This window comes from Paenibacillus sp. FSL R7-269, from assembly GCF_000517865.1.
Classification (GTDB): Bacteria; Bacillota; Bacilli; order Paenibacillales; family Paenibacillaceae; genus Paenibacillus_AQ.
This window is the reverse complement of the sequence record NZ_ASPS01000060.1, coordinates 1-57,671: the sequence shown is the minus strand read 5'-3', so window position 1 is coordinate 57,671 and position 57,671 is coordinate 1. Positions and strand designations below refer to the sequence as shown.

The window sequence follows — 57,671 nt, the reverse complement described above, 5'->3', positions numbered from 1 at the left end:
TTGAAGGTCCGGACAAGATAGATACCGAGAGTAAAATCCATGAGCTGGAGCTGAAGACGCAGGAGCGGATTGTACAGCGGATGGAAGCGGCAGTGAAGAACATAACTGAGCGGTATAATGCTGATGTTTTTGGGTTCGGCCAGTTGATATACCGCAAGAGTCCAAAAATATGGTCCAGCGTGAAAGAAAATGATGAATATCTCAAAAGCCTGCCTGTGCATTACAAAGCCGCTGTAACCATTAACCGGATCGGAACGATCGATAATTCTTTCATCGATGAAATCAAGGAGTGATCCTGCATGCTGATGTTACTGGTATTCCTCATCCTGGCTGTGGGCTGTATGGTGATTGATCTCCCTAACCTGAAGGGCAGGCAGAAGCGGCGGGACCGCTGGGTGTACTTCGCCCTCTGGATTGGCGGACTCGCTGCTGCGGGCTGCACTATTCTGAAAATTAAGGTGCCAAGCCCGCTGCTGATGATTATGGTGATCTACAAGCCATTCAATGATCTCGTAGCCTCATGGTTCTGAGTAACGCAGCAGGTCTTCTAATAGAAGGCCTGCTTTTTGGCATGTTTGGGTAATTATCGTAAATGTCGAATTGAGATTGACGAATTGAGTTTATAGTCGTATGATGTGTTATAAAGTTCCTGAGTATTAATTAGTAACTATATAATAAAATGATAACAACGGGAGGAATGAAAGTGGAATCATCTACATTTGTACTTTTTGGCGCAACCGGGGACTTGGCGAAGCGGAAAATCTTCCCCGCTCTATACAACCTGTTTACTGATGGCAAGCTTTCCGGTCCTCTCTCAGTCATAGGGCTGGGCAGACGGGAACTCACTAATGAGACGTTCCAGCGTCAGGTGCTGGATTCGCTGCGCACCTTTTCGCGCCGTCCGGTAGAGGATACAGCGGTGCTGCAGAATTTCCTGCAGGCTTTTGAATATAGTGTGCTGGATGTCGGACGTCCTGAGGATTATGTGAAGCTGCTTGGCCATGTACAGCGCCGGGAGGAAGAGCTGGGGCTTCCGCAGAACCGGATGTTCTATCTGTCGGTCGGTCCTGAATTCTTCGGGGAGATTGCCGGTAATATCAATGCCAGCGGGCTAGGGGATACCAAGGGCTGGAAACGTCTGATTATCGAGAAGCCTTTCGGTCGGGATTTGCAGTCGGCACGGGTGCTGAATGAGAGCTTGAGCGCAGCTTTTGCAGAGGAGGAAATCTTCCGTATTGACCACTTCCTGGGCAAGCCGATGGTGCAGAATCTGGAGGTGCTGAAATACTCTAACCCTGTGCTGCGGGCCTTATGGCAGAACCGGTATATCGCGAATGTTCAGATTACCGCCAGTGAAACGGTGGGTGTGGAAGAGCGGGCGGGTTACTATGATAAGGCTGGCGCGCTGCGCGACATGTTCCAGAACCATATGCTCCAATTGCTCATGATGATGGCGATGCAGCTTCCGAAGGGCAGTACACCAGAGGACGTCCGCAGCAAAAAGCGGCATGTCATCCGTTCCGTCCGCCCTCTGCTCGCTGAAGAGGTAACACAGCATGTTGTGCGAGGCCAATACGCAGCAGGGGAGATGCGCGGACAGCAAGTGCCTGCGTATACCGCTGAACCGGGGATCGCAGCCGCTTCACAGAATGAGACGTATATTGCTGCACGCCTGTGGATTGAAGATCCGCTGTGGAACGATGTGCCGTTCTATATACGTACAGGTAAGCGTATGAAGGAGAAATCCACGCGGATTGTTATAGAATTCAAAGAGCCGTTTAATGATGTGCATAACAAGAACCGTAACAAGCTGCCGCTTGACCCTAATCTGCTGGTGATTGATATTGGTCCGAATGAGGGAATCTCCCTGACTCTGAATACCAAAAACCCGCTTCAGCACGGGGAGCTTGAGCCGGTTAGCATTAAGCATGAGCCGGGTAATCCCGATGTGCCGGAGGCCTATGAGAATCTGATCTATGATGCGATGCTCGGCGATGCCACATTCTTCGCTCATTGGGAGGAAGTAGAGTTGTCCTGGCAATGGGTTCAGCCTATAATCGAAGCAACAGCAGAAGGCAGCCTGCCGCTGCACCTGTATCCTGCCGGTTCTAACGGCCCGGCGGCGGCAGAACAGCTCCTTGGCGAGTTCCACTGGTGGCTGGATGAACCGGAGAATACAGAGCCTGCACGCGTTCACCGGACAGCAGGGATAGAACCGGAAGTCATCCGGCCTGGAGCCTAAGCGGCGGCGGTAACAGCAAGCGGACAGAGTTAGCTTATATGACTACAATTCGGAGGGATTCGTAATGAAAGTCGGTTTAATTGGACTAGGCAAAATGGGCTTCAATCTCGGCCAGAACCTGCTGGAGCATGCCCATGAAGTGGTAGCGTATGATGTGAATCCTGCTGCGGTGCAGGAATTGGCCGGACGCGGTGCGTCCGGGGCAGCAAGCCTGGAGGAGCTTACGGGACGGCTTGATTCCCCGCGCGTTCTCTGGATCATGGTTCCCCATACTTATGTAGATTCGGTTATTGCTGAACTGACGGCGCTATTATCCAAGGGAGATATCATCATTGAAGCCGGTAACTCACATTATAAAGAGTCGATCCGCCGTCATGAAGAGCTGGGTGCCCATGGAATTCACTTCCTGGATGCGGGAACCTCCGGCGGAATGGAAGGTGCGCGGAGTGGGGCCTGCTACATGGTTGGCGGCGATGAGGAAGCGTGGACGGTCGTTGAACCGCTGTTCCGTGACACTGCGGTAGAGAACGGATACCTGTACGCCGGCAAATCCGGGAGCGGACATTTCCTCAAGATGGTGCATAACGGCATTGAATACGGCATGATGGCTGCGATCGGTGAGGGCTTCGAGGTGCTGGAGAAAAGCGGATATGACTTCGACTTCGAGCAGGTGGCCCGCGTCTGGAACAACGGCTCGGTCGTCCGCTCCTGGCTGATGGAGCTGATCGAACGCGCCTTCTCCAAGGATGCCAAGCTGGAAGACATCAAAGGCGTCATGCATTCCTCCGGGGAGGGACGCTGGACGCTGGAGACAGCCTTCGACCTTCAAGCAGCGACGCCGGTCATTGCCATGGCTCTGCTCATGCGTTACCGGTCGCTGGAGACCGACACCTTCACCGGCAAAGTCGTCGCCGCCTTGCGTAATGAATTTGGCGGCCATGCGGTGGAGTCGAAGTAAGCAGAAGTAACTAGACTGAAGCGTTGATATCAGGGGGCTGTCCATAGCCATGCAATGGCTGTTTGGGCAGCCTCTTTGTTTTGGATTTGGCCGGAAGCCGGGCTGCACGTTGGCTGTACGGGAAGTGAAAGGGATACATCCCCTTGAATCGGCCGAATCCCCGCTAATCGGGCAAATGAGGAGCATTAGTGCACCTGAATCGGCCGAATCCCCGCCAATCGGGCAAATGAGGAGCACTAGTGCACCTGAATCTGCCGAAAACCCGCCAATCGGGCAAATGAGGAGCACTAGTGCACCTGAATCTGCCGAATCCCCGCCAACTAAGCAATCTGGCACCAGAGCAGTACTTTTCCAGCAATGTAGCCCATTGGAGAAGTACTGCTCTTTCTTGTGCCTGGCACAGAGAATCAGACAACCCGCAGACAGCATATAAGTACAGAAACATATATGATAACGGTTTTGCCGTCCTTTTCAGGCGGTACCGTTTCAGCGAGAAATGGAAGGACAATTTGTAGCTTGAAACATATATGTTCTGGCGTAATATATAATCCTTATATTTTGAAATAGACAGAAGGGGTGACCGGTGACGCACAATCAGGAATTCAGAGTCTATCTGATCACGAAGCGGGATATCCTGCGGTTTATTGTGGTCGAGGTGATTGTTGGCAGTATGACGTATTCGCTGGCCTGGAGCTTATTTCATAATACGATTCTGGCGGGAGCGGGCGGCTGGGCCTGTACGGAAGGGCTGAAGCGGCTGGTGAAGCTGGGCGGGTGATGGGTAATAACGGGGATTCCCCGGACCGTCTAACTGTTGTACTATATATAGAAACAGATATAGACATAAAGAGGCAGACAGAGGGAATGGTGATGCACAGATGATTAACCTACTGGAAGTACTACACAAAGAAATTATGCCCGCAGAAGGCTGCACCGAACCGATTGCAGTGGCTTATGCCGTCTCGTTGGCCGCTGAACTGGTGGAAGAGGAGATTACGGCGATTCAGCTGCTGCTCAGCGGCAATATCATCAAGAATGCGATGGGCGTAGGGATTCCTGGTACAGGCCAGACGGGCTTGCCGATAGCGGCGGCCTTGGGTGCGGTGGTGCGCCGCTCGGAGCGGAAGCTTGAGATTCTGTCCGGGCTGACCCCGGCGGAGCTGGCAAGTGCAGAGGGACTGCTGGAGCGTAAGCTGCTGGAGGTTGAGCTGAAGGATACGCCGGAGAAGCTATATATAGAAGCGAGAGTACACAGCAAGAACCATACCGCCACAGCAATCCTGGTAAAAGAGCACACGAATGTGCATTATCTTGCGAAGGATGGCCAGCGGCTTGAGCCGAAAATGGACAAGGCCGACTGCGGCGACCCGCATAGTCTGGACCCTGAGGTATACTCGGTCTCACTCGAAGATATCTATGCCTTCGTTCAGAATACACCATTCGAGGATCTTCGTTTCCTGCTTGAGGGAGCGGTTATGAATAAGGCGATCTCGGAGGAAGGGCTGCGCGGGGAATATGGCCTCCAGGTGGGCCGGAAAATGAGCCAGCAATCCGCCCTCAATCTGTTCGGCGCGGATGTGGCGAACCGGATTATCGCCGCAACGGCAGCGGCATCTGATGCACGGATGGACGGCAGTGCTATGCCGGTAATGACTACGGCGGGCAGCGGCAATCAGGGGATTGCCTGCACTATGCCGGTCATTGCCCTGGCCGAGCTCCTCGGCAAGGATGAGGAGACTCTGGCCAGAGCGATGGCGCTCAGCAATCTGATTACCATTCATGTGAAGCATTACATTGGCCGTCTGTCCCCGCTCTGCGGCTCAGGCATTGCCGGCGGAGTAGGGGCGGGCAGCGGTATTGTTTATCTGATGGGCGGAACGCTGGCGCAGATCAAACACTCCATCCAGAATACGATTGCCTCTACTTCAGGCATGATTTGCGATGGTGCGAAGCCAACCTGTGCACTCAAAATCTCCACGGCCACCAACGCAGCCATTCAGTCTGCCACCCTGGCTATGAACAATATCTCCGCGAGTCTGAATGACGGTGTCATCTTCGAGAAGGTGGAGGATACGATCAAGAATATGGAGACCCTGGTCCAGGAGGGGCTTGCCGCCACAGACCAGGCCATTCTGAATATTATGCTCTCCAAGGGAGCCGCTTCTTCATAAGGATCAGGACAAGCACTGGAATGTCTCAGCGTTTAGCGTTTGTAATCTGGTTGCGGTAAGGAAACAGGCTGTGGATTGGCTAGCACCCAATTCACGGCCAATTCGCATAATCTGGCCGGTTCATCGTTGCCGTTGCCTTGGCGCAGGTAACCGGCTAATTCCGCAGCTTCCTTCAGTTGCGCAGGGTCCAGAGGTATGCCTGAGGCGAAGTGCAGAAGTAGCGCACTGAGCATTTTACGGAAATCCGCACCCCAGTTGCCTCCGCCGTTATTCATGATTTCATAAGAGATCCGCCCAGTGATGCGAATGACCTCCCCTTGTACGGTAAGCGCGGGTCCTGAGCCGGGGATGAGCGCCTCCCATAGCTCTTGATGCTGATCCTGCCACCTTGTGCTCTTAACCTCGATCTTAGAAACACCGTCATGCATCACTCTCGCGGCTACAGGCTCCACACCGAACAGCTTGTAGAGCTTGTCCAGGGCCGTTACAGTTTCATCCAGGTAGTCTTTATTGAAATTAGCTTTGCTGAATTCAAATGCTTTGCCGATTGATTGTACCGACTCTTTCATCTCTGGAGTAAGAGTTGCCCCCGCCTCCAGCATCACCTGGGCGATCTCAGCCATGGCGGTGATATCAGCATTCCGGCAATTGATCAAGGCCTTCGCCAGCGGGGTATTCCCGCGCTTGCTCACAGCATGGATGTTGGCACCGTGAGCGATAAGATCACGGATCGCCCCAGTCCGGTAGTAGTTGGCAGCGGCGTGCAGCGGGGTCTCGTCCTGATAATCCAGAGCTTCCAGCTCAGCACCAAGCTCAAGGAACAGCGGGATATTACCCGACCAGTTTCCGGCCTGCGAATGCAGCGGAGTGCGCTGATATTTATCCCTGGCGTTGATGTCAGCACCCTGCTCCACCAGCCAGCGGACCAGCTCATCCGGAATTTGCCGGATGCTGAGCGCGGGTTCTTTGTAGGATCCCAAGGTTGCATTCCAGTCACATTTCTCAAAAACAGCCTTAAGTTGATCGATATCCCCTGATTTAACCAGCTCGCGGAAGTCCGCGGGTAAGGTTATTCTCTTTTTGCCCATTTGATTAACTCTCCTCTCTAAGATGAATCTCCTATGATAGATCTCTCATGAACTTAGTACAGCACTTCCACATTCTTCTCTGACAACAGCTTCAGCCACGCTTCTGAAGGCTTGCGGTCGGTAATCAGCACATCGATCCGGCTTAGCTCTGCGAGCCTGGCGAAGGCTGTCTGGTCGAACTTGGTATGGTCTGCGAGCAGCACAACCTTGTGTGCCTGGCGCAGCATATATTTCTTCAGCTCACATTCCGGTTCATTGGAGTCGGTGACCCCGCGGTCCATATCCAGAGCCTTGCAGCTGATTATGGCAGTGTCCACATTGTAGCGCTGGATGGTCTCATGGGCTACGGGGCCGACAAGCGACAGGGAACGGTGGCGGAGTGAGCCGCCTGTAGAAATAATGCTGTGGCTTGAGCTCGCGAACTCATGAAGAATGTTGATCGAATTGGTGATGATCGTCAGATTACTTTTATTACCCAGCAGCTTCAAGAATTCAAACGAGGTCGAGCTGGGGTCCACCATTAGCGTATCCCCGTCATTAATCAGATCCAGCGCCTGGATCGCTATTCTGCGTTTGATATCCGTATTGAGTGCTCCCCGGGTCAGAAAAGGCAGGTCCTCATTGGTATGCCTGTTCAGCATGGCTCCGCCGTAGGTCCGGCTTACAATGCCATCCTTCTCCAGCTTCTCCAGGTCTCTGCGGATCGTCTCCTCTGTCACCTCGAACATCCGGCTGAGATCGGACACCAGCACCCGTTTGTCCTGATGGACAAGGTCGATTATTTTTTTGCGTCTTTCGGCAGCGAGCATACGTATCACCTTTCCAGAGTTGATAGTCTTAATATAGACTGTAATTTCTGTGTTGTACAACATAATGAACCTTATTTGCTCTGAAACCCACAATAATAATCGTTTATTCTCCACAAAACAAACAATAAACAAATAAAAACAACTTAAATAGTGTTTAAAGTGTTGACAACACAGATTAACGGCGATACGATGAAAAGGTCAACAGGTTGAATGTATGCTTACAGTGTTCATTAACTATTTATGTGCCCGGGAGGCTGGTTAAGCAATGAGTACTCATGTCTATTATGTGCCGTCAATTAACATTATGGGAAAGGGCTGTCTGAAGGACATCGCCCCGTACATTCAAGAGCTGAATCTGCAGAAGGCGCTTGTGGTCACAGACAAATTCCTGATGAAGAGCGGAATCGCCGGAAGGCTGCTGGCTATGCTGGATGAAGCGGGAATTCAGTATGTGGTATATGATGAAGTGAAGCCGAATCCTACCTGCAAAAATGTTCATGACGGCGTGGAATTTCTGAAGCAGCACGAATGTGACTATCTGATCTCTATCGGCGGCGGCTCGCCGCAGGATACGGCCAAGGCCATCGGCATTGTTGCCACTAACGGCGGGCATATTGCAGATTATGAAGGCGTTCACAAATCAAAGAACAAATCTCTGCCGATTGTCGCGGTGAACACGACGGCCGGGACTTCAAGTGAAGTGACGATCAATTACGTGATTACGGATGAAGAGCGCAAGATCAAGATGGTCATGGTAGACAAGAACAGTATCGCCACCATCTCGGTGAATGATCCGGAGCTGATGGTTGATAAGCCCGCTGCACTTACGGCGGCTACGGGCATGGATGCCCTGACGCATGCAATTGAAGCGCTGGTCACTCCAGGCGCATATCCGGTAACCGATGCTACCGCTCTGGCTGCGGTGGAGCTGATCTTCGCCAATCTGGCGCGGACGGTGACGAATGGACACGATATTGAAGCGCGTGAGCAGATGGTCTATGCCATCTTCCTCGGCGGCCTCGCCTTCAATAACGCAGGCTTAGGCTACGTGCATGCCATGGCCCATCAGCTCGGCGGGGTCTATGATCTGCCGCACGGCGTGTGCAATGCGATGCTGCTGCCATACGTGGAAGAAGAGAATGCCAAGCATGTGCCGGAGAAATTCAGAGCGATCGCCAGAGCTGCCGGTATGCAGACCGAAGGGCGAAGCGACAAGGAATGTGCGGATTACGTCATCGAGTCGATCAAGGCCCTGTCTAAGGAGGTTGGCATTCCTGCCAAGCTGTCCGAGCTGGGTGTTGCTGAAGTAGATCTCGATCTGCTTGCTGAGAATGCAATGAAGGATGCCTGCGCACCTGGTAACCCTTTTATTCCTACCAAAGATGAAGTAATCGCGTTATTCCGCAAAATTCTGTAAATCACCTTTCATAGAATAGGAGATTCCCTATGACCTATCATATCGCCGTCGATATCGGCGCCTCCAGCGGACGGCTTGTACTTGGACAGCTCGTGGACGGGAGACTCCAGCTTGCGGAGCTTCACCGTTTCAGCAATGGCTTCACGGAGCAGGACGGCTCCTGCTTCTGGGATATGGATTATTTATTGGATGAAATTATTAAAGGTCTGCACCAGGCGAAGCTAAGAGGCATTCACGAATGCACCCTCGGCATTGACACCTGGGCGGTAGATTATGTGCTGCTGGATGCCGAAGGCAAGCGGATGAACGAGGTCTATGCCTACCGTGACCGCCGGACGGACGGGGTGATGGAGGAGGTTGCGAAGCTGCTCCCGCCGCATAAGGTCTACGCCAAGACCGGCATTCAGCAGCTTACCTTCAATACGCTGTATCAGCTATATGCACATGACCGGGAAGAGCTGAAGGCAGCGGATCAGATTCTGCTGGTGCCGGATTATCTCTACTACCGGCTCGGCGGATGGAAGATGAACGAGGTTACCAATGCATCCACGACACAGCTACTCAATCTTGCGACCCGTGATTTCGACCCTGAGCTGCTGGAATTCCTGGGTCTGCGGCGTGAACAGTTCGCTCCGCTGACTGAGCCGGGGGAAGAGCTTGGCTTCCTCTCAGCGGAGCTGGTGGAACGGTATGATCTGCCGGAATGCCGCCTGATCTGCGTGGCCACACATGACACAGCATCTGCGGTACTCGGTGTGCCTGCTCAGAAGGACCGTTCGTCAGCCTATCTTAGCAGCGGGACCTGGTCTCTGCTGGGAGTAGAGCTGGATCACCCGCTCAATGACAGCAGAGCGATGGCAGCCAATTATACCAACGAATGGGGCGCTTACGGGACTTACCGGTTCCTGAAGAATATTATGGGCCTCTGGCTAATCCAGGAAGTGCGCAGACTGGACGGCGAAAGGTTTAGCTTCGCGGAACTGGCAGAGCAGGCCGGGCAATGCGCAGGCTTCCGCAGCCTGATTCCCTGTAATCATCCGCGGTTCCTTAAGCCCGGCGATATGATTCAGGAGGTCCGCCAGGCCTGCTTGGAGAGCGGTCAGCCTGTGCCGCAGACTCCCGGTGAGCTGGCCCGCTGTATCTTCGACAGTCTGGCGCTATCCTACCGCAGCTATCTGGCTGAGCTGGAAGACCTCACCGGGGAGCGCACCTATGTGTTGCAGATTGTCGGCGGCGGCGCTAACAATAGACTGCTGTGCCAGCTGACGGCAGATGTGACCGGCAGAGAAGTACTGGCCGGACCGACCGAGTCCACAGCTTTGGGTAATCTGGCTGTGCAGATGATTGAGGCGGGCCGCATGGCAGACATCCATGACGCCCGTCAGATTATCGGCCAGTCCTTCTCGATTCAGTCTTATCTGCCGCAGCCGGTTCCTCAGCTGGCGGAGCTGCTGATCCGCTGGGAGCAGCTTCAACCGGGAGCGAATGTTCACAATACGTAATTAGGAGGCAACAGCATGGATCAGAGCATCATTAACAGCTACAACGAAGCCAAGAAATTATATGCAGCCCATGGGATTCATACGGATGAGGTACTGGAGAAGCTGGCGCAGATCAAAGTATCGCTGCACTGCTGGCAGGGCGACGATGTACGGGGCTTCCTGTTCAAAGATAAAGAGCTGAGCGGCGGCATTGCCGTGACTGGCAGCTACCCCGGCCGGGCCGGTACACCGGAGGAGCTGCGTCAGGATCTGGAGAAAGCCCTCTCGCTGATTCCCGGCAAGCATAAGGTCAATCTGCATGCGATCTATGCCGATACGAAGGAGCAGGTGGATCTGGATGAGCTGGCGCCGCGCCATTTCACGAACTGGGTGGAATGGGCCAAGGAGCAGGGATTAGGTCTTGATTTCAATCCGACCTGCTTTTCGCATCCCAAGGCGGCGGATGGCTTCACCCTCAGCCATGCGGACGAAGAGATCCGCAGCTTCTGGATTAAGCATTGCAAGGCTTCCCGCAGCATTGCCGAGCACTTCGGCCGCGAGCTGGGCCAGCCGTGTGTCACGAATTTCTGGGTGCCTGACGGCTACAAGGATACTCCGGTGGACCGGCTGGCACCGCGCATGCGTCTGAAGGAATCGCTGGATGAAATCTTCAGCGAGGAGATGGATCCGCAGTACACGATCGATGCCGTGGAGAGCAAGCTGTTCGGTATCGGCTCGGAGAGTTACGTGGTCGGATCGCATGAGTTCTACATGGGCTACGGCCTGACACGCGGCAAGGCCATCTGCCTGGATGCCGGACATTTCCATCCGACGGAAGTGATCTCGAACAAGCTCAGCTCCATCCTGATGTTCAGCGAGCAGCTGCTGCTGCATGTCAGCAGACCGGTCCGCTGGGACAGTGATCATGTAGTCACGATGGACGATGAGCTGCTGGAGATTGCCCGCGAGCTGGTTCGCGGGGATCTGCTGCCGCGCACGCATATCGGCCTCGACTTCTTTGACGGCAGTATCAATCATCTGGCGGCTTGGGTAATCGGCACGCGCAATACGATCAAGGCCCTGCTGCGCGCCATGCTGGAGCCGGTAGAGGAGCTTCGGGCCATTGAACGGGCTGGAGATTACACCTCGCGGCTGGCCTTGGTGGAAGAATTCAAGTCCTATCCGTTCGGTGCCGTCTGGGATTACTACTGCGCTTCGCAGGGAACCCCGGTCCGCGAGGGGTGGCTGGCTGAAGTGAAGAGCTATGAGCAGGAAGTATTGGCTCTAAGATAAGATCAAGCTGCTGAAAACACAAAATAACAAGTACCCGCACGCTGAAGGGGCATATAGAAGGAGAGAGCATATGAGTACATCCGTAATTGAATCCAAGGGGTATATATCCGGCGTCACTGCGCCTTTTATCGAGGAAATGTCCGAAATTACCCATCACATGTGGTCGCTGGGCTGGGATGAGCTGAACGGGGGCAATGTAAGTTACCTCCTGGATGAAGAAGAGGTAGCCAAATATATCAATATCCGCGAGCCGCTGCGTACGATCAGCCTTACCTTCCCTGTCGCGGAGCTGGCGGGCAAATACTTCATCGTTACCGGATCAGGCAAGTATTTCCGTAATGTGATCAAGGACCCGGAAGCCAACCTTGGTGTACTGCGTGTCAGCAGCAGCGGCGAGAGTGTGGAGGTATTGTGGGGACTGCGCAGCGGCGCTGTTCCGACCAGTGAGCTTGCTTCCCACTTCATGAGCCACATCGAGCGGCTGAAGGTAGATCCCGCGCACCGGATTGTGCTGCATACTCATGCAACGAACGTGATTGCCATGACGTTCACCCATGATTTGAATGAGCTGAAATTCACCAAGACTCTGTGGGAGATGTGCACGGAATGTCTGGTGGTCTTCCCGGATGGCGTCAGCGTCATTCCCTGGATGGTTCCGGGCAGTAGTGAGATCGGGCGGGCCACCGCGGATAAAATGAAGGATTACCGCGTGGTCATCTGGCCGCAGCATGGCATCTTCGTGACCGGCCAGACTATGGATGCGACGTTCGGATTAGTAGAGACCATTGAGAAGGCCGCCATCGTCTATAATCTGATCGGCGGACGAGAAATTAAGCAGAAGATTACCGATCAGCAGCTGGCTGATCTGGCTGCAGCCTTCCGGGTGACTCCGAAAGCCGGCGTGCTGGACTTATAAGACATTATCGGCCGCTCTTAGACTGGCAGTAATTTGCATTTGCCGCCGGAAACCGTCATACTATGCTTACTTAAAGTAATCATCGTATGAATTGGAGGCTAGTGGATTATGAATGTTGCTGCATTGTTTGAACCTTTTGAATATGGAGGCCTGTCCCTCCGCAACCGTGTGGTGATGGCACCGATGACCCGGGTGCATTCCCCTGGAGGCGTACCCGGTCCTGAGGTGGCAGCGTATTACCGCCGCCGCGCGGAAGGCGGGGTAGGCCTGATCATAACGGAAGGCACAGCCATTGATCATCCGGCGGCGGTCAGCCATCAGGATATCCCGAACTTCCATGGCGAAGCCTCCCTGGAGGGCTGGGCGCAGGTCGTGCGCGAGGTGCATGCCGCAGGGGGCAAGATCATGCCACAGCTCTGGCATGTCGGCATGGCCCGCAGCATCGGTGAAGGGCCTAACACTTCGGCGCTGCCGATTGGCCCATCCGGGCTGAGTCTGGCCGGAGAGCAGGTCACGGAGCCGATGACGAAGAGCGAGATTCAGGCCATCGTCAGTGCCTTTGCCAAGGCGGCGAAGGCTGCCAAGGCCATCGGCTTCGACGGAATTGAGCTGCACGGTGCCCACGGCTATCTGATCGACCAGTTCTTCTGGGAGAAGACCAACCGCCGGACCGATGAATACGGCGGCGATCTGGAAGCGCGCACCACCTTTGCGGTGGAAGTAGTCGATGCCTGCCGCCGCGCGGTAGGACCGGATTTCCCGATCATCCTACGTTTCTCGCAGTGGAAAGCCGGAGCCTATGACGCCAAGCTGGCTGAGACTCCTGAGGACCTGGCCCGCTTCCTGGCTCCGCTCAGCAATGCGGGCGTGGATATCTTCCACTGCTCGACCCGGCGGTTCTGGGAGCCGGAATTCGCAGGCTCGGAGCTTAACCTGGCAGGCTGGACGAAGAAGATCACGGGCAAGCCTGCCATTACAGTAGGTTCTGTGGGACTGGATAGTGCGTTCACCAGTGCGGTCACGGAGAAGAACCAGGACGACAATATCGACCGTCTGCTGGAACGCCTGGAACGGGCTGAATTCGATCTGGTAGCAGTTGGCCGGGCGCTGATCAGCGATCCTGCATGGCCTGCCAAGGTGCAGGCGGGCAAGCCGGACGAGATTATTCCGTTCACCTCCGAGGCGACCCAGACTTTGTACTAATAGATAGAGGTCAACACTACCACCCTGTGCACCCGGCATCAGTCTATTCGCTGATGTCTGTGGGCATGGGGTGTTCTTTTTTATCCGTGAAGCCTAATTCTTATCCGTTATCCCGGCCCCAAGCGGAATTTCTTCTCGCAAACAGCCTTCGCCTGATCACCTCTGGATTTGTGAGTTGCGACTACCTCTCCGTCATACAGAATGGTACAGCTGATCCAGCTGGCCGCCTCATCCTTGTCTGCCTGCACCTTAGTGGAGGTTAGCGGGATGAAGGTGTCCTTGGGGATGGTAAATTCCTCTCTGTAAGGAACTTCGATAGTATCCAGATAGACACTTTCCGGATGCTTCCGGGCATCAATGTCCACCTCCAGATTAACTGCCGAATCGCTGTCACTTTCAATTAGCACCTCTACCCGTATGGCATCGGCATCCGGTTCATTCTGTACTGGGGAGGACTCAGCGATCATTCCATCCTTGGATTCTTGTGTTATTCCGCAGGCCCATAATAGAAGCAGTACACTGGCCAGCAGGGCTGTCCTTCCTATTTTCCAGATCATCATCTCTATTTGTTTAGGTTTACTCATGTCTGTTCTCCTTTCCTGGTGTGCAGATAATAGCGGATCATCTCATCTACAAAAGACATGAATGCGCGATCCATGCCCATCACGATAGGCTCTGCCCCGTCAGCGGGTCTGATCTGCTCCCAATACTTATCCAGCAGCTTGGCATCACCCTCGAATAGCTCCAGTGCCTTGTCGTACAACCGGCCCGCCACATGTTGTGCTTCTGGAGTATAGGGTGATGAGGACTTTAACCGTACTGCCTGCTCCAAAATATCCAAAAGCTCCTCCATCTGCCGGTTGTTGCTGCCAAGCACAGGGAGATGCTGAAGAATCCCGGTTTCCTTAGCCGTAAAGGGTGAATCCTCCGTGAATTCGGCAGGTATGATTTCTCCGCTCAAAGGGCGGTTATTCATGGCACTAATGATGTGCGTCAGATCCTGCAAATTCTCCGTTCCCTTGAGCCGGATGGCATGAATGGTTGACCGGAGATAATACTGTTTGCGGCTTAACTCTTCCTTCTTCTGTTCTATCAGCTCTATCTGCTCGTGTAATGAAGCGATCCAATTATCATCTTCTTGCGCAGAATGCATATTCTCTAACAGCCCTTTAATCTGTTCTAAGGTATAGCCGACCGATTTCAATAAAAGAATTTTTTGAAGCCGGAGGATGGCTTTGGCATCATAATAGCGATATCCGTTCTCTGAAATAAGTGCGGGCTGTAACAGCGCAATTTGTTCATAGTGATACAGGGTTCTTTTGCTGATATTTGCGGTCTTCGCTAACTCCCCAATGCGGATCATAGTTACGTTCCCTCCTCAACAACACTATAAACGATAACGTATACGTTATAGTAAAGCTTTTAAATCCAACTTGACCCGGACATAGAATGGTATCTATTGGGATTCTTATGATATAATTTGACATTAGAAAAGCACGGAAAATATGGGGACATCAGCAGAGGATGTGACGTTAGCATGGCGAAGGGGAGCAAGGATTACGGGCAGTATTTCGATTTCACAGATGCCAAGATCATCAGCGAGACTGAAGGCAAGACCACTTACCGGATCAAAGGCAGAAACGTACAGATCAACAGCCAGCCCGATTACAAGGAGGGCAAGCGGCGGGGCAAGGAAGAGATCGAGGTGCACTATCATTTCGACATTCCACCGGAGATGGCAGATTTCGGTGCAGGCAAGAGCTATCATATTACCACCTACGGCTGCCAGATGAATGAACATGACACGGAGACGATGAAGGGAATGCTGGAGCAGCTCGGTTACCAGGCGGCGGAAGAACGCAGCGAAGCTGATATTATTTTACTTAATACATGTGCGATCCGCGAGAATGCGGAGGATAAGGTATTCGGAGAACTGGGCCATCTCAAAACACTGAAGCTCGAGAAGCCCGGCCTGCTCCTGGGGATCTGCGGCTGTATGTCCCAGGAGGAGGGCGTGGTCAACCGGATCATGAGCCGGTACGGCTTCGTGGATCTGATCTTTGGCACACATAATATCCACCGCCTGCCGGAGCTGATCAAGGAAGCGGTGTTCAGCCGTGAGCTGGTCATTGAGGTCTGGTCCAAGGAAGGCGACATCATTGAGAATCTGCCGAAGAAGCGGGAGGGTCTGCGTGCCTGGGTGAACATTATGTACGGCTGCGACAAATTCTGTACCTACTGCATTGTGCCGTTCACCCGGGGGAAGGAGCGGAGCAGACGTCCGGAGGATGTCATTGCCGAGGTGCGGGAGCTGGCCCGCCAAGGGTTCAAGGAAGTAACGCTGCTGGGGCAGAATGTGAATGCCTACGGCAAGGATTTTACCGACATTGATTATACCTTCGGCGACCTGATGGACGAGATGCGGGGAATCGATATTCCGCGTATCCGGTTCATGACCTCGCATCCGCGTGATTTTGACGACAAATTGATTCATGTACTGGGCAAAGGCGGCAATCTGGTGGAGCATATCCATCTGCCGGTGCAGTCGGGAAGCACAGCTGTGCTGAAGCGCATGAGCCGCAAATATACCCGTGAAGCCTATCTGGAGCTGGTCCGTAAAATTAAGGAAAACGTGCCGGATGCGGTGCTGACTACCGATATTATTGTCGGCTTCCCCGGTGAGACGGAGGAGCAGTTCGAGGAGACACTGTCCCTGGTGCGCGAAGTAGGGTATGATATGGCGTATACCTTCATTTATTCTCCGCGTGAAGGGACTCCGGCAGCCGGCATGGACGATAATGTTCCGTCAGAGGTCAAGAGCGCGCGTCTCCAGCGTCTGAATGATCTGATCAAGGAGCAGAGCCGGCTGGGGAATGAACGGATGCTGGGCCGGCGGGTGGAGGTATTGGTGGAAGGCGAGAGCAAGAATAATGCCCGGATGCTGGCCGGACGTACCCGTGACAGTAAGCTGGTGCATTTTGAAGGCCCGTCCTCCCTGATCGGCACGCTGGTGCAGGTGAGCATTACCGGCGCGAAGACTTGGTACATCCAGGGGGACTATCTGGCGGAAGCCGCAGCGGTCCTCTAATTATAGAGAAATGGGGCGAGAAGAATGAGCCAGGAAGAAGCACGACTGAATGAATATGGCATGCAGACCCACAATACCCGTGATTTAATTGTCCGGGAGGATATTATGGGCAAGGCGAAGGACTTGGCTGCACTCATCTCCACCAGTGAGGAGGTCCGTCATTTCCAGCAGGCTGAGCAGAAGATTCTGAATCACGAGCGTGTGCAGGGACTCATTGCTACGATTAAGAAGAAGCAGAAGGAGATCGTGGCGTTCGAGAGCTTCAAGAACCAGGCCATGGTCGAGAAGATTGAACGTGAGATCGAAGAACTGCAGGATGAAATCGACAGTATCCCGGTTGTGAACGAGTTCCAGCAGAGCCAGAGCGATATCAATTATCTGCTGCAGATGGTGATTTCAGTGATCAGGGATACCGTTTCGGATAAAATCAATGTGGAAGCAGGCACCGAGGCGCCGCCGTCCACATGCGGAGATTAAGGCGAACACCCCGGGGGCGGATGTGAATCCGTCCCTTTTTACATAGCAAGCGGGCCGGCTCAGGTTGATTTTGGGCGGACAGGTTTGGTACATTAAAAGATACGAACAACAAACAATAGCACGGCAAAGGATGATCTATAGTGACTGAGAACGCGGAACAAACCTATAACGCCAAGAAGTACCGCACACCGGATGGCGTTCCGGCGGATATTGTCATGTTTACACTAACCAAGCGCGAGCGGAAGACCGTCACGAAGACGTTGCCGCTGCGCGAGCTGAAGGTGATGCTGGTCCGGCGCAAAAAATGGCCGTGTGCAGGCATGTGGGCCCTGCCGGGCGGCTTTTGCCAGGAGGATGAATCGATCTATGATGCCGCTACGCGCGAGTTGAAGGAAGAAACAGGCGTGGACGGCGGACATTTGGAATATCTCGGCGTCTACAGCCAGCCGGGCCGTGATCCGCGCGGCTGGATTATCAGCCATGCCTTCTTTGCACTGGTCGAGGAGTGGATGCTGGAGCAGCGGCAGGCTTCGGATGATGCAGGCGAGGTTGGCCTGTTCACACTGCAGGAAGCGCTGGAGGAGCTGGAGCTGGCTTTTGACCACCATGATATTATTACCGATGCCTACCTGCGGATTCAGCAGCAGATGCTGCAGACGACGATTGCCCGGCAGTTCCTGCCGCGCCATTTCACGCTGAGCGAGCTGTACCAGGTGATCCAGACGGTGGTGCCGGAATTCAAAGAACCGAATTTTATCCGCAAAATTACGTCAACACGCAGCCGTCAGGGTATATTAAAAGAAGTGAGCGATGAAGCGGGGAATCCGCTCAGCTCCAATCAATACTCCCAGCGCCCGGCACAGCTCTATATGTTCACGGACCATGAGCCGTTATTATCCATTTATACGTAAGCTGCCGGGAAGTGCAGGCCCATTACCTTTTAGGAGGCTATCCTACCATGAGAGCACTGATTGTAATTGATTTCACGAATGATTTCATTGACGGGAACCTGCCTGTCGGCCAGCCTGGCATCGATATTGCGCCCAGAGTCAGTGAATTGACGGAGCAATTCGTGCGCAGCGGGGACTATGTGGTGATGGCTGTAGATCTGCATGAAGCCGATGACCCGTACCACCCGGAGGCCAAGCTGTTTCCGCCGCATAATCTGCGGGGAAGCCAGGGGCGTGAGCTGTACGGCAGCCTGAAGGCTGTCTACGAGGAGAATCGGGAAGCTATCTACTGGATGGACAAAACACGTTACAGCGCCTTCTGCGGCACGGATCTTGCGTTGAAGCTGCGTGAGCGGGGGATTACCGAGGTGCATCTGATCGGGGTCTGCACGGATATCTGTGTGCTGCATACGGCAGTGGATGCCTACAACCACGGCTTCGGGATTACGGTCCATGAGGATGCCGTCGCCAGCTTCAATCCTGACGGTCATGTTTGGGCGCTTGGACATTTCCGCGGCAGTCTTGGCGCGAAGGTTGTCACGGCGTTAGGAGAGCAGTAACACATCATCTGGGACAGAACCCGAATAACAACAGTGTAACGACTAGGAGATGAGGACTTGAGGAGAGAACTTGCTCTACATACAGACAAATACCAGATTAATATGATGTATGCCCACTGGATGAATGGCACACACAAACGCCGGGCAGTATTCGAAGCTTACTTCCGCAGGCTGCCGTTCGGCAACGGGTTCGCTGTGTTCGCCGGGCTGGAGCGGATTGCCCAGTACATCGCGGAGTTGCGGTTCACGGAAGAGGATATCCGCTACCTGTCGGAACAGGAGGAGAATTATGCGCCGGCCTTCCTGGAGGAGCTGCTGCAGTTCCATTTCCAGGGCAGTCTCCATTCCATGAAGGAAGGGGCCCTGGTATTCCCGGATGAGCCGCTGATCCGGGTCGAAGGCACAATTATGGAGGCGCAGCTGGTCGAGACTGCGATCCTTAACTTCATGAACTATCAGACGCTGATCGCTACCAAGGCGTCGCGGATCAAGCAGGTGGCCCCTAACGACACGCTGCTGGAGTTCGGAACACGCCGCGCACAGGAAGCGGATGCCGCAGTCTGGGGCGCCCGTGCCGCTTATGTCGGCGGTTTCCACGCGACCTCTAATATGCTGGCCGGTAAGAAATTCGGCATCCCTACGAAGGGCACCCATGCCCATTCCTGGGTGCAGAGCTTCCCGAGCGAGCAGGAGGCGTTCGACGCTTATGCGAGAGTGATGCCGGACGGCGTGACGCTGCTGGTGGATACGTTCGATACCCTGCGCAGCGGTGTGCCGAATGCGATCAACACGGCGAAGAAGCTGGAGGCGCAAGGCAAGCGGATGAACGGCATCCGGCTGGACAGCGGTGACTTGGCTTATCTGTCCCGCAAGGCGCGCGAGATGCTGGATGAAGCCGGGCTGCAGTATGTGAAGATCGTGGCCTCCAATGATCTGGATGAGAACACCATCATGAACTTGAAGTCGCAAGGGGCGGCAATTGACACATGGGGAGTCGGAACCCAACTGATTACCGCTTCGGATCAGCCTTCACTGGGCGGCGTCTACAAGCTGGTCGAGATTGAAGCACCCGGCGGCGAGATGATCCCTACGATCAAGATCTCTTCCAATCCCGAGAAGGTCTCTACGCCCGGCAAAAAGGAAGTCTACCGCATTATCGGCCAGAACGGCAAAGCGCTGGCTGATTATATCAGCTTCGCGGATGAGCCTGCGCCCCGCAGCGGTGTCCGGCTGAAGCTGTTCAACCCGCTGCATCCTTATATGAAGAAGCATGTGGAGCGTTACGACGCGGTGCGGATGCTGGAGCCGATTGTGGTGAACGGCTTCCAGGTCTATACCCTGCCGGATTTGGCGGAGATCCGCCGCTACCATCAGGAGCAGCTTGACCTGTTTTGGCCGGAGTATCTGCGTAAGCTGAACCCGGAAGTCTTCCGCGTGAATCTCAGCGAGCAGCTATGGAACCGCAAGCAGCAGCTGATTGCAGAGCATATGATTACCGATGTGGAGTAGAACCTGGTCCGCATTTCATTAGAACAAGAATATAGTCAGCCCTCTCAGGCCTGCCGTGTGAACCCGGCGGTTTGAGAGGGCTTTTTGTGTGAGCGGCCATCTGCTTATTGACAGCAAGTCTATGAAATCATATATTGAATATGTTACAAATGACAAAAATGGAAGAAAGAGATCGGTTTTTGCAACAAAATTGTAAGCGCTCTACAATCCGCCCTCAATCTCATTATATCTGCTACCTCATTCATGTAGCCGCCACTCTCGGTGTAGGAGGTGAGCTTTTCCTGCCATTGCCCATTTGTGAGACAAGCAATTCTATAACGTTATCAATCCACTAACTGTTGAGGAGTGAAAGAATTATGAACAAGCAAACCAAGCGCAAGCTGCACTGGGCAAGTCTGCTGCTTCTATGTCTGGCCATCTTCATCCTGCCTGCCGGATCTGCCTTCGCCGCTGTGAACAAGCCGTTCCCGCAGCATACGGTCTACACCAGCGGAACTATTAAGCCGAATCATGTAAGCCAGACTGCACTTGATAATGCGGTGAAGACCAAATGGGATGCCTGGAAGGGGACGTACCTCAAGCCGGCCGGCACCGGGAAGTATTATGTGAAGTATAATTCGAACGGGGAGACCGTATCTGAAGCACAGGGCTACGGGATGCTGTTCACCGTTCTGATGGCCGGCTATGACGGCAATGCGCAGACCTATTACAATGGACTCTATAATTATTACACCGAGCATCCCAGCTCTATTAATCCTTACCTGATGTCCTGGAAGCAGAACAGCAGCTTCCAGAATGTCGAAGGCCAGAACTCGGCCACAGACGGCGACTTGGATATCGCTTACTCTCTGCTGCTCGCTCATAAGCAATGGGGAAGCAGCGGAACTGTAAACTATTTGCAGGCTGCGACCAATATTATCAACGCTATCATGAATAATGATATCAATCAGTCCCAGTGGACAATCCGTCTCGGAGACTGGGCGAACAGCGGCTCTTATAACACAGCCACCCGCCCGTCGGATTTCATGGTGAATCATTTCAAAGCCTTCCAGGCCGCTACGGGGGATGCCCGCTGGCAGAACGTAACGAACAAGACTTATACCTTGATCAACAGCCTATATAGCGGCTATAGCTCCACAACCGGTCTGCTTCCTGACTTCGTAGTCTATTCTAACAATACGTATCAGCCAGCTGCCGCGAACTTCCTGGAATCTCAGCGTGACGGGGATTACAACTATAATTCGTGCCGGGTTCCATGGCGGATCACCACCGATTACCTGCTCACCGGCGACAATCGTGCCTTATCCCAGTTGACTCAGCTTAACACCTGGATTAAGACCAAGACAGGAGGCACACCAGGCAATATCAAGGATGGCTACAAGCTCGACGGAACCACCTTCGGCAGCTACAACAGCGGAGCCTTTTACGGCCCCTTCGGTGTGGGTGCAATGACCTCATCCGCGAACCAGAGCTGGCTGAACTCCCTCTGGAGCCATACAGCTAACAGCGCACCAGAGAATTATTATGAAGACAGCCTTAAGCTGTTCTCGATGATTGTCATGTCTGGAAATTGGTGGGCTTACTAAGCAGGAATAGTAATGAAGATGGAACTCCTTCCTTGAGCGGACAGGAGTTTCTTTCTTTTGGTACCAGGCACCTGTGATATATATCATTATTTCTGTGATATTTTTAACATCTTAATTTTTAATTTTATTGCTAAATTAAGGATGACATCTCATCCACAGCTTGCTTAGGAAAGTGCGGAATTACACAGAATTTTCACATTTTGCCGTTTTCATGGAAGCTTTCCTTCTATTGAAATAACACCGCACTGTCGCGTATAAAGAAACCTGCATAAATCTATAAAGAATTGTGATTTCCTGAGTGTGGAAAATGCAAGATATGTCACTTCGCGGCTTACAAAATCAAGTTACAATCGTTGAAAAAGTCAAAAGGATGTACTAAGAAAGGGGTTATGTCGGTGGTACAATTGCCAATAGTAAATGAGCTGGGATTCTTTGAGATTCGTCTGGAGTCCATTGGAGGCCTGGGCGCGAACCTGGCAGGTAAAATGCTGGCGGAAGCAGGAGTGGTCGGCGCAGGGCTTAACGGCGTCAGCTTCTCATCGTACGGTTCGGAGAAGAAGGGGTCTGCGGTTAAGGCTCACATTCGTTTCTGTGATATGGATACCCATATCCGTGATACTTCGCCGGTCGAGCGTCCGCATGTTGTAGGCGTGTTCCACGAAGCACTTGCCAAGACCGTTAATGTAACCAGCGGAATTCATGAACACAGCACCGTTCTTGTGAACTCGGCCAAGACGCCGGACGAACTCAGAGAACTGCTGAAGATGAAAGCCGGCACGATTGCGGTGATCGATGCTACCAGCATCGCGCTCAAGGAGAAGAACCGAGTTAATATGGCGATGCTTGGGGCGCTGTTCCGGCTCTGCCCGTTCCTTGACACGGATATTATGAAGGGCGTCATTGAGAAGTCTCTCGGCAAAAAATATCCGCAGGCCGTCCAGTCGGCCATCTCCACCTTCGAGCGCGGCTACAATGAAGTGAAATTCATGCAGTTCGAGCTGGCTGCCGGCGACACTATGCCGGAATATGTACGTTCGGATATCTCGGCTCTCGGTTATGAGACTCAGCCGATCGGCGGAACGATCACGAACCCGGGCAGCAGCTTCCTGAAGAACCTCAGTATCTCCCGTTCCGGTATGCTTCCGGCATTTGAGATCGAGTCCTGTATCAACTGTGCACAGTGTGACACGGTATGTCCCGACCAATGCTTCGTGTGGGAAGAGCGCCTGGACCGCAAGGGCCGTTCGCAGATGTTCCTGCTTGGTATTGATTACCAGTACTGTAAAGGCTGCCTGAAATGTATCGGTGCCTGCCCGACCTCAGCATTATCCAGCATGAGAGAGAAGGAAGGCTTCGCAGACAGCCATACCGTGAAGCATCAGTTCGATCTGGTAACTCCAGTCTAAAACCCGGAAGAAAGGTGGAATACATTGTGGCTATTGATTATGAAAAAGAACTAGGCTCCGCCAAGGTGGAGCAGAAATTCCTATACGAGTCCGGCAATGAAATGGCGGCCTATGCCGCGCATCAGATTAACTATCATGTCATGGGTTATTTCCCGATCTCCCCATCGACTGAGGTGGCCCAGTTCCTCGATACGATGAAGGCCAGCGGCCAGCATGATATTATGCTGGTACCGTCCGACGGCGAGCACAGCTCCGCCGGGATCTGCTACGGCGCTTCGACGGCAGGCGGCCGTGTGTTCAACGCAACCAGCGCTCAAGGGTATATGTTCATGCTGGAGCAATTGCCTGTACAAGCAGGTACACGGATGCCAATGGTCATGAACCTGGTGTGCCGTTCGATCTCGGGACCGCTGAATATTCACGGAGACCACTCGGATCTGTATTTTGCCCTGAACACCGGCTGGCCGATCCTGATGTGCCGTGATCCGCAGTCGGTCTATGATATGAACCTGATGGCGCTGAAGCTGGCAGAACACGCCAAGGTCCGGCTGCCGGTAATGGTGGCCTCTGACGGTTACTTCACTTCGCACCAGAAGCGCCGGGTGCAGGCTTTTGCCCACCGTGAGGATGTCCACAAGTTCGTTGGCGAACAGCCGCCTGCAGGCTTCACCGATACCCTTGACCGCAATAACCCGGTCACTGTGGGACCTTACATGAATGAACCGGATTACATCAACAACCGCTATCAGCAATCCGTTGCGATGTACAATGCGGGTGAAGTCTTTGAAGAAATTGCCCAGGAATTCGCAGAGCTGACCGGACGCCATTATGAGATGATCGAGCAGTACCGGATGGAGGATGCCGATGTCGCTGTCTTCCTGATGAACTCCGCTTCGGAGATCATTAAGGACGTAGTCGATCAGCTCCGCGAGCAGGGAATCAAGGCAGGAGCGATCTCCCCGAACATGATCCGCCCGTTCCCGCAGAAGCAGATTGCCGAAGCGCTGAAGAATGTCAAAGCCATCACTGTAGGTGACCGTGCAGATTCGGTTGGCGGACACGGCGGTAATATGGTGAACGAGATTAAGGCAGCACTGTTCACTTACGGTAATACAACGACTAAGGTTATCAGCCGGATCTACGGACTTGGCGGTAAAGACTTCTACGCCGAAGACGGACACCACTTCTTCCAGCTGGCTATGGATGCCGTTGTTGCAGACCGTGTAGAGATTCCGTTCGATTACTATGGCCACAATCCGGGAGCGCCGGAGAATGCGCCGAAGCGTCTCTTGAAGCCGATGGACTTCGATAAGCTGAAGACCGGCCTGATCACGGTAACCCAGAACGAAGAGACCGGCAAGCTGAGTGTACGGGTTCCGCCGGTCCGCTCGCTGATGAAGAAGCCAAGACGTCTGTCTCCAGGGCACGGCGCATGTCCGGGCTGCGGGATTTTCTCCGGGCTGGAGCTGTTCTTCAAAGGGATCGAAGGCGATATCGTAGCGCTCTACCACACCGGCTGCGCGATGGTAACGACTACCGGTTATCCGTATTCCTCCCATAAATCGACGTTCATCCACAATCTGTTCCAGAATGGTGCGGCTACACTGTCCGGTGTGGTTGAGATGTTCTGGGAACGCAAACGCCGCGGTGAGCTTGACGGGCTGGGGCTGAAGGAAGACTTCACGTTCGTTATGGTTACCGGCGACGGCGGGATGGACATCGGAATGGGTCCTGCGATTGGTGCAGCGCTGCGCGGCCACAAGATGATCATCGTAGAATACGATAACGAAGGGTACATGAATACGGGTGCACAGCAGTCCTATTCCACACCGCTCGGACACCGTACTTCTACTTCAAGCATCGGCAAAACTCAACAGGGCAAGCTGACCCAGCACAAGGATACAGCGCAGATTATGGCGGCTACTAACATTCCTTATGTCTTCACCGGCTGTGAAGCTTATCCGCAGGATATGCTGAAAAAAGCGGCAAAAGCCCAGTGGTACGCGCAAAATGAAGGTCTGGTCTACGGCAAGATTCTCATTGCTTGTCCGCTGAACTGGATGAGCGAAGACAAGGACGGCACAGATATCGTGTCCCTGGCTGTCGAATCCTGCTTCTTCCCGCTATATGAAGTTGAGCAGGGAATTACAAGTATCACTTACAACCCGGAAGATAAGGACAAACGGATTGAAGTATCCGCCTGGCTGAAGACGATGGGCAAGACCCGCCATCTGCTGAAGCCGGAGAATGAACCGGCTCTGCGCAGCTTCGAGGGTGAAGTTCAGCGCCGCTGGAGCCGCCTCAAAGCGAAGCATGAGCATCCTGACTTGTAAGGTGTAAGATCTATTGGAAGCTTAGCATTCATAAGCATACGCAACAGCTAAAGTTAGCACCCGCCCGGCAGAGTCACTCTGCCGGGTTATTTGCAGCTGCAATAACCCGAAAAAACTATTTATTAAAATACTTTTATAAAGTAATATAGTAACGAGGCGAAAGACAGTTTAAAAAGTGGTTTCGAGGTCAAGCCGCCACGCTACAGGTGGGGGAGTTCAACGATCATTGAAGGTTAGGCGGGGATAACATGGCAACGGTATTCTTAATCATTATTTATCTGGCGTTCATCAGCCTGGGACTGCCGGATTCGATGCTTGGCGCAGCCTGGCCGATTATCCGGCTGGATTTCGGAGCGCCGGTCGAGCTTGCCGGACTGCTGTCGATGATAGTGGTCGCCGGGACGATTATCTCAAGCTTGGCCAGCAGTGTAGTTCTAAAGCGGCTCGGAACGGGAATGGTTACTTTTATCAGCGTGGCGGTAACCGCTCTGGCCCTGCTCGGTTTCTCTTATTCCTCCTCGGTCCTCTGGGTGGCTATGCTGGCCTTACCGCTAGGTCTTGGGGCTGGTTCGATCGATACAGGGTTGAATAATTATGTGGCGACTCATTACAAAGCGCATCATATGAGCTGGCTGCATTGCTTTTGGGGAATCGGGGCTATGCTGGGGCCGATCCTGATGTCGCGGTATATTGCGAATGGCGAGTCCTGGAGAACGGGGTTTTTCGCGGTCAGTATGATTCAGTTCGCCCTAGTCGTGGTACTGTTCTTCAGCCTCCCGCTGTGGACAAAGGTAAGCAAACGGGGCGGACAGCAGCCTGTAGAGATGTCTGAGAAGTTAGATTCCCGGCCTGCGGCCGTTCCCGCTGAGGGTAAGGTGCTGCGGATCAAAGGCGTAAAGCTGGCGATGCTCACCTTCCTGTTCTATTGCGGAGTGGAAGCCACGGTGGGGCTATGGGGCAGCAGTTACCTGGTGAACGTCAAGGAGGTATCCCCGGCAACGGCGGCCGGATGGGTCTCGCTCTATTATGGCGGAATCACGGCCGGGCGGCTTATTACCGGCTTTATTACCTTTCGGTTCAGCAACCGTACGCTGATTCGCGGCGGGCTGGTGATTTCACTCGCGGGTGCGCTGCTGCTGGCCTTGCCGCTTCCGGCGGTATATTCACTGGTCGCTTTTATTCTGATTGGCCTCGGCTCGGCACCGATCTTCCCCTGCATGCTGCATGAGACGCCCGCCCGGTTCGGAGCGGAACATTCGCAGAAGATTATGGGGTATCAGATGGCACTGGCATACACCGGCGGTGCATTTCTGCCTCCACTGTTGGGTTGGGCGGCGGCGCGGAGTACCTTCATGATTCTCCCGCCGGCAATGATTGGGTATATCATAGTGATGATAGTAAGCTCTGAAATCATTAACCGGATGATGAGCAAACGACAAGGAGAGGTGAGCCTGTAATGAGATTCATAGATTGGCAGGATGGAGCATGGAGCAATGAACCGGTGTCAAGCAGGACCGCGGACGGTCAACTGGTGGCCCATGCAGCGGAGGGCAGCGATTACTGGGAAAAAACGATGTACGGCTTCCAGCATGACAACGGTCATGCTCTGCTTGCCCCATGGGATAAGGCAGAGGCGGTAGAGATCAGCTTTGCGCTGGACGGGTTCACGGAGCTGTATGACCAGGCAGGCATCATGCTATGGCACAGTGGTGAGCAATGGATCAAGGCCGGTATTGAGCTGAATGACGGTGTTCCTCATATAAGTGCAGTTGTGACGGACGGTTACTCTGACTGGTCATTGTCCCCTGTTCCCGAGTGGAAGGGCGAGGTGATTACCCTCCGGGCTTCGCGGATGAAGGATGCGGTAATCCTCAGAGCGCGAACGGAGAATCATCCATGGCGGACCATCCGCGTTGCCCGGTTCCCTTATGAGACTGGCAGCCAAGCGGGACCGTTCCTGTGTGCTCCAACGCGTGCCGGCTTTCAGGTCACCTTCACCCGCTGGGCGGCTACAGCACCCGATGCAGACGTTCATACAGATCCGCCAATCGTATAGTCTTTCCCCGACAAAGGCAAAACCGCCGATGTGCTTTCCTTCAAGCGCAGACGGCGGTTTTGCCTTTTGCAATATTCTATCTTATAGACCGGAGAGGCAGACTAGACTATCTTCTTCTGCTGCGCACCATTGCGGTAGGACCGCACATTTCATCCCGGACGGAATAAGTGTAGATATGGTGAGGGACCGGAACACAGTGGTGGCGTCTGACGACCTCGACATGGTGGACCACCTGGACCACCTGGGGATGATAGTAATCTTCATATACAACCTGTGTGGGATCTGTAACCGTTTCAGCAGGACATTTCGCACAATTTCTCATTACACTCAGCTCCTTCGCAGTGGACTTATGCCAGTATACGCGTTATGCAGGAGCCTGCTTGTTCATTCGTCTATTTTCCGGCAAAATAGGTGTCCGTCCATGCTGCGCATCAGGAACGCTTGTAGATCTCGCGCATGACATGGCGCAGTTCGGGCAGGATCAGCCGTTCCATGGCCAGCTTGATCGCACCGGTGGAGCCGGGCATGGAGAAGACAGCAGTACTGCCGATCGTCCCGGCTATGGCCCGGCTGAGCATGGCGGCAGAGCCGATATCTTCGGTGAAGCTCAGCAGCCGGAAAATCTCTCCGAAGCCCGGCAGCGACTTGTCCAGCAGAGAGGCTACGGCCTCATAGGTGGTGTCACGGGGGGAAATGCCTGTCCCTCCGGTCAGAAGCACAGCTTCGATGCCGGAATGTACCGAGCTTTTGTAGACCAGCTCCCGGATATCCTCATAATCATCCTTGACAATGGTACGGCCGATTACGGTATAACCGGCGGCTTCCAGCAGACTCTGGATCAGCGGCCCTCCGGTGTCCGTATCGATGGTCCGGGTATCCGAGACCGTTATGATGTAGCAAGCGACTGAATCCGGGGCTTCGCTCCGGTGTTCTTCGACGGATGATATACGAACCAGCTCCTTTTCTTATCTGCTGTGCAGCTTATATTTCTCATGATAGGGGATGGAAGCAGCAATAACAAGCTCCGGGGGAAGCTGCTGTAAGCCTCCATAGGCAGTGCCGCCTTGCACAGAGGCGGTCATTGTAGTACACTCGCTACCATAACCGATTGAGGCAGGGAGAGAGCAAACTTGGAACAGTCATTACCAGTATATATCTTGTCGGGATTTCTCGGCAGCGGCAAGACCACATTACTACAGCGTCTCTTGGATCATTGGAACCTTCAGGGCCTGCGGCCGGCTGTAATCATGAACGAGCTGGGTGAGGTGAATCTGGATGGCTTACTGGTGGAGCAGTCTGTGCCGATGGCAGAGATGCTGGGCGGCTGCATCTGCTGCACGAGCAGGGGCGACTTAAGTACGGAGCTGACCACGCTGGTCAAGAAAGAATCGCCGGATGTAGTTATCATCGAGGCTACGGGCGCAGCCAACCCGCTGGAGATTGTGGATGCCGTAACGGAGACCTCTCTATATCAGCAGGTGGAGCTGAAGGGGCTGATTACCGTCGTCGATGCCGCCCATCTCCTGGAGCTCTACCGCTCCCAGCAAGGGGCTACCTACCGTCTGATGCAGGAGCAGATCCGCTGTGCATCCGTCCTGATCCTGAACAAGACAGACCGCATTCAAGCCGCAGAGATTGCAGAAATCTCGGAGGTATTGCGCAAGTGGAACGCCTACGCGGGGATTCTGCCGGCGGTACGTTGTGGACTGGAGCCGGAAGTGCTGCTCGGTAGTGTGGGAGCCGTTCATATGGAAGACCGGCCCGCCGGGGAAGCGGGGGACAACCGAACTGAGGGAGCGATACACGCCTCACATGATCATGTGATGGCTTATACCCATTATTTCCAGAATCCCGTGAACAGCGAGGAATTCGAACGGTTTGTGAAGGAGTTGCCGCGCGATGTGTACCGGGCCAAGGGGATCGTAACTTTTACCGATACCTCTAGCCGGTTTCTGTTTCAGTACGCCTACAGGGAGGCAGATTTCATGAGAATTACGCCTCAGGGCGAGGTGCCGGATGTTGCGGTATTCATCGGTGAGCATTTCTCCTCCGGTGAGCTGCGCAAGGAGCTTCTGCGCCTGGAGAGACGTCTGCTGACCAGACCCGCAGCGGTCAAACGAAGCCTATAGTTAACAATCTGCAGTTCCTTATGAATGGTTCGTTCTTATTCTTGCAGGTTAATACATAGGCATACCCTATACTAATTGCAGGAGGTTGTAAGGCTATGACCCGAATTCAATATCAGGAATGCATTAATGCTTTGATTAAATGTATGGATGCCTGTAACTATAGCTATGTCTCAAGCCTCAAGGAATATGATCTGGCCGATCTGCGGGAAAGCATCCAGCTGGACCGTGAATGCGCAGATATCTGCTCCTTCGCTATTCAAGCGATGACCCGCCGAAGCCCGTTCGTGGCCGAAATCCTCAAATTATGCGCTGACATCTGTGACCGCTGCGCGGACACGAGCAGCCGTCATAAGCATAACCATTGCCAGGATTGCATCGATACCTGCCGCAATGCAGCCATGGCCTGCAGAAGGGTCAGTGAAGCTGTTGAAGTCTACGCCTGACATCACCCTTTAGGACTAACATATACTGCATTGAATACTTAACAGGAACCAGAGCGGCTGCAGACTTTATTCTGCACAGTTCTGGTTTTTTTGATGTGAAATGGATGGAACCGGGAAATTAAAAAGGAGAATAAAGGCATTCCGGCGAATGTTACATAAGAGAATAATCAGGCTGCCGTTCTGTGCGGCCCATAGGCATGCACGAATGGAAGGAGGCCTGAAAGCCACGAATGCATCACCTCTAATTACAATTATCGAAGGAAGCAAGCGGTATGGAAGCCGCCCGGTACTGACCGGGATATCGATGACGGTTCTTCCTGGCACGGCCACGGCTCTGGTTGGCCGCAACGGGTCCGGCAAGAGTACGCTGTTGTCCATCCTCGCGGGACTGCTGAAGCTGTCCTCCGGCGCTCTAACCTGTGACCGTCAGGCGATAACCACAGGTTATGCACCGGAAGCATTTCCCGGCTTGAAGCTCACCGCCGAAGACTATCTGCACTTCATGGGCCGGATTGCCGGACTCTCCGAAGCGGCTTCGGCGTCCCGAATCAACGAACTGTTGCAGTTGTTCAGTCTCGAATCCTCCCGCAGCCGCAAGCTGGCAGGCTTCTCCAAGGGGATGCTGCAGAAGATTAACCTGATCCAGAGTCTGCTGATCCGGCCACAGCTGCTCCTGCTTGATGAGCCCATGTCGGGACTGGATCTGCCGGCACAAGATAAGCTTATCGATATTCTGCTGGAGTTGAAGGCGGAGGGGACAGCACTCGTCTTGTCCGTTCATGAACCGCAGATCATCGAAGCTGTCGCGGATACAGTATATGTATTACATGAAGGGCAGACCATCCGGACGATTCATGGAGCGGAGAAGCTGAAGAGTGCTCCAGTAGTGAATATCGTCTATACAGCTCTGCCGGGACAAGCCCAGCAGGCTCTGGAAGCCTTGCCTGGAGTCATCCACGTGCTGCCGGAGCCGGACTTCGCCAGTACAACTAGTAGAGGGTTGACTGTAGATCAGCAAATGTCAGATACCTGCCTGAAGCAGATTCTTGCAGCGGGCGGTTCTATAGTTTCGGTGAAGCCTCTCGGGGGATTAAATGACCTGGCCGAGTGGATGGAACCCAAGGATCAGAGCGGGAGTGAACGCGGGTGAAAGGGCTAATCGGTTATTTTTTGCACAGTTATACAGTCTCCCAGCGGTTCTTCGGACCCGTTGCCGGCATTATGATTGCGGTATTAATTCTGTATTCCTATAAGCCTAACCCGGTCATGAGCAGCTACTCGGCAACGGCAGTCCTTCTATTCGTAGCCTGTGCGTGGCTCGGCCTAAGCTTCCTTAACCATGAGCAGGCGGTGCAGAAGCAGGTGGTTATCGTTCAGCTCCGTAGTGCCCGCCGCTACAGTATGGGCGGTCTGCTTACAATGATCTTGCTTACGCTGCTGCTGGATGTAGTTATTGTTATCTATCCGGTGTTGGCCGGAAGCTTCCAAGAACCTGCCGGACTTCAGCGGATCTTGCTTGGTTTGGCCGGACATGCTCTAATGGGACTATTAGGGATCACTCTATCCTTGTACCTGCAATCCTCGTGGGTACCGCGGGCTGGATATGCGGCCGGAATGATGCTGATTCTCCTCATTCTATCGATTAGCGCCGGTAAAGTGGCTGAAGTGGTGCCTGGGCCTGTTGTGTCCATTCTCCTGCCGCCGGTATACCCGGTCATGGATCGAATGATGAATGCTGAGACTCTGCCGGTGTCCTCCGTGCTAGGAGCCTATGCCCACGCATTGGCGTACATAATATTGCTTGCCGGATTCTACATTTACCGTTCCGGCCGCATGGACTATAACAAAACAAACTGAGCTGTGTCCTTTGAACTTGAAGATCTACAATTTGAAAAAAGTGACGGAGGGGAAATTTGGAACTGTAGGAGCGGTAGCGTCCGCCTGAAAGCTTTCCGTAGGAAAGCTCGCATCGTAAGCATAGGCTTGGTTTGGATTTCTACTGCGGCCAGCAGCTTGAATCGGGAAATCCAAACATAACAGCGGCCGGAAGTCCAAATGTTCACCGCAGTAACGGCCATTCCAAAATAGAACGATAGTTATATCTACACAGATCAAATAACCAGATTAAGGACGGGAGGAACGATGAAGGATACACAAATACCGGAGAGTGAACAATCCAAAGAGCTATTTGCCTATTTCGGGCTGGCTGTGTACTATTGCCAGGCACTGGAGCAGCAATTAACGAATCTGCTGCTCCTGACGAAGCTGTCGCAGGGCAAGACGCCAACCGATGCCGAAATCGCAGAGTTGTATCAACGCAAGCTTAGCAATTCACTCGGCCAACTCATCAAAGAAATCCAGCATCACTTCCCCTTCTCTGAGGAAGAGACCAGTCAATTGCAGGCCGTATGGAAGGAACGCAACTATATTGTCCATGATTACTTCAAGGAACGGATTCAAGAGACCTTCACTCCAGCCGGCCGGGCCCATATGATCCGTGAACTGAAACGCTTCAAGAACAAGGCAAGCCGGCTCGAGATTAAGCTGCAGGGCTATTGTACAGAGATGTACAGCAAGCTTGGTCTAGAGGAAGAGCATATCCAATAAGGCATCCAATAAAAGATTGCTAACCTTATCAGAAGCCTCCCCCTATGGCAGCAAGACTGCGCCAGAGGGGGAGGTTTTTTTGGATATATAAGTTTATAGGCACTTTCATATGTTACCGCATTTGCTACGGTCCTGCTGAAACGGTAGCGTTCCTGAAATGTATGCGGAAACCGAACACAATGTGCTGGTGTGGAGGTACGTGGGGGGAGTTGCTGACGGAGAGCCGCGAGGGGGAGAAGTACCCCTGAATTCAGCGGATCTGGGCAAAATAAGCAATTAAGGGCACTAGTGCTCCTGAATTCAGCAGATACAAGGCAAACGTGCGAATGTAGAGCACTAGTGCCTCTGAATCAATCGGATACGAGCCAAACGCCCAAATGAGGGGCACTAGTGCCCCTGGATCAGTCGCATATGAATCATACGTGCGAATGAGGGGCAGTAATACCCCTCATTCGCAGATTGCCCCTGAAGTGGGTGGATGAGTAATGGTGAGAGGTAGTCCACACAAGCTGTGTGGACCGTATAAGTCCCGACATCCTCCACCCGCTAGGGTATCAGATGATTGTATTAATTAGACTTTACAGGCGTAGCAGACAGCGCCTCCTCCAGCTCCTGCAGCCCGCAGGAGTGAACGACATCCGGCGCGAAGCGGATCGCGCTGGCCCCGGTCGAGCGTTGCAGCGAGGAGAAGGCTCCGGTGAGCGCGGGGAGCATGGTGCGTTCAAGCGTCTCCCCGTCCTCCCACCACCAGCGGACGATAGTCAGAACACCGGTCTTCCTATTCATCACCGGCTCCAGCCGGCCGATGAAGCGGTCGCCGTAGAGGAGGGGGAGGACATAGTACCCGTATTCCCGTTCAAGCACTGGCTTATAGACCTCCCAGCGGTATTGGAAGTCGAACAACTGGAGGATCAGCTCTCTGTCCCACAGCAGATTGTCCAGCGGGGCCAGTGCCGCCGCGAAGGAGGCCGCTCCTTCAGCATGACCGGCCCCGCCCTCATTACCAGCCTGAGACCCTGCTGCGGACTCATCTGCACCCGTAGTATCATCTTCAAGCAATACGGCTTCAAGCTCAGGGACGTCTGCTGTGCGGATGTATAGCGGGAGCTTCAGTCCGTCCACCTGTACCTCGCGGAGCAGGTCCTTCTGCAGCAGCCGCTGCACAGCCGCAGTCCGCTCCTTGCTCTTCAGGCCTGCGATGCCAAGCCAGCCGTCCCCCGACCGGTTCCATTGCAGGCCGATACTGCCGATCCGGCGCAGCACATACCAATCGTGATGCTGCTCCAGCGTCTCGTTAGGATCGCTTGCGCTAAGCAGTTCAGGAGGAAGCAGCTTGGCCGTGAAGTCGTAATAACGGCGGGTGTGCACCCGGTGATGGATGGATAGCTCGCCCCAGAAATACATGCTCTCCATAGCAGCCCGGGAGAGTCTTGCCGGAGCCCAGGACCAGTCGATCTTCTCTTTGCTCGCAAGGTCCAGTGAAGAGAGTGGTCCGCGTGCATCCAGCTCCGTGCGGACATGAGTAATCATGGCCGCCATGGCCTCGTTATGCTGATGCCTGGCGGCAGCTTCCCGGCGCCGCTGGAAATACGGCCAATCCTCTGTACAGTAAATCGACATGTTCTTATCCCAGCCATCAATCAGCAGTCTGTCCTTATATAGCAGCTCATTGGCCATCTCGGGCACGAAGCCGGGGATTCTCGCCTGAAGCACCAGCTCGTGGTTATGTCCGGCTATGCTTAGCGGATCATACTGAATACAGCCTACATGCCGGACGAAGTCATAGATGCTCTGCTTGCCGCCGGTCAATCCGCCGCTGACGAGCCGCTGATGGCGCAGCAGGAACAGGCGGGCTTGCCGTTTGCTAAGACTGTAGGTTATCATCATCTTCACTCCATCCATAATATGTATTGCTCTATTATACAGAACAAACGTTCTGATATCAAGTGAAAGACACCCCCTACTGCATAGCTGCGTCAGGGGGTGTTCTTGTTTCAATGTATAAGTGGTATATACGGTTGCCAGCCATTGAACTTAATTTGCTGTATTCAAGCAGCCGCCTAGATCTGTTCCAGCGATGGCCGGAGTCCGGCGGCAGAAGCGTGGCCCCCGGACTCCGGAGCCAGCTCGCCCGGGCCGTTCCCGGCACCTGCACCAAGCTGAAGCTGATACATGCGGAAGTATCTGCCGCCCTGCGCCATCAGCTCATCATGGCTGCCGCGTTCGACAATCTGACCCCGGTGCAGCACCAGAATCTGGTCCGCACTGCGGATGGTGGAGAGCCGGTGGGCGATGATGAAGGTGGTCCGGCCCTTTTTCAGCACCTCCAGCGCCTGCTGGATAATGCTCTCGGTCTCGGTATCGATGTTGGACGTTGCTTCATCCAGAATCAGGATCGCCGGATCGAAGGATAACGCTCTGGCGAAGGAAATCAGTTGCCGCTGTCCGGCGGACAGGGTGCTGCCCTTCTCGATGACAGGTTCATCGAATCCTTGCGGTAGATGGGCCAGAAGTTTATCGGCTCCTACCTCGCGCAAGGCACGTTCTACACGCTCTCTAGAGATCCGTTCGTCACCCAGACTTACATTGGAGGCAATGGTACCGGTGAACAGGTAAGGGTCCTGAAGCACGATGCCCATATGACTGCGCAGCCATTGCTTCGGCAGATCCTTGACCTCTTGCCCATCGATCGTTATGCTTCCTTGCTGCGGATCATAGAAGCGGAACAGCAGGTTGATGATGGAGCTTTTGCCGGAGCCGGTATGGCCGACAAGGGCGACGGTCTCGCCCGGGCGCGCCTCGAAGGAGATATCGCGCAGGACGAAGTCCTTTTTATAAGCAAAGGAGACATCCTTGAATACGACATTTCCCTTGTAACGCGGCATCGATCCGTCTGTGACCGGCTCTCCAGGCTCATCCATCAGCGTGAAGACGCGGCCGGCGGAGACCATTGAGCTGTCCAGATTCGCCAGCTGGTTGACCATGCCCGTAATCGGCTGGAACATCCGGCCCAGTACATCGACGAAGGCATAGAGGACGCCAAGCGATACGAAGGTTGAACCGTCCAGGCTGCCGAAGCCGAAGTACCACAGTACCAGCACGAAGGAGAGGCTGCGCAGCGAGTTCACCAGGTTGTGGGAGGTGAAGGCGTTGAGGTTCAGCATTTTGTTCTGATATTTCAGATAGTCGTCGTTGAGTTGCTCGAATTCAGCACTACTCTGCTTCTGGCGGCGGAAAATCCGGATGATTGACATTCCTTGAATCGATTCGTTGATAATGGCATTAATCTCACTAAGCCGCGAGCGGATGATCGTGTTGTATTTGGTAGCGATTTTGCGGTACAGCACGATCCAGAGAATAATAATCGGTACGACGAACAAACTGACCAGTCCCAGCTTCACATCGAGCAGGAAGAGGGCCACATACACACCGGTGATATTGATGATACCTGTAGCGAAGTTGGATAATACGGCAATGAACAGATCCTTGACCGCTTCCGTATCGTTGGTTACCCGGGAGACTACCTTACCGGCAGGCAGATTATCGAAGAAATAGACCGGCAGGCGCTGGATATGGGCATAGACATCGGTCCGCAGCTTGCGGATGACCTGATTGGCAGACGATTGCAGCCAGTAGGTTTTGCCGAATTCTGCAATAATGGAGATCACAAGGAACATGGCGTATAGAGCAACTAACTGATAGATTCCCGGAAGCTCCGGTTTGTAAAAGGAAAACAGATCACCAGCCGACAGCTTGACGGCCGGATAGACCGTCGTCTGCTCGCCGTATTTGATCTGGAGCTTCCCGTCCGCGAAGCTGCGCTCGCCTTCGGCCTTCGGTACAGCTTCATTGATGAAGTAGAAGCTTCTGCCAGCCTGAAGCAGGCGGACTTCCTGGCCCTTGGCTTCACCTGTGGCAAAGCGGTCACCGCGTTTGTAATAAGTGTTGTTATATTCTGCAGCATCCTCCGGCGAGGCTGTCTGGAAGTAGGGCTTCTCAATCGCAAGCAGATGATTGTCAATCATGCTCTTGGCGATAAAAGGCCCTGCCAGCTCAGCCGCTACTCCGATGGTCAGGAGCAGAAGGGCGGCGATGAAGGTCTTTTTGGCGGTCAGTGCATATTGCAGCAGACGTTTGCCTGTACTCTGTGTCAACGGTGACACCTCCTGTATGGGGTTATTCATTCGTCAGATTATTCTCGACCTGCTGGCGGTCGAACTGCTCACGGTACCAGCCGCCGAGTTCCAGCAGCTCCTGGTGAGTTCCTTGTTCTGTAATATGTCCGTCTTCGAGGACAACGATCAGATCGGCATGCTCAATCGCCGAGAGGCGATGGGTGGAGATGAGGGTGGTTTTGCCGCTGCGTTCCTCGCGGATATTCTCGATAATCTTTGCTTCTGTGCGCGCATCAACGGCGGACAGGGCATCATCCAGAATCAAAATATCGGGATTCGAGATGAAGGCGCGCGAGATCGAGACCCGCTGCTTCTGTCCCCCGGACAGGGAGACGCCGCGTTCGCCAACCATCGTATCCAGCCCGTCGGACAAGGTGCCGAGGTCATTCTGGAAGGCAGCGGCGGTAATCGCCTGCATGATCCGCTCATCGCTGGCCCCGGAATGTCCGAACTGGATGTTCTCGCGTACCGATTTGGAGAAGAGGATCTGTTCCTGCGGAACGTAGCCCATCCAGCTATGAAGCTTGTCGAGGGCGATCTGGGTGATCGGCACACCGGAGATCAGAATCTCGCCTGTGCCAGCCGGGTATTCATGCAGCAGCTGCTTCAGCAGCGTCGATTTGCCGCTGCCGGTCCGTCCGACCACGCCAAGCGTCTGGCCCTGGGAGAGGGACAAGCTGACTCCGCTGAGATTATTGATGGTAGAGGTTGGATACCGGAAGGTTACATCTTTCAGCTCGATGGTGGTTGGCTGGGCTACGGGAACCGGATGAGGTACATCCTTAACATCAGGCTTCGCATTCAGCGTCTCGTCGATCCGCTCCAATGAAGCGCCGCCGCGCTGCATGATATTAATCAGCTCGCCGATGGCGAACATCGGCCACACGATCATCCCGAGATACATATTGAACGATACCAGATCGCCCAGCGTAATCTGATTGCGGAATACGAGATAAATTCCGTAGGTCAGAGCGATGATATAACTGAGGCCCACGAACAAGCGGATCGTCGGCTCGAAGAAGGCATCGACCCGGGCAACCGCCATATTTTTGCGGTACACATCATCTGTAATGTCAGAGAAACGCTTCTCATCGTGCCGCTCTTGCACATAAGCACGGATGACGCGGATGCCTGATACGGATTCCAGTACTTGGTCGTTCATGTCACCGAAGGCATCCTGCGCCAGACTGTAACGGTCGTGGATCGCTTTGCCGTAGAACACCATGGCTACCGCAATCATCGGGAGCGGGATGACGGCGGCCAGTGTCAGCTTCCAGCTGACCAGGAACCCCATGGCGAACAGGACAACCGTGAGATACACGGTGGAGTCGACAAGGGTGAGCATCCCGAAGCCCACGGTGGCGGATACCGCCCGGATATCATTGGTGGCACGGGCCATCAGATCCCCGGTGCGGTTACGCTCGAAGAAGGCAGGGGTCATCGTCATGAGATGATTCATGAAGCGCGAGCGGAGCAGACGCTCCACCAGATTCGATCCCCCGAACAGCTTGTGCATCCATATGTAGGTGATCCAGTAAATGATCAGCAGCATAAGTACGATCAGGCCAATGTATTTCATGAGTGAACCTGCGGTGATGGCACCGGTGACGATTTCGTCAATGGCGTTGCCGAGCAGGCGTGGAGGCAGGAGTTCTAACACACCTACCACAATAAGAAGGATGAGGCCAATAGTATAGCGCCTTTTTTCCCGGCGGAAGAACCAGCCGAGATTTCGGAGTACGGAGAACAAGGTAAATCCCTTCCTTTCGTGCTTGGAGTAATTACTAAGTTAGCTTGTTTAACGGAACATTCATGGACACTTTGCAGCGGATCATGACCTCACAGCACGCGAAAAAGCGTACCATCCGAAAACGGATGATACGCCTGTAATTGCGGTTATCATGTCCACGGTGCTATAAGCAGCACAGAGACATGTGAGAGATAAGTTAAGCCTGTTCTCATACGTTACGCGTAATACGCATGAACCTCAGGAATTCTCCACTGCTCGGGCTGCTTCGGTATTCAGTTGGGTATAGTTTTCTACAATAGTGGCGAGGTATACCATATCCATGTTTAGCACCGAGATCACCCTTTCTTCATTTTGGTAATTACTTGAAGACGTTTCGTTATGTTCCGAGTTTATCATCACACTTTAAGAATTGTCAAATTTAATTTTGCGGCGCGGCAGGAGTTCTGGCAGGAGTGCTGCAGTGATTTGGTGAATTGAAGTTTTTTGAGTATGATTGGGGTAGAGGGGAGGAGTGGAGAGATGAACATATTAATTAGTCCGGAAGCAGCCGCCTGGTTCAAAAGAGAACTGAGCCTCCAGGAGGGTGCATATATCCGGTTGTTTCCCCGGTACAGCTCAGGCGGGGGCCTGCATCCCGGCTTCTCACTGGGTATTGCCACCGAGCAGCCTGGACGTCCTGCTGTACAGTTCGGGGAAGGCGGCTTGACCTTCTACATGGAAGAGCAGGATCTGTGGTACATGGAGGGGTACAATCTGTCGATTGTCTATTCGCAGGCGGACGATGACATCGATTACAAGTATGAGCCTGTGCCGGTGGCATAAGGGGTGAACTGGCGCGAATGGCAGATCCCGGCACTGCCGGGAATGCTGAACAAGCCCTTGCCGTCAGGCAAGGGCTTGTTCCAAAATATAAGAATTTATAGGTTTCACACAATAACTTATCCTTCTATTTCTCGCTGAAACGGTACCGTCCTTTAAAAGGACGGCCAAGCCGTTTCCACTTGTACGCACCAGGAAAGCGAAGCTGCCCGCTGCTCAGGTGACGCGATTAGTGCGAGCTGCGGAAGTTTTCTTCCTCCATGGCGAACTCGAAATCATCAATATCATATACCTGGACGGGAACTCCGCCTTCGATGATGCGCTGGATCAGCTCGAACTGGTCGGTCAGAATCGGCACCTTCTCACGCTGGGAGGCCAGCAGCAGCTCTGTCTCAATCGGATCGAACGCTTCTCCGTAGGAGGCATTGTCGATACTGTTGATGATGGTAATCTGCGCGTGTCCGCCGAGGAGGATGCCAGAGCTTTTGGCCCAGGGGATATTTAGGCAGCGGTTGATCTTCTTGGCATTCAGCGGCTCCTCGAAATAGTTGATCAGCTCGCGGATTCTGAGTCTGACATGCTTGTCGTCATCCGCCTGGCTCATCACCGGCTCATCGCTGTCGCGCAGCTCGTATAACTCCATAATTGTGGTATAAGGGACTATATATTCTACAGGGCTCCGCGGGATGAGGAGCTGGCCGTAAATCGCCATCATGACGGCTTCCGTCACAAATTGTCTGGGCATCATTATCCTCCTGAATTTCGGTACTGCAACCGTAACTGTTTAAAAATAATAAAACACTGCAGCGCGCAAATGTCAACTGTACCCTGATGAAGAATGAATTGGAAAGGACCTGACAAGCCGTGAAATCTTGGAAATCTTATTATACCTTTGTTCGGCCTTATATGAAATGGATTGTGCTCACTCTCATCATCGGGATGGTCAAATTCAGCATTCCGCTGACGCTGCCGATGATTCTGAAATATGTAGTCGATGAGCTGCTGGGCAATCCGGCACTAACGATAGCGGAGCGGGTCTCGAAGCTGATGACCGTGATCGGCGGGGGCCTGATTCTGTTCGTGATTGTCCGCGGGCCGGTTGAGTATTACCGCCAATATTTCGCCCAGTTGATTACGAGCAAGGTGCTATTCGATATGCGCAATAAGCTCTATGGGCATCTGCAGCGGCTGTCACTGCGTTATTACCAGAATACGAAGGTGGGCGAGGCCATCTCCCGGTTTATTAACGATGTGGAGCAGTCGAAGAACCTGGTTGAGGTCGGAATGATGAATGTCTGGCTGGATATGTTCACCCTGCTCTTCGCCCTGGGCTTCATGCTCTATCTGAATCCGGTGCTGACGCTGGTGGCGATTGCGATTCTGCCGCTGTATGGCATTGCCGTCAATACGCTGTACAAACGCCTCAAGGTGCTGACCAAAGACCGGTCACAGGCACTTGCCGTCATTCAGGGCTATCTGCATGAACGGATTCAAGGGATTGCGGTCATCCGCAGCTTCACGATGGAACGGGTAGACCTGCAGCAATTCGAGGAGATCAACGGCAAGTTTCTGCAAAAAGCGCTGGCGCAAACACGGTGGAATGCCTTCACCTTCGCTATTATCAACACCTTGACCGATATTGCACCGCTGCTTGTCATCGGATACGGGGGATACCAGGTCATCCAAGGCAATCTGACGCTCGGAACCTTCGTGGCCTTCTTCGGCTACCTGGACCGGATGTATGCCCCGCTGCGCCGGCTGATTAACTCTTCGACGGTGCTTACCCAGGCCTCGGCCTCTCTGGAACGTGTGCTGGAGCTGCTGAATGAGCCGTATGATATTGTCGATGCTCCGGACGCGAAGCCGCTGCTGAAGGCAGCCGGGAAGATCGAGTTCAACAAGGTGTGGTTCAAGTATAGCGACGAGCATGAATGGGTGCTGCGGGACATTAATCTGAGTATCGCTCCGGGCCAGACGGTGGCTTTTGTCGGGATGAGCGGGGGCGGCAAATCCTCGCTGATTAGCCTGATTCCCCGCTTCTACGACATCAGCGAAGGCAGTCTGCGCATGGACGGCCACGATATCCGCGGGCTGACGCAGGAGAGTCTGCGGCGGACGGTGGGCATGGTGCTGCAGGATAATTTCCTGTTCAGCGGCTCGGTACGCGACAACATCCGGTTCGGGAACCCGGAAGCGGGGGAAGAGGAGGTCATGAAGGCGGCGGTAGCCGCGAATGCCCACGACTTCATCATGCAGCTGCCGGAAGGTTATGATACCGAGGTGGGGGAGCGTGGGGTGAAGCTGTCCGGCGGACAGAAGCAGCGCGTGGCGATTGCACGGGTGTTCCTGAAGGACCCCAAGGTGCTGATTCTGGACGAAGCAACCTCCGCGCTGGATCTGGAGTCCGAGCATCTGATCCAGCAGGCGTTGCAGTCCCTCGCTTCCGAGCGGACGACGCTGATTGTGGCCCACCGGCTGTCTACGATTACCCATGCCGACCAGATTATCGTGCTGGAGAACGGTGAGATCACCGAACGCGGCACCCATGAGGAGCTGATGGGACTTGCGGGGAGCTACGCCCGGCTGTTCAACGTTCAGCGGCTGGATGCTTAGCGCGTCTATACTATTCTTATTCAAATCAAACAGGCTGCAGTTCCACCCGTATAGGTGGACTTGCAGCCTGTTTCGTCTTGCCTTGGACTTGAGGTTGATCTGGACTTACATCCGGCCAATCAGCAGCGACAGGATGCCTGCAGCAATTAGCGGTCCCACGGGAACGCCTTTGAACAGAGCCACGCCAAGGACAGTTCCGATGAGTAACCCGGCGACGATGGTCGGTTGGCTGCCCATGAGCACGGCTCCGCGACCGCCCAGGTAAGCAACCAGGACACCAACTCCGATGGCGGCCAGGGATTTCCAGTGCAGGAACGACTGTCCGATGGTCTGGAGGGAGATCTTCCCGCTGGCGAGCGGCGTCATGACCCCGATGGTCAGGATGATAATGCCGACGGTCAGCCCATATTTCTCCAGCCAGGGAAAAGCCTGCTGAAATCCCAGCACACGGATCAGCAGCAGCACGACCATGGCAATGGTAATCGGCGAGTTGCTGCTGATGACACCGAGCGCTGCCAGACCCAGCAACAATAACGAGGTTATATCCATAGCTTGGATACACTCCTTCTCTTAAGTAAGCCTTGTGCTCACAATATGATCGGCAATCAGCTTGCCGTGCCCCCGCCCGCTCTCGATGAATACCTCGTTGGCATTCCGTCCGGAAGCGATAACCCCGGCGACATAGATGCCCGGTATATTACTCTCCATTGTGGCGGGGTTAAAGGCTGGCTTATCCATAGAGTCATCCATCTGCACCCCGGCAGAGGTGAGCAGGGCCCTGCTGGGGCGGAAGCCGGTCATCGCCAGCACAAAGTCATTATCCAGCTCGGTAGGTTCCCAGCTCACGGAGGAGGTTACCAGGACCGAGGCCGGGGTGATCTCCGTGACGCGCGATTCGAGATGCAGCGTTATGCTCCCCTTTTGCACCATACTCTCGAAGATCGGGCGCACCCAAGGCTTGATGTTGTCCGAGATACTGCTTCCCCGGTAGACCATATCCACCTTGGCGCCTACCCGCAGCAGCTCCAGCGCAGCGTCCACCGCTGAATTACTGCCCCCGATTACAGCCACCTTCATGCCGGAATAAGGATGTGCCTCGCCAAAATAATGCGTGACCTTCGGCAGCTCCTCCCCGGGAATCCCGATCAGATTAGGCTGGTCGAAGTAACCTGTAGAGATGACTACGTTCGCTGCTCTACGTTGCTGTTCCTCGCCGCGCTTGTTGACCGTATGTACAACGAAGCTGCCATCCTCCTGCGGCAGAACGGACAGCGCTTCTTCATAAGCGGCAATCTCTAGCTGATGCTGCGCGGCAGCACGGCGGTAGTAGACCAGCGCCTCATGGCGGTAGGGCTTGTCGTTCGGAGAGGTGAAGGGCACATCTCCAATCTCGAGCAGCGGGGTGGTGCTGAAGAACTGCATGTTGGTCGGATAGAGGTAGATGGAATGGACAATGAAGTTCTTTTCCACAATCAGGCTGGAAAGCCCTTGGCGCTGGCATTCGATGGCTGCAGACAGTCCGCAGGGACCGGCGCCGATAATAATAACGTCTAGCATAATATCTATGTCCTCCTAAGGTAGTATTCTATTCAGTAAATGGTACCTTATATTTTTGTTTTTTGCCATGGCCGGTGAATTCCGCAAATTGGGGATTGATCAGATGTCAAGATGGGTATATAATTAGATATATATCTAAAATGAAAATTGGCAGCCCCCCCCAACTGCCTTACGAATATCCGTAGGAGTGTGATCCCGCTTGCAGTTAGACAAAATTGTCGCCTATCACAAAGCTTTATCCGATCCCACCCGGCTGCGCATTCTTCTACTCTTGTCCCGGGGCGAGGTTCACGGTCACGCCTTAGCCGAGAAGCTGAATCTGTCTCAGCCTACGGTGACCCACCATGCAGCCAAGCTGCGTGAAGCCGCTCTCATTCAGGAGCGCAGAGACAAGAACACTGTATATTTCAAGCTGAATCCCGAGTTTATCCAGTCAGGCTCTGAGGCCTCGCTGAAATTTATTTTTGCAAAGGGGGTGGAGGAGATGGAAGAAGAGTCGCCTGAACACAGTCTGAAGGAGTCGGTGCTCCGTAATTTTTTTGCCAAGGACGGACGCTTGCGCCAGATTCCCGCACAATACAAGAAGAAATTAATCGCGCTGCAATATATGGTGGAGAAGCTCGAACCGGGTGTGGTCTATTCGGAGAAAGAGATCAACGAGTTCATTAAGCCGTTCCATGATGATTATGCCACAATCCGCCGCGAGTTCATTATGCACCAATTCATGTACCGGGAGAATGAGCGATACGAGCTCAACCCGCCCGAACTCTGGACTCGCTGGGAAAATGTCAAATAATGAACTAATAAATGGGGATTTTTTATGACAAGTGCGAAACTGCTGATTAATTGTTCAAATAACGAATAAAATGGTATTGTAAGCGTTATCTGACAAAAGCTTCGAAAGGAGACCTTCAGTATGATATTCAAACGTGCCAAAAAAAACTTGCAACCCAATTATCCAACCGTTACCTTGCCGCAGATCAAGCAGGCTGTAAGGCAATTTGAAGAAGATATGCCCGCTCCCATTAACCGTACCGCTCTGATCCAGGAAGATAAGAGTATTGACCTGAACCGGCTCAAACGATATTTAGGCGGGGTCCCGCAGCAGAAATTCTATATGTCGAGCGAGACCTTTGAGATTTTTGAAGAATCTGACAAGCTGGTGCCGTACTACCTCGACATGGTTCAATCGGCGGTAGACAATTATATCAGTGACACCGGCAAGCTGCCGCTGCTCGAAGATGCCTGGCTCCCTGAGGTTCATTACCGGCTGTTGTCCACCGAGCGTTATCTGAAGGAGACACCGCCGTTCCCGCTATATATTACCGACGAGGAAATGATGCTGACGCACCGGGCAGAGCATTTTGAATCCTGAAAGCTCACGTACCTGATTCCCCCTATACAGGCCATTCTGACGAAGGAGAGGTTGTCTTTCCGGGCAGAATGGTCTTTATTTTGCGACACGGGGCGTAGTACAATAAGCATCTGGTGTTTTATCGCAGAAATGGACGACAGAAGGGGAGCGTATACATGAGAGAGGTACGAGCTTTGCTATTTGATCTGGACAACACCCTGATGGACCGTGATCAGACCTTCCGCAGCTTCAGCATGAAGTTTGTGCAGGATTTCCTGGAACATCTTAGCGAAAAGCAGGCCGTGCAGGTGGTGGAGGATATGATTATCAGGGATGCCGACGGATACCGGGATAAGGACGGGTTCTTCGCGGAGCTGAGCGAGGTTCTGCCTTGGGAGAAGGCATTGACCGCTGCGGACATCCGGGCCTATTATGACGAGACCTATATCCGCCACGGGGCGATGATGAAGCATGCGGTGGAGACGCTGGAGTATTGCCGGGACCGCGGATATCCGCTGGGACTGGTCACGAACGGCGGCACGGATATTCAATATGGCAAAATCGATCTGCTCGGACTCCGCGGCTACTTCCGCACGATCGTCATTTCGGGCGAAGCCGGGATCAGCAAGCCTGATCCTGCGATCTACCGGTTAGCCCTGGAACGTCTGGGTTCCACGGCGGAACAGACTATATTCATTGGGGATCATCCCGTGAATGATATCTGGGGGGCGGCGCAGAGCGGGATGGATACGATCTGGCTGAAGCGCAATCATGCCTGGGATGAATCACTGAATGTGAAGCCGGTTGCGGTCATTCAGGAGCTGGACGAGCTGTGGGGCATTATTTGAGAAAGTTAGGGCCTGCTGTTGACAAACGGCATTCGGGCCGTATATTATAACAGCATATTATTTCGGAAGGAGACGATGTCAAATGGCAGTTTATACTAGCGGTTCAGGATTGGTTGCAACTGTTGTGGATACGTGTCTTCCGGGAAATGCGGCTGTGGAGTAGTTATTAATCCCCAGCTTCACAAGCAAGCTCTATGATGCCTTCTAGAGCCGCCGGGAACCGTATCGGTTCCGGCGGCTTTTTTGCGTGTGCAGGTCTGCTGCATCACGCCCGAAATAGCGGTGTCTGCTCCTTCTCGCGAAGAGAGAGTAGCCTCCGCTATTCTGGAATGACTCTGCTCAGCGGGCGGTTCTTTGCTGTATAGCAGCATAGAACCGAATCGCTGCCCGGGTCTGCCTCTGCCGCCGGAACCTTTGGGTTCCGGCGGTTTTTTTTGTGTACGCATGTGGAGCCAATGCTGCCCGGAGATACATGGATTTGTAGTAAGCGGAGGTAGGAGACGCACTTAAGAAATTAACAAAAAGCAAAAAGAAACGGAGGGGAAATTTGGAACTGGAGGAGCGGTAGCGTCCGCCTTTGTGTTTGGATTTCTACCGCGAGGAACGGTTTTAAACCAAGAAATCCAAACACAACAGCGGCTGGAAGTCCAAATGTTCACCGCAGTGACGACCATGCTTCGAGTTTTAATCTTAAGTGCGTCTTAATAAAGAAAGATAATAACCCATTCAGGAGGAAATACATGAATATCGATATCAAGCTTGAACAGTATGGCTGGAATGAAGAATGGAACAGAAAATGGACAGATAAGCTGCGGCTGCTGGACGACAGGAAGTATGCAGCGGGCCGGATTGCCGGAGATTTCGGCAGTAAATACAGAGTAATTACCACAACAGGTGAAATATGGGGTGAGCTGTCAGGCAAGTTTCGGCATTCACTGAGCGGTTCCGGCGAATATCCGGCGGTAGGCGACTGGGTGGTACTGGCGATGCAGGATGGGGGAGCGCATGCTGTGATCCATGGCGTGCTTCCCCGTCACAGCGTCATCTCGCGTAAGGTGGCGGGCCCGACGCAGGAGGAGCAGATTGTGGCTTCCAATGTGGATACCTTATTCCTGGTCAGTGCACTGAATGATGATTTCAATGTGCGGCGGATGGAGCGTTATCTGATTATGGCGTGGAACAGCGGGGCGAATCCCGTCATTCTATTGACTAAGGCAGATCTGTGCACTGATGCGGAGCTGAAAATGGCCGAAATGCAGCAGGCGGCTCCCGGTGTCCCGGTCCATGTGGTCAGCGCCTTGCTGGGCGACGGACGGGAGGAGCTCCAGCCCTACATCAGCAGCGGCCAGACGGTAGCACTGACCGGTTCGTCCGGCTGCGGCAAATCGACGATGGTCAACTGGCTCAGCGGCCGCAATCTGCAGCTTACCCAGGATGTGCGGGAAGGGGACAGCCGCGGACGTCATACGACTACACACCGCGAGCTGTTCGTCCTCCCGGACGGCGGAATCATCGTCGATACGCCGGGAATGCGCGAGCTGCAATTGTGGGAGGATGACGGCGGACTGGACCTGGCGTTCGGTGAGATCAGCACCCTTGCGGCGGAATGCCGCTTCAGTGACTGTACTCATACACGGGAGGAAGGCTGCGCCGTGCTTGCGGCGGCCGCAAACGGTGTGCTGGACGGAAAGCGGCTGCAGAATTACCACAAGACGCAGAAGGAGCTGCAATTCCAGAACAGCAAGGAAGCGCGACAGAAGCGCAAGACAGCCGCCGCCTCCACCAAAAGCACCCCGCCCCGTGCGAAGGGCAAAAGCTGGCAGCGGGTGCTGGACGAATATTAAGCGGCGATGAAATCCCAGGGCGTTGTAGAAGCATGGAAGCTAGCATGGGAATAGGTATTAAAGTTTGCATAACGGAATAAGCTTGTTGGATGCTGAGGATTGTGTAAGTAGGAGCTACGGCATCCGGAGATTAGTTGGAAAAACGTTTCTTAATTTGGTGACTCATGAGCATTTTGGGAAATTAGGTGGATAAACGTCACTTGTTACGCCGCTAATACCTCAATTGGGAAGAGTTGCAGGAGATCAAGTGTCTTTTATCCAACTGTTCCCTAGCTTGAGGCTACTTATTGAATAGCAAGTGGAGAAAATCCACCTGCTTCAGCAACTGTTATAGCAGTGGCAAAGCTTCAAACATTAAAAAAGCAGCGATTCCCGTTATTGGGAATCGCTGCTTTCCGTTTTTGGTTTTTTAAAAAGAATGTTCGCATCCCGCTTAAACAGCACAGCGATTGGAACATCGGTCCGTTCGCGGAGCGTCCACCCAAGTACTCACGTTGATCCAACTCCGAAATAAAGAGCTGCCCCAAGTATGGACAGCCCCTTTTACGTATTAATAGCAGATTAGAACGATGCTGCTGCTGTCTTAGCCAGTTGCAGGCCGGAAGCGATAATGTCAGCGGATTTGTCCGGGTTCTGGTTGTGTCCTTCGATGATTACCTGTGTAGTTTCCTTGAAGCCCCAGAAGTTCAGGTTGCCCATGATGAAGTTAACAGCCATTTCAGCACTTGCGGCCGGGCCTTCGGAGTACACGCCGCCTCTGGCGTTCAGAACAGCTGCTTTTTTACCAGTCAAGAGTCCTACAGGACCTTCAGCAGTATATTTGAAGGTAGTTCCAGCCTGGTTCAAGTAATCGATATAAGTGTGCAGTACAGCCGGAACGGTCATGTTCCAGAGCGGGAAGGCGAATACTACTTTGTCAGCAGCCAGGAACTGGTCCAGATATTTCTTCACAAGTGCGGCGCCTGCTGCTTCTTCAGGAGTAGCTTCGAAGCCTTGAGCGGCTTTGTATACACCAGTGATCAGAGTGTTATCGTAGTATGGAAGCTGTTCAGCGAACAGGTCGAGTTCAGTGATCTGGTCCTGCGGATGAGTCTCCTTGTAGCTGGACAGGAATTCGTTGTAGAGCTGAACACTTACGGATTGCTCGGCAGGGCGGTTATTAGCTTTGATAAACAGTACATTCGACATTATGATTTCTCCTTAGATATCTATTTAATATTAACTATCGATAATATAGCATTTAATTTTTAGTTTGTAAATATCCGTCGGATAAAATTTTTATTCTGCCTGCAGAAGCTGCTATCCTTCGCAAATGTACCATATCTTCTATAACAGCTCTCTAATACGCCCGAGAACGGTCTATATGTAGTATTCCTAATTTCGCAAGCGGTGCAGGCGCAGCCAGGGACAAGTTTAAGGTATCAGCGGCCCGGTTATATAGGTGATATAAGGAGAAGAGGAAATGATTCCCTCTCCAGATCACGGGACTAAGCCCCCATTTAAAGGAGCGATTGACATGTCCATTGACCGTTTCATCCTGAAGAAACTGGACAGCTGTCACGAAGAGCATACCCGGCGTAATCTGGTGAAGTTGTTCAAATTGCGAATTAAAAAGGCGGAGAAAGAGGAGAACCGGAACCTCCGGATTGGCTGAGTGCCGGTATAATGTTGAGTGTTAAGCCCCTGTAAACCATAGACTAAGCGCATCCCTCACTTGTAGGAATGTGCTTTTTTACATTATAGGGGGCTGTTTCAAAAGTGAATTCTTTGAGCGGCGACAGTCACTTGCAGAAATCTCCGGAACTCAAAGTGGTACCTCCATTTTACCAAAATGAGCGATTTTTTGTTTCTTTTTATAGATGGACAAGTCGTTTTTCGCTCAAACAGCGGAGCGGACGGAACGACCCGCGGAAAAGCGGCAGCGGTCGCCTTTGTGTCCGGATTTACACCGCTAAGGGGAATGAAAAAAATCTGGAAACAACAGCGATTGTAACAACGTTCCGTTTGCGGAGCGTCCATCCAAGTGCTCACGTTGATCCCACTCCGCAATAAAGAGCTGTCCTAAGTCTCCATTTCATGGCTTTAGACAGCCCCTCCTGCTGTGGAAAAGGTGAGCGTACATATGTAAATAAGAATTTTTGGAAAGAATCATAGAGTGACTTTGATACTGAATGTGACTGAAGGCTGAATGTATGTGAAAAACAGCATACATCGTACTCGCAAGCAGGCAGATGGACCAAACGTATGTGGAAAAAAGCATACATTGTCTTCGCGCGAAGGTAATCATATTCATCCGCAAAAAAAAATATCCCTCTGTTTAATAGAGGGATAAGGCCAATGAATCATTTTCACTGTAACTGTGCAATATAGCTTCTGAGCCTTTAATTTCGATACTGATCAGGGAATTCAAACAGGTCTGCAGGGCGTTTTTGCCTTTTTGAATTTTGAGTTCAAGGGTGCTGTTTAGCAGTCGAAGTACTTTTTGGGTCGGCTGTTTGTTTTCTGTTGTGAAATATACAGGGACAAGCTTGTTTTGAAATGTGATGAGCATTCTCATTTTGAAAACCACCTCGCTAAAAGTATTTCATGGTATTGATCTTACCCTGTGTTTCTTAATTTTACCTTAAAATTAGCTTATGATAACATAAAGATTGCAAGTTTTATAGTTTTGCTGTTTTTTTGAAAGCCACTCATTTACATTAATACTTACATGTATGCCTAAATGGAAGGGATAAAGAATGTGAATAAGCAAGAGGTTATCTGTCTGGCACAGTATCTGTTCCCGGGTGAGACCCAGCGTCGGGTGGTGGCAGAGCTCCTGCACACAGCCTCCGGCTCCAAGCGGATCTGCAGAATGAAATTCAATGAGCGTGAATATGCGCAGGATGTATGCCTGCAAGTACATAAGGATAAGATCCTCCTGACAGGGTTAACGGAAGAGGATGATTTCGCCTACGGGCTGAAGGAACCGGCAGAGATGAAGCGCGCCTGCTATTACCTGTTCAATTGCTTCGAGCGTGCGCAGCCCGGGAATCAGTCCGCTCCAGCGGTATTCCTGTCCAGACGGAGTTATGAGGAGATTCATGAGAAGGCCGGAACGTGGAACCTCTGTGTGCTGGCGGCTTCACTGGAAGCGGAGACGGGAGATCCCGACAGCTCTGTGGAATTGGCTAAAGTGTTGAAGAATAGGACAGCGTCCGGTGAACTGCGGTTATGTGCAAGGAATGATGAAGGCTGGACCCTGCAGCAGATCTCTTACATTGAAGCTTCTTCGGGCGGATGGCTTCTGCGCAGCAGCAGTGAGCAGGAAAACGGTTATATCATTGCGTTCCCGCTGACCCGGGCGGAGTTATGTCATGCTTTTGGGGAATGGCTGCTCTGTTAAGATTATTCTTGCAAAATAGCTTTGGCGGAAGCACCGCTCAACTCTGAAGAGTCTGGCTCGCTGGTCTGGTACAGCGTGAATACGGCGCTGCGATCGCTCATAATGTGGGCGGCGTTGACGAACCGAATATAATGTAAGCGCTTTATATATTGTGCTTTAACCTTTCCATAGACTCCCGCATATGCATAGAGCAAGGGCGAATGACCCGGGAGGAAAGGAGTGGAGAGGATGAAAGGGATCAAAAGACTGTCATTGCCATTCTTGGTGATGCTTGTGCTCGGCTCTGTTCTTGCAGGCTGCGGCAGTAAATCCGGTAATGTAAAGGTGAAGATCGGCGAAGTTACCCGTTCCGTGTTCTATGCGCCTGAATATGTGGCCTTATCGCAGGGCTTTTTCAAGGATGAAGGGCTGGATGTAGAGCTGCAGACGATACCGGGCGGAGATAAAACCATGACGGCCCTGCTCTCAGGAGCAATCGATGTGGCGCTGGTCGGTTCGGAGACCTCCATTTATGTGTACCAGCAGGGGGCGGATGATCCTGTAATCAATTTCGCCCAGCTTACGCAGCGGGATGGAACCTTCTTGTTCGCGCGTACACCGGACAGCCATTTTACATGGGACAAAGTGAAGGGCTCGACCTTCCTGGGTCAACGGCAAGGGGGCATGCCTCAGATGGCGGGCGCATTCACGCTGCGCAGCAAGGGGATTGATGCGGGGAAGGATCTGACGCTGATCCAGAACATTGATTTTGCTAATATTGCCGGCGCGTTTGCTTCAGGGACCGGGGATTATGTGCAGCTGTTCGAGCCTCAGGCATCGATCTTCGAGAGTGAAGGCCGGGGCCAGGTGGTCGCTTCCTTCGGGGTAGAGAGCGGTTATCTGCCATATACGGTATTCATGTCCAAGCAGAGCTACATTACTAAGAATCAGGATACGGTGCAGAAATTCACCAATGCGGTCCAGCGTGCCCAGTTATGGGTGAAGGCTCATAATCCTGAGGAGATTGCTGACGCGGTTATGCCTTATTTTGAAAAGATTGACCGGAGCATTGTGGTCTCTGCCATCAGCCGTTATAAGGAACAGGATACCTATGCCGTCAATCCTGTGATCGATGACAAGGAATGGAATAATCTACTGGATGTGATTGACCATGCCGGTGAGCTGAAGGAACGAATCCCTGCCGCTAAAATTGTTAATAACAGCTTTGCAGAGCAGGCAGAGAGCACCATTAAGGAGTGAGGAGGCCGACCACTATGCTTCCAGTAGTCGAGTTGAAGGAAGTCACGCACGCCTATCTGGGAGACCGCGAGGCTTCGCTTGCTATAGAGGATCTTAGTCTCAGCGTCGGCCAAGGCGAGTTCGTCAGCCTGGTCGGACCGAGCGGCTGCGGCAAAACAACGATTCTGTCGATCATCGCCGGGCTGCTGCAGCCTTCACGCGGTGAGGTGCTGCTCAGCGGACGCCCGAACACGGGTCCTTCGCCGGAGGTCGGCTATATGCTCCAGCAGGACTATCTCTTTCCCTGGAGGACGATTGAGGATAACGCGCTGCTCGGGCTGGAGCTAACCGGAAGGCTCACCGGAAGCTCGCGTGCCAAATCCCTGCAGCTGCTGGCTGATATGGGGCTGGAAGGCAAGGAGCAAGCCTATCCGGCACAGCTCTCAGGAGGGATGCGCCAGCGTGTTGCCCTCGTGCGGACACTGGCTACCGACCCCAGCCTGCTGCTGCTCGATGAGCCATTCTCGGCGCTGGACTACCAGATTAAGCTGCAACTTGAGGATCTGGTCTCGGAGACGCTGATGCGCCGGGGAACCACGGCTATTCTGGTTACGCATGACCTGTCTGAAGCGATTGCGGTCAGCAGCCGGGTCATTCTGCTCCAGCCGAATCCGGGCAGAATCCGCAGAATTTTTGAGATTCCGGAAGCGATTCGCCGCACCCCGCCGCTGTATGCGCGGGACCTGCCGGGCTTCGCGGAGCTTTTTCACGAGGTATGGAAGGAAATGGAGCTGGCAGGGAGGGAAGAGATGTGAATACAGAAGCGCAGCCCCGTGAGACGGCCTCCCGTGCGCAGTGGCTGGAACAGAAGCATGCGGATTACAGGAAGAAGAAGCTGCGCCGCAAGAGTCAGGTGCTTATGGTCCGGAGCAGCCTGCTGCTGGTGTTCTTCGTGTTCTGGGAAGCCGGGGCCAGAATGGGCTGGATCGATGAGCTGCTGTTCAGCTATCCGACGAAGGTGTTCGGGCAGATCTGGGAGGACATGATCAGCGGCAGTCTGTGGCCGCATCTGGGAATGACCGTGGGCGAGACCGCGGTGGGCTTTATTCTGGGTACCTTAATCGGAACGCTGCTGGCTGTCGTCATTTGGTGGTCGCCTTTTCTGTCCGCCGTCCTGGACCCTTATATGGTTGTGTTCAACAGTATGCCGAAGGTGGCGCTCGGCCCAATCTTCATTGTAATGTTCGGGGCAGGCTTCACCGCCATCGTCATTACCACCTTATCGATTACCGTGATTATCACGACGCTGGTAGTGTACAACAGCTTTTGCAGCGTGGACCCGAATCTGGTCAAAGTGGTTCGCTCCTTCGGCGCTTCCAAGAGCCAGGAGTTCTGCAAAGTAATTCTCCCGGCGTCGTTCCCGGCTGTGGTCTCCACTCTCAAGGTGAATGTCGGTATGTCCTGGGTCGGCGTCATTGTCGGTGAATTTCTGGTTGCGAAATCGGGGCTGGGGTATCTGATCATTTACGGCTTTCAGGTGTTCAACTTCACCCTGGTCATGTCGAGTCTGCTCATTATTGCGGCTGTCGCTACGGCCATGTACCAGCTGGTGGTGTATGTGGAGAAGCTGCTGCTGTCGAGACGGTGAGAAGCATGTCATATTGTGTCTCTTAGCAAAATCTTGTACCATGACTATATCTTTATCTGAATTATGAAGCTTAACGGTGTAGGAGAGATATTCACATGGGATTTCGTATTATTAAAACGGCGGCTGCAACTCTGCTGTCTATTCTGCTGGCAGCCGCCGCTGGTATCCCTAATGCACAAAGTGCGGGACTGCTGGCTATTCTCGGGGTGGAAACGACCCGCAAAAGGAGTCTACGCACGATTTCGGCGCGCTTTTTCGCCTCATTGGTGGGACTCTTTTTGGGCTGTATTCTGTTCTGGGCCCTGGGCTTTCATTATTGGGTACTAGGACTGTATGTATTGTTCGGCTTCCCGCTGATCGTCAAAGCCGGCTTCAAAGAAGGGATCGTCACCAGCTCAGTTATCGTGTTCCGTGTATTTGGACAAGCTGATATCACGGTTCATATCCTGCTGCAGCAGGTGGAGCTGCTGATTATCGGCCTCGGCTCGGCCGGACTTGTGAACTTCATCTATATGCCGCAGACCGGCGGGATCATTGCGGGCATCCGCAAAGAGGTGGACGGCTACTTCTCGGTCATCTTCCGGCAAATGGCCAGAACACTCCGTGATCCAAGTTATATCTGGGACGGGAAAGAGCTGATCGGAGCAGGGGAGACTGTTCAGAAGGGACTGAGCGCGGCATCCAGGGAAATGGAGAATCATGTGATCCACCCGGATGAGGCCTGGAATGTGTACTTCTATATGCGCAAGGAGCAGCTGGAGTCCATCCAGAATATGATGCAGCTGCTGTCACAGGTGTACCGGCAGCTGCCGCACGGAGATATGGTGGCAGAGCTGTTCGACCAGCTTAGCGGCGATGTGCTGGCTGAGGAATATACGGGCCGGACCGAACGGCTGCTGGAGGAGCTGCAGCAGGAGTTCCAGGAGATGGAGCTGCCGGATTCGCGTGAGGAATTCGAGATCCGCTCCGCTATTCTGCAATTATGCCGTGAGCTTGCGCTGTATCTTAAGATTGCCAAGCGCTATAAAAGCCCGGTGGAGCTGCGTCCGGCCAAGGACAAGCAGCCTGCGAAAGGCAAAGCGTAAGCAAATCCATGTAATTTAGGTGTCAGGTATTCACATTCCGGTGTAAAATAACGATAAGAAACATAAGCACCCCAAGTGAGCTTGTCTCTTAAGTGATGTCTAAAACCCAAGAATCTTGGTCTGGCAGGTGAGGAATATGAATAACAGCAATGATCAATATATCGGCAAACAGCTGGTAGCGAACCTTTTCAATCATAGCGGTGTATTTGTCTTGCCGGCATTGACCCTGCTTACCGGAGAGCATATCCGCCTGATTACACAGCACAAGATCGTTCTGGAGCCGCAGGATGTGGTCCAGGTCGATAGCGCTGCATTCTATCAGTTGGCTGTGGATGACTGTACGGCGGCGATGGAGAGTATTTTTGAGCAGCTGCGCTATACGAAGACGAAGCGTCTGCCGATGATTGAGCTCAGGAATGAAGTGATCCCGTTCATTCAGCAGGTGAGCGAGAAGAATGATTTCTTTGGAATATTGTCTGCGCTGCAGACTAAGGATGACTATACATACAGGCATAATGTGGCGGTGGGCATCATCTCTACGCTGCTCGGCAAATGGCTGAAGCTGAAGCCGGACGAGCTGAGTATGCTGACGATTGCTGCGACACTGCATGATATCGGCAAAATTATGATTCCGGCCGAGATCCTCACCAAACCGGGTCCGCTGAGTGAGGATGAATATGCCCTGATGAAGAAGCACACGACCTATGGCTATGAGATGATCCGCGATACGGTGGGCACCAATCATATGCAGGCGCTTGTGGCGCTGCAGCATCACGAACGGATGGACGGCAGCGGCTACCCCTTCGGCGTGCTGGGCCACCGGATTACGGATTTCAGCAAAATCGTGGCGGTGGCGGATATTTTCCACGCAATGACTTCAGACCGGTTCTACCGTACAGCTGCGCCGCTGTATGAGGTGCTTAAGCAGATGGATGAGAACGTCTACGGCAAGCTGGACCCGTATATCTGCAGTGTGTTCATTAATAAGCTGATGCAATCGATGATCGGCAATGAGGTGCTCCTGACGGACGGGCAGATCGGCAAAATCATTATGATTCTGGCCCATGACCCGCTGCGTCCGCTGGTGAACATCGGTGAGGATTTCATTGATCTCAGCCGCCACCGGCAGCTTGGCATCGTACGTGTACTTTCCTAGCAGGGAGCCTGGCCCCTTCCCGGCTTAAGATGTTGGCACAACAAAAAGTAGCGGTTTTCCCGGTTAGGGGGAGCCGCTACTTTTGTTTTTTTTTCGGGTCAGGAGATTCATAATGGACTAAATCCGGCAATAAAATGAAGCAAAGGGCTTCAGTTACGGCATCTGAGGGCTTACCCAAATTTATTTCTACTCTAACAATCAACAAATGCCCAGAACGTGCATACACTTGATAGTGAATGATTGTATGGAGGAGGTTCAAAGATGTCATTAAGCCATAAACGTCAAACAAGGGAGATCATTACGAAGGCAATTTGCGGCAAAGGTCGTAAGTTCTCTACCGCAACCCATACCGTGACTCCGCCACATCATCCGACTAGTATTCTGGGGGCTTGGATCATTAACCACCAGTACGAAGCGGTTGCCGCCGGGAACGGAATCGAAGTGATTGGTACCTATGATGTGAACATCTGGTATTCGTACGACAAAAACAAGCAGACCGAGGTTGCCAAGGAAACGGTCTCCTATGTGGAGCTTATTCCATTGTCGTACCTCGACCCGAGACACCGTGCTTCCACGGCACAGGTCTCTGCGGAGGCAACGCAGGAACCCAATTGTGTGGAAGCCGGGGTATCACCGGGCGGAGGCAGTGTGACACTCCGCGTGGAACGCGAGTTCGATGCGGAACTGGTGGCTGAGACCAAGCTCCGCGTGTTTGTCAGTGATCAGAGTGACGATCTGGAAGACAAGGATTATGATTTTGAAGGCGAGAATTACGATTACGATGATCTGGACCCTGATGCTCTGGATGATGAGTTGTAGGAAGGAATATGCCGCTGCCTGAAGTACTGTGTGGGTTATGATCCATTATATGATGAGAGGGCAGCGGCGTAGAGGGCGAATGCCCTCTTTTTTTTAAAATATTTTTTTAAATGGTAAGGATGTAGGCTTCATACTGTTAAGTATCCTTCAAGGCACAGAGATGCGTAGGGGAATGCTTGCGCTGGAGGCGCGGCATTCATCAGGAAAGTTAAACGGGGCAGCGTTTGAATGTCCAAGTATACACCGCAGCGGCGATCAAGCTTCGGGTGCAATTTTTGTGCTATTTCCACTTGAACATTTGGGGGTCAGGCTTCCTCAGCGGCTTATCGCTCAAAGGGTATTGTCCGGTATTAGGACGGTGCGCGAGGGGATACGGCTCTGAGGAATTTCGTATGGGCGGAGGCATTAGACATGAATGAAGGGCTGAACATATTCCGGCAGCTTGCGCCGGAGCAGATCGAACGCAGGCTCCGGCGCTGCGGGATTGAGGCCGACTCCAATTCTATCGCTAGAGGGGCACGGCGTGAAGATACAAGAGACACCCATGCTCATTCACATGGACAAGACCCCGCAAGCTACAGACAGCACTACCGCGTGCTTATTTTCAATCTGACCGTGTTGGACTGCCAGCCGCTCGGAGCTGGAGCGGCTATGGGCGGGGGGCGGGGGGGTGGAAGG

At 53.2% G+C, this 57,671-nt stretch carries 56 protein-coding genes (1 of these 56 running past the window's edge); 41 read left to right on the top strand and 15 right to left on the bottom strand.

Annotation, left to right across the window (positions count from 1 at the left end; all coding sequences use genetic code 11):
• From C162_RS25375 to C162_RS25350, 6 genes are all read left to right on the top strand, one after another.
• A protein-coding gene (locus tag C162_RS25375; protein ID WP_036699124.1) for a Ger(x)C family spore germination protein crosses the window boundary here: on the top strand, positions 1 to 293 show its final stretch. It extends 925 nt beyond the left edge of the window; the window shows 293 of its 1,218 coding nt (coding positions 926-1,218); the start codon falls outside the window, past its left edge; its stop codon occupies positions 291 to 293.
• Between the two features lie 6 nt (positions 294 to 299).
• Entirely contained in the window at positions 300 to 530 is a 231-nt protein-coding gene (locus C162_RS25370) for a hypothetical protein (RefSeq protein WP_051493912.1), read from the top strand.
• Positions 531 to 703: 173 nt separating this feature from the next.
• A complete protein-coding gene (gene zwf, locus C162_RS25365) occupies positions 704 to 2,242 on the top strand; it encodes a glucose-6-phosphate dehydrogenase (RefSeq protein ID WP_036699122.1) in 1,539 nt (512 codons plus the stop codon).
• Between the two features lie 64 nt (positions 2,243 to 2,306).
• Positions 2,307 to 3,200: a phosphogluconate dehydrogenase (NAD(+)-dependent, decarboxylating) gene (gene gnd / locus C162_RS25360; protein WP_036699119.1), complete on the top strand. Its 894-nt coding sequence runs from the start codon at positions 2,307 to 2,309 to the stop codon at positions 3,198 to 3,200.
• 583 nt (positions 3,201 to 3,783) lie between these two features.
• Positions 3,784 to 3,978, top strand: a complete 195-nt coding sequence (locus C162_RS25355; RefSeq protein ID WP_036699115.1) for a hypothetical protein — start codon at positions 3,784 to 3,786, stop codon at positions 3,976 to 3,978.
• Positions 3,979 to 4,078: 100 nt separating this feature from the next.
• On the top strand, positions 4,079 to 5,371 hold the full coding sequence (locus tag C162_RS25350; protein WP_036699114.1) for an L-cysteine desulfidase family protein: 1,293 nt from the start codon (positions 4,079 to 4,081) through the stop codon (positions 5,369 to 5,371).
• 32 nt (positions 5,372 to 5,403) lie between these two features.
• On the opposite strand, the gene C162_RS25345 is transcribed toward C162_RS25350, so the two are convergent.
• Together C162_RS25345 and C162_RS25340 are read right to left on the bottom strand one after the other, a co-directional pair.
• Positions 5,404 to 6,459, bottom strand: a complete 1,056-nt coding sequence (locus C162_RS25345; protein ID WP_036699113.1) for an ankyrin repeat domain-containing protein — start codon at positions 6,457 to 6,459, stop codon at positions 5,404 to 5,406.
• Positions 6,460 to 6,512: 53 nt separating this feature from the next.
• Entirely contained in the window at positions 6,513 to 7,268 is a 756-nt protein-coding gene (locus tag C162_RS25340) for a DeoR/GlpR family DNA-binding transcription regulator (RefSeq protein ID WP_036699191.1), read from the bottom strand.
• Positions 7,269 to 7,533: 265 nt separating this feature from the next.
• On the opposite strand from C162_RS25340, the gene C162_RS25335 reads away from it, so the two are divergent.
• From C162_RS25335 to C162_RS25315, 5 genes are all read left to right on the top strand, one after another.
• The gene (locus tag C162_RS25335; RefSeq protein WP_036699111.1) at positions 7,534 to 8,685 is read left to right on the top strand and encodes an iron-containing alcohol dehydrogenase; all 1,152 of its coding nucleotides are present in this window, start codon (positions 7,534 to 7,536) and stop codon (positions 8,683 to 8,685) included.
• A 29-nt stretch (positions 8,686 to 8,714) separates the two neighbouring features.
• Positions 8,715 to 10,187 (top strand): rhamnulokinase, encoded by a 1,473-nt coding sequence (gene rhaB, locus C162_RS25330; RefSeq protein ID WP_036699109.1) that lies wholly within the window; start codon positions 8,715 to 8,717, stop codon positions 10,185 to 10,187.
• A gap of 15 nt (positions 10,188 to 10,202) precedes the next feature.
• A complete protein-coding gene (rhaA, locus tag C162_RS25325; protein WP_036699108.1) occupies positions 10,203 to 11,459 on the top strand; it encodes an L-rhamnose isomerase in 1,257 nt (418 codons plus the stop codon).
• 70 nt (positions 11,460 to 11,529) lie between these two features.
• A complete protein-coding gene (gene rhaD, locus C162_RS25320) occupies positions 11,530 to 12,375 on the top strand; it encodes a rhamnulose-1-phosphate aldolase (RefSeq protein WP_036699107.1) in 846 nt (281 codons plus the stop codon).
• A 108-nt stretch (positions 12,376 to 12,483) separates the two neighbouring features.
• Positions 12,484 to 13,578, top strand: coding sequence for an NADH:flavin oxidoreductase (locus tag C162_RS25315; protein ID WP_036699104.1), 1,095 nt, complete (start codon positions 12,484 to 12,486; stop codon positions 13,576 to 13,578).
• Between the two features lie 107 nt (positions 13,579 to 13,685).
• Here the strand turns inward: C162_RS25315 and C162_RS25310 are convergent, their stop codons facing one another.
• Both C162_RS25310 and C162_RS25305 read right to left on the bottom strand, forming a co-directional pair.
• On the bottom strand, positions 13,686 to 14,162 hold the full coding sequence (locus C162_RS25310; RefSeq protein ID WP_036699103.1) for a hypothetical protein: 477 nt from the start codon (positions 14,160 to 14,162) through the stop codon (positions 13,686 to 13,688).
• Complete coding sequence (locus C162_RS25305) at positions 14,159 to 14,941, bottom strand: MerR family transcriptional regulator (protein ID WP_036699102.1); 783 nt, start codon at positions 14,939 to 14,941, stop codon at positions 14,159 to 14,161. The genes C162_RS25310 and C162_RS25305 overlap by 4 nt, the downstream gene beginning before the upstream one ends.
• A gap of 174 nt (positions 14,942 to 15,115) precedes the next feature.
• Between C162_RS25305 and miaB the strand changes: the two genes are divergently transcribed.
• The 10 genes from miaB to C162_RS25255 all read left to right on the top strand — a co-directional run bounded on the left by miaB (position 15,116) and on the right by C162_RS25255 (position 27,543).
• Positions 15,116 to 16,666 carry a tRNA (N6-isopentenyl adenosine(37)-C2)-methylthiotransferase MiaB gene (miaB, locus tag C162_RS25300; protein WP_036699100.1) on the top strand — a complete coding sequence of 517 codons (1,551 nt, stop codon included), beginning with the start codon at positions 15,116 to 15,118 and terminating at the stop codon, positions 16,664 to 16,666.
• A 24-nt stretch (positions 16,667 to 16,690) separates the two neighbouring features.
• Positions 16,691 to 17,143 carry a RicAFT regulatory complex protein RicA family protein gene (locus C162_RS25295; RefSeq protein WP_036699099.1) on the top strand — a complete coding sequence of 151 codons (453 nt, stop codon included), beginning with the start codon at positions 16,691 to 16,693 and terminating at the stop codon, positions 17,141 to 17,143.
• 140 nt (positions 17,144 to 17,283) lie between these two features.
• The gene (locus C162_RS25290) at positions 17,284 to 18,054 is read left to right on the top strand and encodes an NUDIX domain-containing protein (RefSeq protein WP_036699096.1); all 771 of its coding nucleotides are present in this window, start codon (positions 17,284 to 17,286) and stop codon (positions 18,052 to 18,054) included.
• A 47-nt stretch (positions 18,055 to 18,101) separates the two neighbouring features.
• Positions 18,102 to 18,653 carry a cysteine hydrolase family protein gene (locus tag C162_RS25285; RefSeq protein WP_036699095.1) on the top strand — a complete coding sequence of 184 codons (552 nt, stop codon included), beginning with the start codon at positions 18,102 to 18,104 and terminating at the stop codon, positions 18,651 to 18,653.
• A gap of 57 nt (positions 18,654 to 18,710) precedes the next feature.
• The gene (locus C162_RS25280; RefSeq protein ID WP_036699092.1) at positions 18,711 to 20,162 is read left to right on the top strand and encodes a nicotinate phosphoribosyltransferase; all 1,452 of its coding nucleotides are present in this window, start codon (positions 18,711 to 18,713) and stop codon (positions 20,160 to 20,162) included.
• Between the two features lie 356 nt (positions 20,163 to 20,518).
• Positions 20,519 to 21,748, top strand: a complete 1,230-nt coding sequence (locus C162_RS25275; protein ID WP_051493911.1) for a glycosyl hydrolase family 8 — start codon at positions 20,519 to 20,521, stop codon at positions 21,746 to 21,748.
• A gap of 395 nt (positions 21,749 to 22,143) precedes the next feature.
• Positions 22,144 to 23,154: a 2-oxoacid:acceptor oxidoreductase family protein gene (locus C162_RS25270; RefSeq protein WP_036699189.1), complete on the top strand. Its 1,011-nt coding sequence runs from the start codon at positions 22,144 to 22,146 to the stop codon at positions 23,152 to 23,154.
• Positions 23,155 to 23,180: 26 nt separating this feature from the next.
• The gene (locus tag C162_RS25265) at positions 23,181 to 25,487 is read left to right on the top strand and encodes a thiamine pyrophosphate-dependent enzyme (RefSeq protein ID WP_036699090.1); all 2,307 of its coding nucleotides are present in this window, start codon (positions 23,181 to 23,183) and stop codon (positions 25,485 to 25,487) included.
• A gap of 248 nt (positions 25,488 to 25,735) precedes the next feature.
• A complete protein-coding gene (locus C162_RS25260) occupies positions 25,736 to 26,944 on the top strand; it encodes an MFS transporter (protein WP_036699089.1) in 1,209 nt (402 codons plus the stop codon).
• The gene (locus C162_RS25255) at positions 26,944 to 27,543 is read left to right on the top strand and encodes a DUF1349 domain-containing protein (RefSeq protein ID WP_036699088.1); all 600 of its coding nucleotides are present in this window, start codon (positions 26,944 to 26,946) and stop codon (positions 27,541 to 27,543) included. Before C162_RS25260 ends, C162_RS25255 begins: the two co-directional genes overlap by 1 nt.
• Before the next feature lie 106 nt (positions 27,544 to 27,649).
• Here C162_RS25255 and C162_RS35595 read toward each other — a convergent pair whose 3' ends face one another.
• Together C162_RS35595 and C162_RS25250 are read right to left on the bottom strand one after the other, a co-directional pair.
• A complete protein-coding gene (locus C162_RS35595; protein ID WP_084649044.1) occupies positions 27,650 to 27,865 on the bottom strand; it encodes a hypothetical protein in 216 nt (71 codons plus the stop codon).
• 109 nt (positions 27,866 to 27,974) lie between these two features.
• The gene (locus C162_RS25250; protein ID WP_036699087.1) at positions 27,975 to 28,490 is read right to left on the bottom strand and encodes a MogA/MoaB family molybdenum cofactor biosynthesis protein; all 516 of its coding nucleotides are present in this window, start codon (positions 28,488 to 28,490) and stop codon (positions 27,975 to 27,977) included.
• A gap of 183 nt (positions 28,491 to 28,673) precedes the next feature.
• Here C162_RS25250 and C162_RS25245 point away from each other — a divergent pair, with 183 nt between their 5' ends.
• From C162_RS25245 to C162_RS25225, 5 genes are all read left to right on the top strand, one after another.
• Positions 28,674 to 29,672: a CobW family GTP-binding protein gene (locus C162_RS25245; protein WP_036699086.1), complete on the top strand. Its 999-nt coding sequence runs from the start codon at positions 28,674 to 28,676 to the stop codon at positions 29,670 to 29,672.
• Between the two features lie 95 nt (positions 29,673 to 29,767).
• A complete protein-coding gene (locus C162_RS25240) occupies positions 29,768 to 30,115 on the top strand; it encodes a four-helix bundle copper-binding protein (RefSeq protein ID WP_036699084.1) in 348 nt (115 codons plus the stop codon).
• 205 nt (positions 30,116 to 30,320) lie between these two features.
• Complete coding sequence (locus tag C162_RS34630) at positions 30,321 to 31,265, top strand: ATP-binding cassette domain-containing protein (protein WP_076158431.1); 945 nt, start codon at positions 30,321 to 30,323, stop codon at positions 31,263 to 31,265.
• Complete coding sequence (locus C162_RS25230; protein ID WP_036699082.1) at positions 31,262 to 31,972, top strand: hypothetical protein; 711 nt, start codon at positions 31,262 to 31,264, stop codon at positions 31,970 to 31,972. The genes C162_RS34630 and C162_RS25230 overlap by 4 nt, the downstream gene beginning before the upstream one ends.
• 285 nt (positions 31,973 to 32,257) lie before the next feature.
• Complete coding sequence (locus tag C162_RS25225) at positions 32,258 to 32,722, top strand: hypothetical protein (protein WP_036699081.1); 465 nt, start codon at positions 32,258 to 32,260, stop codon at positions 32,720 to 32,722.
• A gap of 567 nt (positions 32,723 to 33,289) precedes the next feature.
• On the opposite strand, the gene C162_RS25220 is transcribed toward C162_RS25225, so the two are convergent.
• The 3 genes from C162_RS25220 to C162_RS25210 all read right to left on the bottom strand — a co-directional run bounded on the left by C162_RS25220 (position 33,290) and on the right by C162_RS25210 (position 38,647).
• Positions 33,290 to 34,609, bottom strand: a complete 1,320-nt coding sequence (locus C162_RS25220) for a DNA glycosylase AlkZ-like family protein (protein WP_235218523.1) — start codon at positions 34,607 to 34,609, stop codon at positions 33,290 to 33,292.
• A 173-nt stretch (positions 34,610 to 34,782) separates the two neighbouring features.
• A complete protein-coding gene (locus C162_RS25215; protein ID WP_036699078.1) occupies positions 34,783 to 36,876 on the bottom strand; it encodes an ABC transporter ATP-binding protein in 2,094 nt (697 codons plus the stop codon).
• Positions 36,877 to 36,898: 22 nt separating this feature from the next.
• A complete protein-coding gene (locus C162_RS25210) occupies positions 36,899 to 38,647 on the bottom strand; it encodes an ABC transporter ATP-binding protein (protein WP_036699076.1) in 1,749 nt (582 codons plus the stop codon).
• Positions 38,648 to 39,166: 519 nt separating this feature from the next.
• Between C162_RS25210 and C162_RS25205 the strand changes: the two genes are divergently transcribed.
• Complete coding sequence (locus tag C162_RS25205; protein WP_036699074.1) at positions 39,167 to 39,469, top strand: HesB/YadR/YfhF family protein; 303 nt, start codon at positions 39,167 to 39,169, stop codon at positions 39,467 to 39,469.
• 226 nt (positions 39,470 to 39,695) lie between these two features.
• Here C162_RS25205 and C162_RS25200 read toward each other — a convergent pair whose 3' ends face one another.
• Positions 39,696 to 40,211: a hypothetical protein gene (locus C162_RS25200; protein ID WP_036699072.1), complete on the bottom strand. Its 516-nt coding sequence runs from the start codon at positions 40,209 to 40,211 to the stop codon at positions 39,696 to 39,698.
• A 119-nt stretch (positions 40,212 to 40,330) separates the two neighbouring features.
• Between C162_RS25200 and C162_RS25195 the strand changes: the two genes are divergently transcribed.
• Positions 40,331 to 42,079, top strand: coding sequence for an ABC transporter ATP-binding protein (locus tag C162_RS25195; protein ID WP_036699069.1), 1,749 nt, complete (start codon positions 40,331 to 40,333; stop codon positions 42,077 to 42,079).
• Between the two features lie 105 nt (positions 42,080 to 42,184).
• On the opposite strand, the gene C162_RS25190 is transcribed toward C162_RS25195, so the two are convergent.
• Both C162_RS25190 and C162_RS25185 read right to left on the bottom strand, forming a co-directional pair.
• Entirely contained in the window at positions 42,185 to 42,628 is a 444-nt protein-coding gene (locus C162_RS25190; protein ID WP_036699067.1) for a DUF441 domain-containing protein, read from the bottom strand.
• 21 nt (positions 42,629 to 42,649) lie between these two features.
• A complete protein-coding gene (locus C162_RS25185) occupies positions 42,650 to 43,636 on the bottom strand; it encodes a YpdA family putative bacillithiol disulfide reductase (protein ID WP_036699064.1) in 987 nt (328 codons plus the stop codon).
• A 199-nt stretch (positions 43,637 to 43,835) separates the two neighbouring features.
• On the opposite strand from C162_RS25185, the gene C162_RS25180 reads away from it, so the two are divergent.
• The 3 genes from C162_RS25180 (at position 43,836) to C162_RS25170 (ending at position 45,838) form a co-directional block, all read left to right on the top strand.
• On the top strand, positions 43,836 to 44,432 hold the full coding sequence (locus tag C162_RS25180; RefSeq protein WP_036699062.1) for a DUF2087 domain-containing protein: 597 nt from the start codon (positions 43,836 to 43,838) through the stop codon (positions 44,430 to 44,432).
• Between the two features lie 120 nt (positions 44,433 to 44,552).
• Positions 44,553 to 45,011 carry a DUF3939 domain-containing protein gene (locus tag C162_RS25175; RefSeq protein WP_036699060.1) on the top strand — a complete coding sequence of 153 codons (459 nt, stop codon included), beginning with the start codon at positions 44,553 to 44,555 and terminating at the stop codon, positions 45,009 to 45,011.
• Between the two features lie 155 nt (positions 45,012 to 45,166).
• Positions 45,167 to 45,838: an HAD family hydrolase gene (locus C162_RS25170; protein WP_036699058.1), complete on the top strand. Its 672-nt coding sequence runs from the start codon at positions 45,167 to 45,169 to the stop codon at positions 45,836 to 45,838.
• Between the two features lie 179 nt (positions 45,839 to 46,017).
• On the opposite strand, the gene C162_RS36140 is transcribed toward C162_RS25170, so the two are convergent.
• Positions 46,018 to 46,284, bottom strand: coding sequence for a hypothetical protein (locus C162_RS36140; RefSeq protein ID WP_156949698.1), 267 nt, complete (start codon positions 46,282 to 46,284; stop codon positions 46,018 to 46,020).
• A gap of 294 nt (positions 46,285 to 46,578) precedes the next feature.
• Between C162_RS36140 and rsgA the strand changes: the two genes are divergently transcribed.
• Positions 46,579 to 47,682: a ribosome small subunit-dependent GTPase A gene (gene rsgA / locus C162_RS25165; RefSeq protein ID WP_235218522.1), complete on the top strand. Its 1,104-nt coding sequence runs from the start codon at positions 46,579 to 46,581 to the stop codon at positions 47,680 to 47,682.
• Between the two features lie 561 nt (positions 47,683 to 48,243).
• On the opposite strand, the gene C162_RS25160 is transcribed toward rsgA, so the two are convergent.
• Positions 48,244 to 48,870, bottom strand: coding sequence for an FMN-dependent NADH-azoreductase (locus C162_RS25160; RefSeq protein ID WP_036699056.1), 627 nt, complete (start codon positions 48,868 to 48,870; stop codon positions 48,244 to 48,246).
• A gap of 328 nt (positions 48,871 to 49,198) precedes the next feature.
• Here C162_RS25160 and C162_RS36685 point away from each other — a divergent pair, with 328 nt between their 5' ends.
• Positions 49,199 to 49,336, top strand: a complete 138-nt coding sequence (locus C162_RS36685; RefSeq protein ID WP_179090468.1) for a hypothetical protein — start codon at positions 49,199 to 49,201, stop codon at positions 49,334 to 49,336.
• A 663-nt stretch (positions 49,337 to 49,999) separates the two neighbouring features.
• Here the strand turns inward: C162_RS36685 and C162_RS25155 are convergent.
• A complete protein-coding gene (locus C162_RS25155; protein WP_036699054.1) occupies positions 50,000 to 50,239 on the bottom strand; it encodes a hypothetical protein in 240 nt (79 codons plus the stop codon).
• Positions 50,240 to 50,422: 183 nt separating this feature from the next.
• On the opposite strand from C162_RS25155, the gene C162_RS25150 reads away from it, so the two are divergent.
• From C162_RS25150 to C162_RS25115, 8 genes are all read left to right on the top strand, one after another.
• Positions 50,423 to 51,067, top strand: a complete 645-nt coding sequence (locus C162_RS25150) for a hypothetical protein (RefSeq protein ID WP_036699052.1) — start codon at positions 50,423 to 50,425, stop codon at positions 51,065 to 51,067.
• Positions 51,068 to 51,295: 228 nt separating this feature from the next.
• On the top strand, positions 51,296 to 52,306 hold the full coding sequence (locus C162_RS25145; RefSeq protein ID WP_036699049.1) for an ABC transporter substrate-binding protein: 1,011 nt from the start codon (positions 51,296 to 51,298) through the stop codon (positions 52,304 to 52,306).
• Between the two features lie 14 nt (positions 52,307 to 52,320).
• Positions 52,321 to 53,100 (top strand): ABC transporter ATP-binding protein, encoded by a 780-nt coding sequence (locus C162_RS25140; RefSeq protein WP_036699048.1) that lies wholly within the window; start codon positions 52,321 to 52,323, stop codon positions 53,098 to 53,100.
• Positions 53,101 to 53,180: 80 nt separating this feature from the next.
• Positions 53,181 to 53,933 (top strand): ABC transporter permease, encoded by a 753-nt coding sequence (locus C162_RS25135; RefSeq protein ID WP_372238077.1) that lies wholly within the window; start codon positions 53,181 to 53,183, stop codon positions 53,931 to 53,933.
• A gap of 95 nt (positions 53,934 to 54,028) precedes the next feature.
• Positions 54,029 to 55,018 (top strand): aromatic acid exporter family protein, encoded by a 990-nt coding sequence (locus C162_RS25130; RefSeq protein WP_036699045.1) that lies wholly within the window; start codon positions 54,029 to 54,031, stop codon positions 55,016 to 55,018.
• Positions 55,019 to 55,154: 136 nt separating this feature from the next.
• The gene (locus tag C162_RS25125) at positions 55,155 to 56,174 is read left to right on the top strand and encodes an HD-GYP domain-containing protein (protein WP_036699042.1); all 1,020 of its coding nucleotides are present in this window, start codon (positions 55,155 to 55,157) and stop codon (positions 56,172 to 56,174) included.
• A gap of 261 nt (positions 56,175 to 56,435) precedes the next feature.
• Entirely contained in the window at positions 56,436 to 56,993 is a 558-nt protein-coding gene (locus C162_RS25120) for an outer spore coat protein CotE (RefSeq protein WP_036699039.1), read from the top strand.
• A 411-nt stretch (positions 56,994 to 57,404) separates the two neighbouring features.
• Positions 57,405 to 57,671 (top strand): hypothetical protein (locus C162_RS25115; protein ID WP_036699036.1); only part of this gene is annotated, 267 nt, incomplete at its 3' end.

Coding starts and splice junctions, on each gene's coding strand:
- C162_RS25370 (WP_051493912.1), top strand. CDS start 300: ATGCTGATGTTACTGGTATTCCTCATCCTGGCTGTGGGCTGTATGGTG.
- gnd (WP_036699119.1), top strand. CDS start 2,307: ATGAAAGTCGGTTTAATTGGACTAGGCAAAATGGGCTTCAATCTCGGC.
- C162_RS25350 (WP_036699114.1), top strand. CDS start 4,079: ATGATTAACCTACTGGAAGTACTACACAAAGAAATTATGCCCGCAGAA.
- C162_RS25345 (WP_036699113.1), bottom strand. CDS start 6,459: ATGGGCAAAAAGAGAATAACCTTACCCGCGGACTTCCGCGAGCTGGTT.
- C162_RS25340 (WP_036699191.1), bottom strand. CDS start 7,268: ATGCTCGCTGCCGAAAGACGCAAAAAAATAATCGACCTTGTCCATCAG.
- C162_RS25335 (WP_036699111.1), top strand. CDS start 7,534: ATGAGTACTCATGTCTATTATGTGCCGTCAATTAACATTATGGGAAAG.
- rhaB (WP_036699109.1), top strand. CDS start 8,715: ATGACCTATCATATCGCCGTCGATATCGGCGCCTCCAGCGGACGGCTT.
- rhaA (WP_036699108.1), top strand. CDS start 10,203: ATGGATCAGAGCATCATTAACAGCTACAACGAAGCCAAGAAATTATAT.
- rhaD (WP_036699107.1), top strand. CDS start 11,530: ATGAGTACATCCGTAATTGAATCCAAGGGGTATATATCCGGCGTCACT.
- C162_RS25315 (WP_036699104.1), top strand. CDS start 12,484: ATGAATGTTGCTGCATTGTTTGAACCTTTTGAATATGGAGGCCTGTCC.
- C162_RS25310 (WP_036699103.1), bottom strand. CDS start 14,162: ATGAGTAAACCTAAACAAATAGAGATGATGATCTGGAAAATAGGAAGG.
- C162_RS25305 (WP_036699102.1), bottom strand. CDS start 14,941: ATGATCCGCATTGGGGAGTTAGCGAAGACCGCAAATATCAGCAAAAGA.
- miaB (WP_036699100.1), top strand. CDS start 15,116: ATGGCGAAGGGGAGCAAGGATTACGGGCAGTATTTCGATTTCACAGAT.
- C162_RS25295 (WP_036699099.1), top strand. CDS start 16,691: ATGAGCCAGGAAGAAGCACGACTGAATGAATATGGCATGCAGACCCAC.
- C162_RS25285 (WP_036699095.1), top strand. CDS start 18,102: ATGAGAGCACTGATTGTAATTGATTTCACGAATGATTTCATTGACGGG.
- C162_RS25275 (WP_051493911.1), top strand. CDS start 20,519: ATGAACAAGCAAACCAAGCGCAAGCTGCACTGGGCAAGTCTGCTGCTT.
- C162_RS25260 (WP_036699089.1), top strand. CDS start 25,736: ATGGCAACGGTATTCTTAATCATTATTTATCTGGCGTTCATCAGCCTG.
- C162_RS25255 (WP_036699088.1), top strand. CDS start 26,944: ATGAGATTCATAGATTGGCAGGATGGAGCATGGAGCAATGAACCGGTG.
- C162_RS35595 (WP_084649044.1), bottom strand. CDS start 27,865: ATGAGAAATTGTGCGAAATGTCCTGCTGAAACGGTTACAGATCCCACA.
- C162_RS25240 (WP_036699084.1), top strand. CDS start 29,768: ATGACCCGAATTCAATATCAGGAATGCATTAATGCTTTGATTAAATGT.
- C162_RS34630 (WP_076158431.1), top strand. CDS start 30,321: ATGGAAGGAGGCCTGAAAGCCACGAATGCATCACCTCTAATTACAATT.
- C162_RS25225 (WP_036699081.1), top strand. CDS start 32,258: ATGAAGGATACACAAATACCGGAGAGTGAACAATCCAAAGAGCTATTT.
- C162_RS25220 (WP_235218523.1), bottom strand. CDS start 34,609: ATGATGATAACCTACAGTCTTAGCAAACGGCAAGCCCGCCTGTTCCTG.
- C162_RS25205 (WP_036699074.1), top strand. CDS start 39,167: ATGAACATATTAATTAGTCCGGAAGCAGCCGCCTGGTTCAAAAGAGAA.
- C162_RS25200 (WP_036699072.1), bottom strand. CDS start 40,211: ATGCCCAGACAATTTGTGACGGAAGCCGTCATGATGGCGATTTACGGC.
- C162_RS25190 (WP_036699067.1), bottom strand. CDS start 42,628: ATGGATATAACCTCGTTATTGTTGCTGGGTCTGGCAGCGCTCGGTGTC.
- C162_RS25185 (WP_036699064.1), bottom strand. CDS start 43,636: ATGCTAGACGTTATTATTATCGGCGCCGGTCCCTGCGGACTGTCTGCA.
- C162_RS25175 (WP_036699060.1), top strand. CDS start 44,553: ATGATATTCAAACGTGCCAAAAAAAACTTGCAACCCAATTATCCAACC.
- C162_RS25170 (WP_036699058.1), top strand. CDS start 45,167: ATGAGAGAGGTACGAGCTTTGCTATTTGATCTGGACAACACCCTGATG.
- C162_RS36140 (WP_156949698.1), bottom strand. CDS start 46,284: ATGCGTACACAAAAAAAACCGCCGGAACCCAAAGGTTCCGGCGGCAGA.
- rsgA (WP_235218522.1), top strand. CDS start 46,579: ATGAATATCGATATCAAGCTTGAACAGTATGGCTGGAATGAAGAATGG.
- C162_RS25160 (WP_036699056.1), bottom strand. CDS start 48,870: ATGTCGAATGTACTGTTTATCAAAGCTAATAACCGCCCTGCCGAGCAA.
- C162_RS36685 (WP_179090468.1), top strand. CDS start 49,199: ATGTCCATTGACCGTTTCATCCTGAAGAAACTGGACAGCTGTCACGAA.
- C162_RS25155 (WP_036699054.1), bottom strand. CDS start 50,239: ATGAGAATGCTCATCACATTTCAAAACAAGCTTGTCCCTGTATATTTC.
- C162_RS25145 (WP_036699049.1), top strand. CDS start 51,296: ATGAAAGGGATCAAAAGACTGTCATTGCCATTCTTGGTGATGCTTGTG.
- C162_RS25140 (WP_036699048.1), top strand. CDS start 52,321: ATGCTTCCAGTAGTCGAGTTGAAGGAAGTCACGCACGCCTATCTGGGA.
- C162_RS25130 (WP_036699045.1), top strand. CDS start 54,029: ATGGGATTTCGTATTATTAAAACGGCGGCTGCAACTCTGCTGTCTATT.
- C162_RS25125 (WP_036699042.1), top strand. CDS start 55,155: ATGAATAACAGCAATGATCAATATATCGGCAAACAGCTGGTAGCGAAC.
- C162_RS25120 (WP_036699039.1), top strand. CDS start 56,436: ATGTCATTAAGCCATAAACGTCAAACAAGGGAGATCATTACGAAGGCA.